The 57,671-nt window shown below is 38.3% G+C and carries 56 protein-coding genes and 1 riboswitch (1 of these 57 running past the window's edge); of the genes, 23 read left to right on the top strand and 33 right to left on the bottom strand.

The annotated features are described in order from the left end of the window. Positions 1–670, top strand: a protein-coding gene (locus tag J7E52_RS08270; protein ID WP_396020258.1) for an IS3 family transposase (it extends 481 nt beyond the left edge of the window). Within the gene, positions 1–670 belong to an annotated coding region that runs on past the window's edge; the region does not span the whole gene. A gap of 88 nt (positions 671–758) precedes the next feature. On the opposite strand, the gene J7E52_RS08265 is transcribed toward J7E52_RS08270, so the two are convergent. The 4 genes from J7E52_RS08265 to J7E52_RS08250 all read right to left on the bottom strand — a co-directional run bounded on the left by J7E52_RS08265 (position 759) and on the right by J7E52_RS08250 (position 4,278). Further along, complete coding sequence (locus J7E52_RS08265; RefSeq protein WP_214744877.1) at positions 759–1,148, bottom strand: immunity 22 family protein; 390 nt, start codon at positions 1,146–1,148, stop codon at positions 759–761. 565 nt (positions 1,149–1,713) lie between these two features. Then, positions 1,714–1,893 carry a hypothetical protein gene (locus tag J7E52_RS08260; RefSeq protein ID WP_214744875.1) on the bottom strand — a complete coding sequence of 60 codons (180 nt, stop codon included), beginning with the start codon at positions 1,891–1,893 and terminating at the stop codon, positions 1,714–1,716. Between the two features lie 16 nt (positions 1,894–1,909). Continuing rightward, positions 1,910–2,383, bottom strand: coding sequence for an SMI1/KNR4 family protein (locus J7E52_RS08255; RefSeq protein WP_214744873.1), 474 nt, complete (start codon positions 2,381–2,383; stop codon positions 1,910–1,912). A 26-nt stretch (positions 2,384–2,409) separates the two neighbouring features. Then, positions 2,410–4,278: a T7SS effector LXG polymorphic toxin gene (locus J7E52_RS08250; protein WP_214744871.1), complete on the bottom strand. Its 1,869-nt coding sequence runs from the start codon at positions 4,276–4,278 to the stop codon at positions 2,410–2,412. Positions 4,279–4,623: 345 nt separating this feature from the next. Here J7E52_RS08250 and J7E52_RS08245 point away from each other — a divergent pair, with 345 nt between their 5' ends. Beyond that, entirely contained in the window at positions 4,624–5,814 is a 1,191-nt protein-coding gene (locus J7E52_RS08245) for an MFS transporter (RefSeq protein WP_214744869.1), read from the top strand. 179 nt (positions 5,815–5,993) lie between these two features. On the opposite strand, the gene J7E52_RS08240 is transcribed toward J7E52_RS08245, so the two are convergent. From J7E52_RS08240 to J7E52_RS08225, 4 genes are all read right to left on the bottom strand, one after another. Beyond that, a complete protein-coding gene (locus tag J7E52_RS08240; protein ID WP_214744867.1) occupies positions 5,994–6,821 on the bottom strand; it encodes a MetQ/NlpA family ABC transporter substrate-binding protein in 828 nt (275 codons plus the stop codon). A gap of 18 nt (positions 6,822–6,839) precedes the next feature. After that, a complete protein-coding gene (locus J7E52_RS08235) occupies positions 6,840–7,502 on the bottom strand; it encodes a methionine ABC transporter permease (protein ID WP_214744865.1) in 663 nt (220 codons plus the stop codon). Beyond that, positions 7,495–8,244, bottom strand: coding sequence for a methionine ABC transporter ATP-binding protein (locus J7E52_RS08230; protein ID WP_214744863.1), 750 nt, complete (start codon positions 8,242–8,244; stop codon positions 7,495–7,497). The genes J7E52_RS08235 and J7E52_RS08230 overlap by 8 nt, the downstream gene beginning before the upstream one ends. 620 nt (positions 8,245–8,864) lie before the next feature. Then, positions 8,865–9,377, bottom strand: a complete 513-nt coding sequence (locus tag J7E52_RS08225) for a helix-turn-helix domain-containing protein (RefSeq protein WP_214744861.1) — start codon at positions 9,375–9,377, stop codon at positions 8,865–8,867. Between the two features lie 166 nt (positions 9,378–9,543). Here J7E52_RS08225 and J7E52_RS08220 point away from each other — a divergent pair, with 166 nt between their 5' ends. Continuing rightward, on the top strand, positions 9,544–10,842 hold the full coding sequence (locus J7E52_RS08220; RefSeq protein WP_214744859.1) for an MFS transporter: 1,299 nt from the start codon (positions 9,544–9,546) through the stop codon (positions 10,840–10,842). A gap of 32 nt (positions 10,843–10,874) precedes the next feature. Further along, positions 10,875–11,858, top strand: a complete 984-nt coding sequence (locus J7E52_RS08215; protein WP_214744856.1) for an ornithine cyclodeaminase family protein — start codon at positions 10,875–10,877, stop codon at positions 11,856–11,858. 449 nt (positions 11,859–12,307) lie between these two features. Here J7E52_RS08215 and J7E52_RS08210 read toward each other — a convergent pair whose 3' ends face one another. The 6 genes from J7E52_RS08210 to J7E52_RS08185 all read right to left on the bottom strand — a co-directional run bounded on the left by J7E52_RS08210 (position 12,308) and on the right by J7E52_RS08185 (position 16,607). Further along, positions 12,308–12,844, bottom strand: a complete 537-nt coding sequence (locus J7E52_RS08210) for a hypothetical protein (protein WP_214744854.1) — start codon at positions 12,842–12,844, stop codon at positions 12,308–12,310. Between the two features lie 32 nt (positions 12,845–12,876). Continuing rightward, complete coding sequence (locus tag J7E52_RS08205) at positions 12,877–14,064, bottom strand: hypothetical protein (RefSeq protein ID WP_214744851.1); 1,188 nt, start codon at positions 14,062–14,064, stop codon at positions 12,877–12,879. Between the two features lie 22 nt (positions 14,065–14,086). Next, positions 14,087–15,025, bottom strand: a complete 939-nt coding sequence (locus J7E52_RS08200) for a S8 family peptidase (RefSeq protein ID WP_214744849.1) — start codon at positions 15,023–15,025, stop codon at positions 14,087–14,089. A 169-nt stretch (positions 15,026–15,194) separates the two neighbouring features. Further along, positions 15,195–15,335, bottom strand: coding sequence for a hypothetical protein (locus tag J7E52_RS08195; protein ID WP_214744847.1), 141 nt, complete (start codon positions 15,333–15,335; stop codon positions 15,195–15,197). A 550-nt stretch (positions 15,336–15,885) separates the two neighbouring features. Continuing rightward, on the bottom strand, positions 15,886–16,038 hold the full coding sequence (locus J7E52_RS08190) for a hypothetical protein (RefSeq protein ID WP_214744845.1): 153 nt from the start codon (positions 16,036–16,038) through the stop codon (positions 15,886–15,888). A 110-nt stretch (positions 16,039–16,148) separates the two neighbouring features. Continuing rightward, entirely contained in the window at positions 16,149–16,607 is a 459-nt protein-coding gene (locus J7E52_RS08185) for an SRPBCC family protein (RefSeq protein ID WP_214744843.1), read from the bottom strand. A gap of 219 nt (positions 16,608–16,826) precedes the next feature. On the opposite strand from J7E52_RS08185, the gene J7E52_RS08180 reads away from it, so the two are divergent. Then, complete coding sequence (locus J7E52_RS08180) at positions 16,827–18,095, top strand: ATP-binding protein (RefSeq protein WP_214744841.1); 1,269 nt, start codon at positions 16,827–16,829, stop codon at positions 18,093–18,095. A 681-nt stretch (positions 18,096–18,776) separates the two neighbouring features. On the opposite strand, the gene J7E52_RS08175 is transcribed toward J7E52_RS08180, so the two are convergent. Further along, positions 18,777–21,947 carry an ATP-binding cassette domain-containing protein gene (locus J7E52_RS08175; protein ID WP_214744839.1) on the bottom strand — a complete coding sequence of 1,057 codons (3,171 nt, stop codon included), beginning with the start codon at positions 21,945–21,947 and terminating at the stop codon, positions 18,777–18,779. A gap of 256 nt (positions 21,948–22,203) precedes the next feature. Here J7E52_RS08175 and J7E52_RS08170 point away from each other — a divergent pair, with 256 nt between their 5' ends. Genes J7E52_RS08170 through J7E52_RS08160 form a run of 3 tightly spaced genes read left to right on the top strand, consistent with a single transcriptional unit; the run spans position 22,204 to position 23,478 of the window. Continuing rightward, positions 22,204–22,623 (top strand): MarR family winged helix-turn-helix transcriptional regulator, encoded by a 420-nt coding sequence (locus J7E52_RS08170; protein WP_214744837.1) that lies wholly within the window; start codon positions 22,204–22,206, stop codon positions 22,621–22,623. A 20-nt stretch (positions 22,624–22,643) separates the two neighbouring features. Next, positions 22,644–23,036 (top strand): rhodanese-like domain-containing protein, encoded by a 393-nt coding sequence (locus tag J7E52_RS08165; protein WP_214744834.1) that lies wholly within the window; start codon positions 22,644–22,646, stop codon positions 23,034–23,036. Between the two features lie 22 nt (positions 23,037–23,058). Next, positions 23,059–23,478 carry an EVE domain-containing protein gene (locus J7E52_RS08160; protein ID WP_286197571.1) on the top strand — a complete coding sequence of 140 codons (420 nt, stop codon included), beginning with the start codon at positions 23,059–23,061 and terminating at the stop codon, positions 23,476–23,478. Between the two features lie 102 nt (positions 23,479–23,580). On the opposite strand, the gene sspL is transcribed toward J7E52_RS08160, so the two are convergent. The 5 genes from sspL to J7E52_RS08135 all read right to left on the bottom strand — a co-directional run bounded on the left by sspL (position 23,581) and on the right by J7E52_RS08135 (position 29,064). Then, positions 23,581–23,712: a small, acid-soluble spore protein L gene (gene sspL / locus J7E52_RS08155; protein ID WP_061464729.1), complete on the bottom strand. Its 132-nt coding sequence runs from the start codon at positions 23,710–23,712 to the stop codon at positions 23,581–23,583. Positions 23,713–23,767: 55 nt separating this feature from the next. Then, complete coding sequence (locus J7E52_RS08150; RefSeq protein WP_214744832.1) at positions 23,768–24,004, bottom strand: hypothetical protein; 237 nt, start codon at positions 24,002–24,004, stop codon at positions 23,768–23,770. A 79-nt stretch (positions 24,005–24,083) separates the two neighbouring features. Further along, the gene (gene helD, locus J7E52_RS08145; RefSeq protein WP_214744830.1) at positions 24,084–26,420 is read right to left on the bottom strand and encodes an RNA polymerase recycling motor HelD; all 2,337 of its coding nucleotides are present in this window, start codon (positions 26,418–26,420) and stop codon (positions 24,084–24,086) included. 455 nt (positions 26,421–26,875) lie between these two features. Beyond that, positions 26,876–27,796 carry a response regulator gene (locus J7E52_RS08140; protein ID WP_214744828.1) on the bottom strand — a complete coding sequence of 307 codons (921 nt, stop codon included), beginning with the start codon at positions 27,794–27,796 and terminating at the stop codon, positions 26,876–26,878. After that, positions 27,793–29,064 carry an ATP-binding protein gene (locus J7E52_RS08135; RefSeq protein ID WP_214744826.1) on the bottom strand — a complete coding sequence of 424 codons (1,272 nt, stop codon included), beginning with the start codon at positions 29,062–29,064 and terminating at the stop codon, positions 27,793–27,795. The genes J7E52_RS08140 and J7E52_RS08135 overlap by 4 nt, the downstream gene beginning before the upstream one ends. Positions 29,065–29,269: 205 nt before the next feature. Between J7E52_RS08135 and J7E52_RS08130 the strand changes: the two genes are divergently transcribed. After that, positions 29,270–30,541 (top strand): cation:dicarboxylate symporter family transporter, encoded by a 1,272-nt coding sequence (locus J7E52_RS08130; protein ID WP_214744824.1) that lies wholly within the window; start codon positions 29,270–29,272, stop codon positions 30,539–30,541. A 21-nt stretch (positions 30,542–30,562) separates the two neighbouring features. Then, positions 30,563–30,751 (top strand): hypothetical protein, encoded by a 189-nt coding sequence (locus tag J7E52_RS08125; protein WP_214745108.1) that lies wholly within the window; start codon positions 30,563–30,565, stop codon positions 30,749–30,751. Positions 30,752–30,941: 190 nt separating this feature from the next. Here J7E52_RS08125 and J7E52_RS08120 read toward each other — a convergent pair whose 3' ends face one another. Both J7E52_RS08120 and J7E52_RS08115 read right to left on the bottom strand, forming a co-directional pair. After that, positions 30,942–31,919 (bottom strand): 2-hydroxyacid dehydrogenase, encoded by a 978-nt coding sequence (locus J7E52_RS08120; protein WP_214745078.1) that lies wholly within the window; start codon positions 31,917–31,919, stop codon positions 30,942–30,944. 97 nt (positions 31,920–32,016) lie between these two features. Then, the gene (locus J7E52_RS08115; protein WP_309476863.1) at positions 32,017–33,339 is read right to left on the bottom strand and encodes an Nramp family divalent metal transporter; all 1,323 of its coding nucleotides are present in this window, start codon (positions 33,337–33,339) and stop codon (positions 32,017–32,019) included. A 462-nt stretch (positions 33,340–33,801) separates the two neighbouring features. On the opposite strand from J7E52_RS08115, the gene J7E52_RS08110 reads away from it, so the two are divergent. After that, positions 33,802–34,113 (top strand): hypothetical protein, encoded by a 312-nt coding sequence (locus J7E52_RS08110; protein WP_214744820.1) that lies wholly within the window; start codon positions 33,802–33,804, stop codon positions 34,111–34,113. Between the two features lie 78 nt (positions 34,114–34,191). On the opposite strand, the gene J7E52_RS08105 is transcribed toward J7E52_RS08110, so the two are convergent. Next, positions 34,192–34,542: a winged helix-turn-helix transcriptional regulator gene (locus tag J7E52_RS08105; protein WP_214745076.1), complete on the bottom strand. Its 351-nt coding sequence runs from the start codon at positions 34,540–34,542 to the stop codon at positions 34,192–34,194. A 134-nt stretch (positions 34,543–34,676) separates the two neighbouring features. Between J7E52_RS08105 and J7E52_RS08100 the strand changes: the two genes are divergently transcribed. Together J7E52_RS08100 and J7E52_RS27365 are read left to right on the top strand one after the other, a co-directional pair. Further along, on the top strand, positions 34,677–35,261 hold the full coding sequence (locus J7E52_RS08100) for an NAD(P)H-dependent oxidoreductase (RefSeq protein WP_214744818.1): 585 nt from the start codon (positions 34,677–34,679) through the stop codon (positions 35,259–35,261). A 132-nt stretch (positions 35,262–35,393) separates the two neighbouring features. Continuing rightward, positions 35,394–35,663 carry a DUF1835 domain-containing protein gene (locus J7E52_RS27365; protein WP_214744816.1) on the top strand — a complete coding sequence of 90 codons (270 nt, stop codon included), beginning with the start codon at positions 35,394–35,396 and terminating at the stop codon, positions 35,661–35,663. Here the strand turns inward: J7E52_RS27365 and J7E52_RS08090 are convergent. The 3 genes from J7E52_RS08090 to J7E52_RS08080 all read right to left on the bottom strand — a co-directional run bounded on the left by J7E52_RS08090 (position 35,568) and on the right by J7E52_RS08080 (position 37,990). Further along, the gene (locus tag J7E52_RS08090) at positions 35,568–36,122 is read right to left on the bottom strand and encodes a competence protein ComK (RefSeq protein WP_214744814.1); all 555 of its coding nucleotides are present in this window, start codon (positions 36,120–36,122) and stop codon (positions 35,568–35,570) included. The genes J7E52_RS27365 and J7E52_RS08090 overlap by 96 nt on opposite strands. Positions 36,123–36,581: 459 nt before the next feature. Further along, complete coding sequence (locus J7E52_RS08085) at positions 36,582–36,899, bottom strand: protealysin inhibitor emfourin (protein ID WP_214744813.1); 318 nt, start codon at positions 36,897–36,899, stop codon at positions 36,582–36,584. A gap of 32 nt (positions 36,900–36,931) precedes the next feature. After that, positions 36,932–37,990, bottom strand: a complete 1,059-nt coding sequence (locus J7E52_RS08080; RefSeq protein WP_214744810.1) for a M4 family metallopeptidase — start codon at positions 37,988–37,990, stop codon at positions 36,932–36,934. Between the two features lie 350 nt (positions 37,991–38,340). Between J7E52_RS08080 and J7E52_RS08075 the strand changes: the two genes are divergently transcribed. Both J7E52_RS08075 and J7E52_RS08070 read left to right on the top strand, forming a co-directional pair. Then, a complete protein-coding gene (locus J7E52_RS08075; protein ID WP_214744808.1) occupies positions 38,341–38,808 on the top strand; it encodes a hypothetical protein in 468 nt (155 codons plus the stop codon). A 501-nt stretch (positions 38,809–39,309) separates the two neighbouring features. Then, a complete protein-coding gene (locus tag J7E52_RS08070) occupies positions 39,310–39,477 on the top strand; it encodes a hypothetical protein (protein ID WP_214744806.1) in 168 nt (55 codons plus the stop codon). 244 nt (positions 39,478–39,721) lie between these two features. Here J7E52_RS08070 and J7E52_RS08065 read toward each other — a convergent pair whose 3' ends face one another. Next, positions 39,722–40,921, bottom strand: a complete 1,200-nt coding sequence (locus tag J7E52_RS08065) for a phosphoglycerate dehydrogenase (RefSeq protein ID WP_214744804.1) — start codon at positions 40,919–40,921, stop codon at positions 39,722–39,724. A gap of 136 nt (positions 40,922–41,057) precedes the next feature. Further along, positions 41,058–41,136: riboswitch (ZMP/ZTP riboswitch) on the bottom strand. 212 nt (positions 41,137–41,348) lie between these two features. Between J7E52_RS08065 and J7E52_RS08060 the strand changes: the two genes are divergently transcribed. Next, positions 41,349–41,864: a GNAT family N-acetyltransferase gene (locus J7E52_RS08060; protein ID WP_214744802.1), complete on the top strand. Its 516-nt coding sequence runs from the start codon at positions 41,349–41,351 to the stop codon at positions 41,862–41,864. Between the two features lie 81 nt (positions 41,865–41,945). Here J7E52_RS08060 and J7E52_RS08055 read toward each other — a convergent pair whose 3' ends face one another. The 4 genes from J7E52_RS08055 to J7E52_RS08040 form a co-directional block, all read right to left on the bottom strand. Further along, entirely contained in the window at positions 41,946–42,362 is a 417-nt protein-coding gene (locus tag J7E52_RS08055; RefSeq protein ID WP_101223282.1) for a VOC family protein, read from the bottom strand. Between the two features lie 265 nt (positions 42,363–42,627). Beyond that, the gene (locus tag J7E52_RS08050; protein ID WP_214744800.1) at positions 42,628–43,119 is read right to left on the bottom strand and encodes a PTS sugar transporter subunit IIA; all 492 of its coding nucleotides are present in this window, start codon (positions 43,117–43,119) and stop codon (positions 42,628–42,630) included. 82 nt (positions 43,120–43,201) lie between these two features. Further along, a complete protein-coding gene (locus tag J7E52_RS08045) occupies positions 43,202–43,585 on the bottom strand; it encodes an iron chaperone (RefSeq protein ID WP_214744798.1) in 384 nt (127 codons plus the stop codon). A gap of 80 nt (positions 43,586–43,665) precedes the next feature. Next, the gene (locus J7E52_RS08040) at positions 43,666–44,310 is read right to left on the bottom strand and encodes an alpha/beta hydrolase (protein WP_214744796.1); all 645 of its coding nucleotides are present in this window, start codon (positions 44,308–44,310) and stop codon (positions 43,666–43,668) included. Positions 44,311–44,509: 199 nt separating this feature from the next. On the opposite strand from J7E52_RS08040, the gene blaOXA reads away from it, so the two are divergent. From blaOXA to J7E52_RS08005, 7 genes are all read left to right on the top strand, one after another. After that, positions 44,510–45,301: a class D beta-lactamase gene (gene blaOXA, locus J7E52_RS08035; RefSeq protein ID WP_214744794.1), complete on the top strand. Its 792-nt coding sequence runs from the start codon at positions 44,510–44,512 to the stop codon at positions 45,299–45,301. Positions 45,302–45,489: 188 nt separating this feature from the next. After that, positions 45,490–46,125: a DUF1796 family putative cysteine peptidase gene (locus tag J7E52_RS08030; RefSeq protein ID WP_214744792.1), complete on the top strand. Its 636-nt coding sequence runs from the start codon at positions 45,490–45,492 to the stop codon at positions 46,123–46,125. Between the two features lie 642 nt (positions 46,126–46,767). Then, positions 46,768–48,528: a cache domain-containing sensor histidine kinase gene (locus J7E52_RS08025; RefSeq protein WP_214744789.1), complete on the top strand. Its 1,761-nt coding sequence runs from the start codon at positions 46,768–46,770 to the stop codon at positions 48,526–48,528. A 61-nt stretch (positions 48,529–48,589) separates the two neighbouring features. Further along, a complete protein-coding gene (locus J7E52_RS08020; protein WP_214744787.1) occupies positions 48,590–49,762 on the top strand; it encodes a response regulator transcription factor in 1,173 nt (390 codons plus the stop codon). Between the two features lie 38 nt (positions 49,763–49,800). Continuing rightward, the gene (locus J7E52_RS08015; protein WP_214744785.1) at positions 49,801–51,081 is read left to right on the top strand and encodes an ABC transporter substrate-binding protein; all 1,281 of its coding nucleotides are present in this window, start codon (positions 49,801–49,803) and stop codon (positions 51,079–51,081) included. Positions 51,082–51,314: 233 nt separating this feature from the next. Continuing rightward, positions 51,315–52,781, top strand: a complete 1,467-nt coding sequence (locus J7E52_RS08010) for a glycoside hydrolase family 68 protein (RefSeq protein WP_214744783.1) — start codon at positions 51,315–51,317, stop codon at positions 52,779–52,781. A gap of 103 nt (positions 52,782–52,884) precedes the next feature. Continuing rightward, positions 52,885–54,429, top strand: a complete 1,545-nt coding sequence (locus J7E52_RS08005; RefSeq protein ID WP_214745074.1) for a glycoside hydrolase family 32 protein — start codon at positions 52,885–52,887, stop codon at positions 54,427–54,429. 225 nt (positions 54,430–54,654) lie between these two features. Here J7E52_RS08005 and J7E52_RS08000 read toward each other — a convergent pair whose 3' ends face one another. Both J7E52_RS08000 and J7E52_RS07995 read right to left on the bottom strand, forming a co-directional pair. Continuing rightward, positions 54,655–56,412, bottom strand: a complete 1,758-nt coding sequence (locus tag J7E52_RS08000; RefSeq protein ID WP_214745072.1) for a SulP family inorganic anion transporter — start codon at positions 56,410–56,412, stop codon at positions 54,655–54,657. Position 56,413: 1 nt separating this feature from the next. After that, positions 56,414–57,022 carry a beta-class carbonic anhydrase gene (locus J7E52_RS07995; protein ID WP_214744781.1) on the bottom strand — a complete coding sequence of 203 codons (609 nt, stop codon included), beginning with the start codon at positions 57,020–57,022 and terminating at the stop codon, positions 56,414–56,416. Between the last annotated feature and the right edge of the window lie 649 nt (positions 57,023–57,671).

Genomic DNA, 57,671 nt, shown 5'->3' with positions numbered 1-57,671 from the left:
GATTCATGAAAGCTTATTAACCAAAGGGTTTTCCCTAAGTCTAAAGCGTGTTCAACGCTTAATGAGCAAGGCGAGAATTCGTTCTATTACTAAGAAAAAATACCGTCCCTATCCATCTAAAGAAAAGGTTATTCAATTGGATAATTTGCTAAAACGAGACTTCACTACTCAGACCATTAATGAGAAATGGGTAGCAGATATTACGTATATCCACACGTTAAAAGACGGATGGTGTTATTTAGCTTCGGTATTGGACCTTCATTCTAAGAAAATAGTAGGATATTCATTTTCTCGTTCAATGACGACAGAACTGGTCATAAAAGCTTTCAATAACGCACACCTATCACAAAAGCCCTCGGAGGGCTTAGTTCTTCATACCGATCTTGGCTCACAATATACAAGCAGTGAGTTTATTCAACATATCCAAACCCATCATATTAAGCAATCCTTTAGTCAGAAAGGTTGCCCGTACGATAATGCCTGTATTGAATCCTTTCATGCCCTATTAAAGAAGGAAGAAGTCAACCACGTACAATATCTAGACTATCAAACAGCTAAATTAGCGATGTTCCAATTTATTGAAGGTTGGTATAACCGAAAAAGAATTCACAGCAGTTTGGGTTATCAAACCCCACAAGCCATTGAAGACCGAATTAGAAATACAGCTTAAGATTTAACTTTTTAGTGTCCAAAATATTGACTCAAATCCATTCTTGTTAAGTATCAATAGCTTATTTAAACTAAATTACTAATTAGTTTTACTTATATGGTACAGTACCAATAAATTTAATTTCTATATTTTCCGTTCCATCTCCACTTTTCGCTTCATCGTATTGAAAATCATAGAGTACAATAACAGAATTAATCCAATATGCTAAATTATCACCATTTACTAACTCTTTTATATTCGGAATAATTACTTCGCTATATGAAAAATCATTTAAAATGTCGTCTATATTATTTTTTGGTTCTTCATAGAAACAAATTTCAATGTTATCTTCATCATAATAACCAAATTCAAAGTTTGTACCAAACTTTGAGTCTATTGACTCCCCATCTTCCGTATACTCTATATCAATATACTCTTCAAGATTTTCAAACGATTTAGAAACGCCAAACCACACTGAAACCACGCCACTATATTCCATAATTTCACTCCTATTTTTTTAGATTACCTGGTAAACCCTCTACTCCACCCTTGTATCTATAATGAGACCACATCTGTAACCGTCTTACAAATGTATCATAGACAAGGGATGTGTCTATTATTTCTAATATTTCATTATGCGCTCTTTTAGAACCAGGAGCACGATGATGTCTACCTGGTGGATTAATAAACTCTACCCTACACTGATATGACGACAGTACTGAGGGCATATGATACCCAGTGAGCTCGCGAATAGGTGTCGCCATTTACCATATCTCTTTCATATGAGTCGGAGATGGACTTATATATATATTTATAGGTTTTTATCGGGTTCATGATCGAATTTGCTACACCTTCAATCGTTTCCTAAGGATCCGTGACAAAATCATAAATACCTGTCACACAGTCTTTATCTATATAAGCTGTTTTTTTTCATTCTTTCCGGTAGGATATAGAATCACATAATCTTTTGGACAGAAGAAAGTTGAGCTAACATCTCCTGTAAGCCCACCCTGTCAATCTCTAATGATTCTTCCTTTAGTTTTGCGCCACTGGTTCCTTGATCTCTAAAAATATGTATCAAGTTTTAAAGCCTTGTTCTTCACAATAATATTGATTTCCTCTTCTTGATATTTCAAACTGTATCCATCTCTTGTTTGCCCTTGAGTCGAGACTTGCATATACCCAACAACGTTCAACTTTAAACTAAAATAAAAAGCATTAGATGCAAGAATCAAATCCCGCATCTAATGCTTCTCATTTTTATTCAGCTAGAATTTTTAGAAACTCTTCAAAATTATTACTCGCAAAATAAGTCACGGGTTCTAAATCTGCAGATTCTTCATGATTCCAAACACAAACAGAAGGTTCTTCGTTATTCCCTCGGTAATCTAAACATACAAAATCACCTGCAAATAAAACTGCTATTGGCAATAATTCTACCCCTACTAAATCTTCATCAGAAACAATTCTCTCTTCTAACTGGGTTCTAACAACACCAATATCATAAAATTCATCATCACTTTGGCCAGTCACTTTTAGTATACACAAAAACCTATCAATAACATAACTATGATTATTACAGACGAAACTATCTTTTATCGGAACAGCTCCATTATTCTTTTTAATAAATTCTTTATATGCACTAGGTAATTTAATTCTCCATTTCCTTTCTTTCTCAGATAACAAAGTATCGTCTGGTACTGGATAAATTACAGAACCATCTTTAATTTCCATAATACTTATACCTCCTCAATTTTATGTTATCTTGGAGCATCTGCCCACATACCTTTTGTTCTTCCACCATTATGAGGTGTGATATTATGAATGCCAAATGGAACTAATTCCATCTTACCAGGCACTTCGGTATGATGCCAAGTCATTCCTTTTTGAGTTCCACCAATTTGTTCATCTAACCATATAAATTGGTGTTTATCTGACAACTTCCAAAACTCTTCAGGCAGATGAACTGTTTCCTTAACTAGATCCGCACTAGCAAAATCAGCAAATCCATATCTCATACCTTCTACTTTATTTACAGCTATTTTTGGAATATGACCTTTTGATATTGCCATTTCTTTTATCTTTCTTCTTTGAGATGAAGATAAACTATCTCCACCTGGAATATTATCATCCCAAGACCATGGTCTATTAGATTCCACATGTTCTTTATATACTTTTGCAAAGTCATCTATAACGTCATCAAAGTTCTTACTTCCATTAATAAACTCGTCTATATTTTTTAAATTAGCTTCACTTACTCCCTTACTTCCATTACCTGTACCCTTATTAACTTCCGACTCCACTTTCGCCATAGAAATTAACTGATCCTTCAATCCAACACCATTAACCACATTATAAGGTACTCCCCCTGCCAACGACAGTTGGTTTTTAGGATTGTATGGCAATAGGTTAGGAATGGAGACCAGTTCTTTTGCCTTCGTTGCACCTTTAACTGCAGCCGCTTTTGTAGTTGTTACACCAGTCTTCGTTATGGCTCCTGCGCCTTTTGTTCCTACTACTGATGTGACGACAGTTCCGAGGGCATAAGTTACCCAATGAGACCGCGAATAGGCATCGCCATTTACCATATCCCGTTCATATGAGTCCGAGATGGACTTGGAAATATATTTATAGGTTTTTATCGGGTGCATGATTGAATTTGCCACGCCTTCAACCGTTTCCCCAGGATCTGTGATAAAGTCCCAAACTCCCGTCACGAATTCTTTACCTACATCATAAAGGCCTACGCCGATTCCTTTTGCAATGTCTGCCGTTTGCTTAGCCGCTTCTAGCTGCATAACATATTGCTGCTGGGTGGGCCCTAAGTTTTCATATCCGATTTGCTTGGCGATTGTGAGGAACTCATCTGGATCTGTGACATGATCGAGTTGTGCCTTTAGTTCTTTGATCCGGCGATTCTCTGCTTCCTCTTTCTTAACCTTCAGATATTGCGCAGTCTCTTTTTTCCTAACTTCTAGGTTTTTATAGGCTTCACTATTTTTATAGGCTGTTGCATTAAAATAGAGAGGGGATACTACTCCTCCTCTTGTACTGGATACTTTCAATTGCTCCATGAGTGCCGTCACTGCCGCTTGGTCTTCTTCGGATTTAGCATATTCAGCCGTCCACTTATGGTCGATTTCGTTTACTTTGTCTATCGTTTGGGTCCGTTTCTTGTCAGCCTTCTCGATATTCTCAAAGAACACATCATCGGAGAAAGGCTCTAACTGAATGATATCATCAATTCCAGCCAATATTTTTTTCAGATCATTTTTTTGGGCTGTGACCATTTCCTTGGAATTTCGACTGGCGCTTTCCAGCTCTTCCTCTAAAAAAGGGATTGTAACCACGGTTTCACTCAGGTTAGCTTCGATTGTATCTCCTTGAATTCCACTTAAAAAGGCAACATGCCGATTGATCAGGCGCAGCCAAGAATCCACAACATCGATCTGTGCTTTGTAAAACCCTTTAATGGCCTCTGCCCCTTGACCCTGCAGCTCATCATCCAAATGAACGATACTCTCAAATCCATTTTTTAATTCCGTTAGCTGTTCTTTTAGGTCCTTATATTGTCCGACACGCGTTTGCATGGCCGAAACTAGTGTTTGAGATTCGTAAATCATCGACATTATTGAAAGTCCTTTCAACTACTTTTCTTATAAAAACTTAGAGATTCTTATGTAATATTTTTATTCACTGTAAAATTATGGACTAAATATATTTTAGAAGAGTTTCTATATTTATTCAAGAATTGAAGGGGATTTCACTAAAACGTTTTTTTAATAATCACGATATTTTACAACATAACAGGTTACGGTAAAATTAGTGGATAAATCAGCTACAAGCTTTTTAGCAAGAAATAATCAACGATAACTAAGCAAGGGTTTTCCTCGTAAAAATGTTTTATGGTATGATAGTTAAATTGTTTATCTACCCTGTGACACATTTACATTCATCTAAGAAAAGAGGTATTTATGCACGCCACAGAATTAACCAAGCGACATTGGTTACTCATCTTAACACTTACTTTATTAACATTTGTTCTCGGGACAAGCGAATTTGTTATCATCGGGATCTTAACCGATATTTCCTCGAGTCTCCATATCACAAATGCAAAAGCAGGCACACTCGTATCTGCGTTTGCGATTACGTTTGCCATTGCCACACCACTCGTGATGTCGGCAACAAGCCATTTTCCAAAGCGTAAATGGATGTTGTTTTTGATAGGTTCGTTCATCATCCTGAATGCTTTGTGCGTGATTTCGACGAGCTACATCATGCTCCTTGCACTTCGGATGATGACTGCGATTGTAACGGGAGTTTTAATTTCTCTTGCCATGATTGTTGCAAGTGAAACCATGCCGATCGCTAAACGTGGACTTGCTATATCATTCGTTTTCGGTGGTTTTACTCTTGCAAACGTGATTGGAGTACCAATAGGAACTGTCATCGCTGAAATGTACAACTGGAATGCAACCTTCCTGTTAACGACTTTTCTCGGTGGAATTGCGTTTTTGGCATCTTTCTTCATTTTGCCTACTATGCACAGTCCAATTCGGAGTTCGATGCGTGATCAATTTTCTTTGTTAACACACCCACGAATCTTAATGGCTTTTTTCATTCCATCTCTTGGATTTGGAGCGACGTATGCCGTTTACACGTATCTTGTCCCGATCTTGAAAGGAATGGAAGCACCAAGTAATTCAATCAGTTTGATCTTGTTTGGCTACGGATTCATTTCCATTTTCAGCAACATACTCGCTGGTAAAATTGCCAGCTACAATGCTATCGGACGACTCCGGTTTGTTTTCCTCGTGCAAGCAATCGTTCTGATCAGTTTATTTTGGACCACAAATAATTTTATCTTTGGATTGATTAACATTGGCTTGATGTCATTGATGGCCATCCTTTTAACAACATCTACCCAGCTTTATTTGATAGACCTTGCCGGAATTTATCAACCAAAAGCAACAGGGCTAGCTGCTTCACTGATGCCAGTAGCAAGCAATGTCGGTATCGCCTTTGGTTCCGCTTTAGGCGGAATGGTTTACCATCAGGGAAATTTGATGAGTGTGACGTGGGTCGGTGGGCTGGTTGCTATTCTTGCAAGTCTTCTAACTTTCCTAAGTCATCGCTTAGACCAAAAACAAAAGAAAGCAGCATAAGAGAAACTACGAACGCCTTGGTATGCTTCCTAGGTTACCACTTCAAGACATTGACAAACGCCGTACGAAACTCTCTCGCAATCATTTACAAGTCAATCTAAAGTGGTTGTTACTAGTTAAACTGATACGTAAAAAAGGGCTATTCCTGTTGAAGGAATAGCCCTTTCTTTGTAACAAAATTAATATGCCGGGATGGCAGTTTCACTATATTTCTCTTCTAAAAATTTGCGCACCTCTGGGCTCGTCATAGCCTTGGCCAACTTTTGGACTGGCTCAGAATCCACGTTATCCTTGCGTGCCACTAATGTAATCGCAAAGTCATTTTCAACACCTTCTGTGAGAAGAGCGTCATTTTTTGGTGTCAAACCAAGCGGTGCAGCGTAAGCAGGTGTTATCACTATCGCATCTGCTTCATCATACGTTCTCGCTAGCATTAATAAATCCACTTCTTTAAACTGATAGTTTTTAGGGTTCTCGGTAATATCAGACATTGTATAGTATGGACCCTTTTTTTCCTTTAAAGTAATAACTTTATGCTGTGCCAGCAATGCCAATGAACGATCAATATTCGACACATCATTTGCAATGGCAATAACGGCACCCTCTGGCAATTGATCGATTGAATCGTATTCTTTGGAATACACACCATAATTGGCAAAATAAATGGGTTTCACTGGTACAAGCTCGGCATTTTTGTTTCGATTGAATTCCTCCATATAAGGAACGTGCTGGAAGAAGTTCACATCCACTTCTTTTGCCGCTAGTGCGGTGTTCGGCTGCACATTATCACCTAATACAACCATTTCCAGGTTAATGCCCTCCTCTGCCAGCTGTGGTTTGACAAGCTCAAGAATTTCCGTCATTGGAGGAATGAGTGAGGCCACTTTCAATGTTACCTCTTCCTTCTCCTGATTCTGGGCATTTTCTTTCTCTTTTACTTCATTCTCCTTTCCACATCCTACTAAAAGCAGCATGATTGCTGTCATGAGAAAGAGTATTTTTTTCATGATGTTTCCCTCCATTATTTATCTTTTATCAATCATTCTTGCTACTGCCGTTCCAATAAATTGGATAAGCTGTACTAGAATAATCATAATGATGATCATATAAATCATTAGCTCTGTTTTAAACTGCTGATAGCCATACCTGATGGCAAAATCGCCGATACCGCCGCCTCCGACCACTCCCATGATCGTTGAATAGGAAATAAAGCTGATAATCGATGTTGTAAGTCCGAGGACAAGCCCTGAACGAGCCTCCACGTAAAGAAATTTAAATATGACATCCCTAACAGAAGCCCCCATGGAAATGGCTGCCTCGATCACACCCTTTGGCACATCCAATAAAGATTGCTCGACCAACCGCGAATAATGGGCAATGGCAATGATCGCTAATGGAACGCAAGCAGATGCTGTACCAATGGCTGTGCCGATTATGAGCCTTGTAAACGGGATTAAAAATACAACCAATAATAAAAATGGGAAAGAACGGATAATATTGACAAATAAATTCAAAATCGAGAAAGCCCACGGATTTTCAAGCAAATGCCCCTTCCTACAAAGAAATAGCAAGGTCCCGACAGGCAATCCAATCAAAATCGCAGCTAAAATGGACACACCAACCATGGTAATGGTTTCTCCAATTGACTGCCAAATTTCTGCTTCATATTGAACTAAAACCTCAGGCATGACCTAGCCCACCATTCCCTGCTAATTGTTCGATAAAGTATTCTGGACGACTATCCCTTTTTTGAATCCCGGTTGGTTCGATTAAGACCGTGTCATAAATCTCTCCCTCTGCCATGATCGATACACGATTGCATATACTTTTAATGACATCCAGCTCATGACTAACAATGACAATCGTCACACCGAAGCGTTTGTTTATGTTCTCTAGCACGTCTAAAATTTCAGCCGTTGTATTTGGATCAAGGGAAGAGGTCGGTTCATCGCATAATAACACTTGCGGATTATTCACCAATGCCCTTGCAATGGCAACACGCTGCTTTTGTCCCCCGCTTAATTGTGCAGGATATCTCTCCATCTCACCCTCCAATCCGACAAATTGAAGACACTCTACAACACGGCTCCGACGTTCTTTCTTTGGATAATTTGCCAGCTCTAAAGAGGCTGCCACATTGTCATAAACCGTTTTATTTGCCACAAGATTAAAATGCTGAAAGATCATGCCAATCGACTTCCGTGCCCCTCGAAGTGCTTTATTGTTCAATGTTGTCAATCTTTGGCCGTTTACCTCCACTTCACCCGCGTCTGGGGTCTCCAACAAATTCATTAGCCGCAGCAACGTTGATTTCCCTGCTCCGCTTGCTCCGATTATTCCATGAATTTCACCTTTAGGTATTGTTAAAGTAACAGACTTAATTGCCTGAAACTGTGAAAATTTTTTACTCACTTGATCCAGGTTAATCATAAAATCCCACTTTCTATTTGTTGAAAGATAAGCATATCGCTCCACATTATCGTTTCATCAAAGAAACACGACTGAGAACATTTTATCAACTAATGAGGACCTAATGCAAAGACACAAATTAACAGTTAAAGACTTCCAACCCCATTAAGCTCCCACTTTCTATTGGCTTTTTATATACCATTCTTAGATATGAGTGATTATTTCATTATCATCATCCTTTATGACTGCACTCTATTAATCGGATTATTCCTTTCAAAATAATAGAGTTATTTGCGTCAGATCCAGAAGGAACTCATGATGACCTATTCTTTTCTAACTGCTTCATTCAGTCACTTATTTGGCATCGAAAATAAAAACAAAACGATGGATCGTTAATAACCTTAATCGATAACTTGTTCTATATCACCCTTTTTTCTGAATTACCTCACAAACCAATATTTTACGATTACTTTAATGATTTGATTTAATGTCACACATTCAACAAGGTAAAAAGAAAGGATAGATGAACAGTGAGGAATACCTGTTAACATCTATCCTTTTGTACGGCATATAACCTCATTTACAACAAAAACCAACTATTTCGTTAACTGGATATACTTTCATTCCAGAACACCGTGACGTTATTTCGACGACACCACCAAAAACCGGACAATTTGATCCGAGAAGTTAAACCAGTAATGGGCTTTTCTAGCATCGAACATGAATGACTGCTGTTCATGGAGTTCTATTCTCTCTCCCTCTATCTCCACTGTTAACTTCCCTTCGATAATGAATAAGAATTCATGACCTGTATGAGAAAAAGCGCTTCCTTTATTTTCTCCTGGCTTTAAAGTGACAAGAATAGGCGAAAAAACAGCATCACGAATGCCGCTGGATAAATTCTGATAATGAAATTGCTCATGATTCGATTCTGAATTACCTTGGGAGCGGTCCTCAGAAAAAAAGAAACTTGGGTTGACATCCAATGTATCAGCGATTTTTTTTAATGACTCTAATGTGACGCTTGATTTTCCCCGTTCCACTTGTGATAAAAAGCTGATTGAAACGCCTGTTTGTTCAGCCAGACTCTTTAATGTTAGTTTTCGCTCTTTCCTCAATAATTTCATTTTATTCCCGATTGAATCAAAAGGCATACAGATGCCCCCTTTTTTACATAGTATCTAGCTACATTATACAGTACAAATTTTGATATGTTCCGTCATTAATAACTTATTAAAATTATTGACAGAAAATTTCAAATTATTTAAAATGAAAGAAATAAATTGAAGTGATACTTCAATTTTGAAGGGGTGATTCAAGATGGAGAAGAAACAAATGCGGCGAATTTTAGTCGCGAGTTTAGTCGGAAGTTCAATTGAGTGGTTTGACTATTTTTTATATGGGACCGTTTCAGCTCTCGTGTTTAACCAGCTATTCTTCGTGAATGAGGATCCGACAATAGGGCTGTTGCTTTCCTATGCATCCTTTGCGTTAGCATTCTTCATCCGCCCTTTTGGCGGGGTGATTTTTAGCCATATTGGCGATCGTATCGGGAGAAAGAAAACACTTGTTTTAACACTTAGTTTAATGGGTGTCGCAACATTTGGGATGGGGCTTCTTCCTACGTATCAAGCCGTTGGTATTTGGGCGCCGATTTTATTAATCACGTTGCGCTTAGTTCAAGGTCTGGGAATTGGCGGTGAATGGGGAGGCGCGCTTTTATTGGCCGTTGAATATGCCCCCGCTGAGAAACGGGGCTTGTTCGGAGCTATTCCTCAGATGGGTGTTACAATTGGAATGCTGCTTGGAACCGTTGCCTTATCTATTATGACACTGCTACCTGAAAACGCATTCATGACTTGGGGATGGCGTATACCATTCATTTTTAGTGCTCTGCTAGTATTTTTTGGCCTATGGATTCGTAAAGGAATTGATGAAACACCGTCTTTCAAAAAAGTAAAGGAATCCGGAGAAGTTCCAAAGCTGCCGATTGTAGAAACTCTTAAGAATTATTGGCGTGAAGTGCTTATCGCCGTGGGAGCCAAAGTGGTAGAAACAGCTCCATTTTATATTTTTAGCACGTTTGTCGTATCATATGCCACTTCAAATCTCGGTTTCTCCCGGACAGCTACATTAACTGCAGTCATGATTGCGACAATTATAACGACGATTTTAATACCTATCATGGGGAATTTATCTGATACAATTGGCCGCAAAAAGCTGTTTATAGGCGGAACGATTGGGATGGCACTGTTTGCGTTCCCATACTTCTGGTTGCTGCAGCAAAAATCGGTACTGCTATTAATCGTTGCAACAGTGATCGGTTTAGGGGTTATTTGGGCTCCCATCACAGCCGTTCTTGGAACGATGTTCTCGGAAATTTTCGATGCGAAGATCCGTTATACCGGCATCACGCTTGGATATCAAATTGGAGCAGCTCTGGCAGGAGGAACAGCGCCGCTAGTTGCAACGGCTTTACTTAATAGATTTAATAACTCCTATGTTCCAGTCGCCATTTATATTATTTTTGCATCTGTCCTTTCACTAGCAGCGATTTGGGCAGTTAAGGATCGCAGCAAGCAAAAATTAGACGAAACGCATAATACTAGTGCCATGTAATCTATGTTTTTTACTTCAAGGAGGACAATTGTATGTTGGTTATAAGTGAGAAGGAAATTCAAGAATCATATGGAATGAAAGACGCAATAGCGGATATAAAGGCCGTATTACGTTCACATGGTGCTCAAAAAATAGACAACCCTCATCGCACAGTTCTTGATTTTCCTCAACACGAGGCATCGGCCCTTTACATGCCAAGCGCTGATTTATCTGAAGAGGTTTCGGCGGTCAAAGTCGTTACCATTTTTCCAAAGAATCCTTCAAGGGGGATGGCAACCACACAAGGAGTCATCTTGCTGTCAGATGCAGAAAATGGCGAACACTTAGCATTGTTGAATGCCTCCTATTTAACACGTCTCAGAACGGGGGCATTGAGCGGCATTGCCACAGACCTTCTTGCTCGTAAAGACGCTAGGGTTCTCACGATTATCGGAACAGGGGCTATGGGATTTGAACAAGCAATTGGTGTGTTAGCCGTAAGGGACATTGAGCGTATTTTATTAGTAAATCGTACACCAGAGAAAGCGCAGAATTTCGGTGAAAAGCTGCGGGCATTCGGAGTAACCGTTCCTTTTGAAGTTTGCGAGGATGTTTCAGCAGCTGTTCGTCAAGCAGATATTATTTGCTGTGCAACCCGCTCGAACGAGCCAGTATTTAATGGACAGGATTTAAAGCCGGGCACACACATTAACGGGGTCGGGTCTTACTTGCCATATATGAAAGAAGTGGATAATACCACGGTTTCACGCGCTGCTAAAATTATCGTCGACGATTTGGCGGGCGTGAAGGCTGAAGCAGGAGAACTCATTTCTGCAGCCAATCAGGGAAATTGGTCGTTTAATGATATACACGGGGAGCTTTATGAACTTGTCATGCGGACCAAAACAGGCAGGGAAAATGAAGAGGAAATTACCTTCTTTAAATCAGTCGGTGCCGCTTACTTTGACCTCGCTGTGGCAAAAGGTGTTTACAGCCAATCGAAAGAACGGAACATCGGGATGGAGATTGAGGTATAACAGAAGAAGCTCGTATATGTTGCGGTCTATTATTTGAGTTAAATCAGAAGGAACTCATGATTACCCATTCTTTTCCAACCACTTCATTAAGTCGCTTCGTCGGTTATTTGGCATTGAAAATAGAAACGATGGATCGTTAATCATTAAAATAGCCGCAAAGAATGGTGATGTTCACCAAGTCTCGGCGGCTGGTTTTTACAAAGGTCTTTATTTATCGGCGAATGGTACGGCACTGCTCATGGTGGTCAGCATTACAGACGCATGATTTTCATCCATTGCTACATACAGCACCACTGCTAAATTTTTCAATCACTTTTACTTCATTAATTGCTGTAGAATACTTACCAAATGTTTTAGCTTTAACCGTACCCCTGCCAACAACAGTTGGTTTTAGGATTGTAAGGCAATAGATGTGTTTAACTATTTAATATACAGAAATCTTTAATTACTTAACTTACGCCAGAATCATTTCCAAGTATTTTCTCTAATAATCCCATCTGACTAACTATTTCAATATCATTTTTAAAATTTTGTAAACTAGCTTTATATTCATCGTATTCTAAATCTTTGGAGTAGCCAATACATAAGTTTAATATACTGTTTAGTTTTTCAGCAGAACCACTAATAAAATAGGTCGTGAGTATTTTATTATTTGTGCTTGCAAGTACTACAATTGTTCCCATGTCCAGTGCATATTCTATGTCTGTATCTGAAATCTTTCTATTCTTTTTCTTAGGGTATTTAAATTCATAGCTATTAATAGAATGAATTTTTCCTGTGAGTAATTCTAGTATCGTTTTATTATAGATTAAATATACTCCTTTAATTAGCTTCATTTCTGGAGCATAAGGATCAGCCAGTATATATTTTATACGTTCATCTTCTTTAGGAATCTCTATTCCCTCTAAATCATGCTCTAATATATAAGCTACTTCCTCAATTCTTTTAGGAGGGAATAACTTTGCGAAGTCGTATTTTTTTTCCATAGAATACTTCCTTTATAAACAAATTTGATAAATTACCAGAGCTTACCTCCCCCGTAGAATGAGTGAGTACCATATTCATAAGGATGATAATGTGCAAATGTACGTTTTCCTTTACCAGCAGTATGTGCTGAATCAAATCTATATCGTCCAGTTGGTGAAGCACCTTTTGCTATACTGAGTGCATTTGATGAGCCAATACTCCAAGTATCTAATCCACTTTTTAATCTTGAAATTGCTTTCGATTTAGATCTACCTGGACCAACCCATAACCCCTTAGAGTTTGAAGTTCTCATTGCTTCATAATGCACATACCTCTTATTTTTTGTGTTATTATTAGCTACGTTACCTGCTACCCATAATGCACCTGCTTTTAATGAAAGAAGTCCTTGAGCAGCCAAATATACCAGTGTAGTTGCTCCAACACTGACAGCTAGTAATTGAAGCATACTTGCAGTCGCCACCACTCCTAGAGCTGGAATCCAAAAGGCAGATGTTGTGTATTCTTCATTATTGAAATCTACACTCGCCTCTTCTCCAGTATTTAAATTAGTGACATCTGCTTCTAATGCATCCTCGGTAAGAGTAGTTAACTTAATTTCATATTTTGTATATTCACCAAGTTCTGTTTCTGAGAACACATTAATTATATTGTCCCCAATTTCAAAACCAAATCCTACAAGAAATTCTTCATTAGATTCATTGGTTCCTTCAATTTGGACAATTATATCATTACCATCAATAAGCTCTTCTTTGCCTCCTTCATGTTCAAAAACTAATTTTTCTTTTATCTCTTCGAGATATTCTATATCCTCTTTTGTTTCCTCAACACTATATACTAATTCCTGAAACTCTTGAACGTCTCCTTTTGTAAACTCATATGACTTTTCTTCGATCTCGTTTAAGTGTTCTATGTCACCATGTAGCTCTTGATTATCTTGATTAATTACTTCTTGAAAAGATTTCTCAATTGTTCCCTTGAATTTTTCTTCATAAATTTCTTCTACTTCATTTTCTAGGTTTTGCGTTTGTGCTTCCATAGGAGATAATATATTAACTGCGGCTTCTTGTATTCCAGCTTGATTTAGTTCATTTACTAATTTTTCTTTAAGTGCATCTAATGATTCTTCATTTATTACATCTGCATCTGCTGCCTGAGTATAGGGAACATGTAAACTAGTAACTAAACATAATACTATAAAATAAATTAAGAATTTTTTCATATAAATCTCCTTTGTTATTATTCTATCTAATACTGTTTTGAATAAAATGTACTTTAGTACCATCATTTGTATTTAACTTTTTAGCACTATCTTTTAAAATACTCATGATTTCATCATGCTGATATACTTCAAATTCAGAAAATTGGGATAATAAATCTGATAATATACCTGTAACGAAAGCCGTAGATGAAGATGTATACCCTAAATAATTATATTTTTTTTGTGGGAATGTGGTTAAAATACTCTTACCAGGTCCAACAAAATCCACACCTTTAATAACTGTCCCGGACACTTGCTTATATTCATTATTTACAGCGCCAACTGAAATAACGTTTGGTAGATATGCGGGAAACTGTAATTCATTATTAAATTTATTCCCTGCTGCTGAAATAATAAAAATATCTTTATTAATCGCCTCGATAATTAGCTTTTCTAGTTCCGTATTTGCTTTTGATGCACCTGCGCTAAAGTTAATTATGTCTACATTTTGATCTATAGCCCATCTTAATGCTTTTTTTATGATTTCTTCATCACTATAACTGTTTTCAAAAGCTTTTATTGAATAAATTTCTAAGTTACTAGATTTTGATACACCCCGGATTCCTTTTTTATCATCTATAGCTCCAATAATTCCTGCAACAGCTGTACCGTGCCCTGTATCATCAATGATTTCATTATTAGGATTTATTGCATTATACTCTTTTGTAACAATTCCCTTTATATCAGGGTGAGATTTATCAATTCCAGAGTCAATTATTGCAATTTTTATTATCCTCTTGTGAACTTTGTTACCTTGAATATTTAAAGATTTATACCCCCAACTTTCCATTTGTTTATCATATAAACTTGGAATTTTCTGTTCTTTCTCCCAATCTTGAATCTCAATACTTTCAGGATTATTTATCCAAATACTCATAAAAAGACCTGAAACGATCATACCAACCATAAATACCCATTTCATTCAAACCACACATTTCTTAAAAATTATAACTATAGGTAGAAGAGCCTTGCTCAAAAGGAGGCGAATATTGTTAAATAGAACAAAGCAGATAAAAAAGTAATCCGCATCACCTACAGTTTCTTGTGGAACATCCACATCTACCGCAAAGGTACCATCCATTTCATTACCTTTAGATTTTTTTATCCTCCGAACTTACGTCACTTACATCATCTTTCTTGGAATCAGAACAAGCTGAAACTATCAAAGAAAGACTAACTATAAATAATAGTGAAGCAAGTAACTGAACTTTTTTCTTACCCATCGTCTTCATTACTCCTCTTCCTATTAATATTTCTTATAAGCAGCGGTATAAGAAGATTTATCATAATGCTATAATAACCAAAAATTCAGATTGAAATATCCCAAAAATTGAATTCAGGATTTTCATATATGGAATATTTAATAATATTAATTAAATCAAATACTCATGAGATATCAGATGCATTGAGGAAAAAACTATGATTACTATTTTTTTACAATCTATTTACCCACCATCAATTACCTTTTATATTGGTAAAAGTTTTAATTCAAAATCATTCATATTTTATTGATTTTTGAACGAATAAGTATAGATATGGCACAAGTACCATAGAGAAATAAAGCTACGAAAAGTAAAGGTACTAATATTGTTGATATTTGATCTTTTGGGACAACCCAAAATAATAGAACTGCAAAGGAAATTGTTCCACTTAACCCCACGAATATCGCATAAAATAATAATCCGAAATTTAAAGCCTTTTTATAATTCTCTTTATTTGTAGACATCAATATCAAAATTCACCACCTAATTTTAATTTTGTTTTAACTACTGTTTTTTAGAATTACTTATCTTCTTCTAATCCTACCTTTACTCCTACTCCGATACCATAACTTATTATTCTCGTATTTCTTAAAACTTCGTTCAGTGCCTCCATTAGAAAAATAACGCCGGAAGCAACTCCCTTTTTGGGGTAACCACCTCTAAGTTCAGTCAAGTATCCTACACCCCAATCTTTCACGACAAATAAAAAGAATCCACCTTGAATAAAGATGGATTCTTTTTATATCTGCGTTGCTGTGTCGATCTTGGATTAACTTTATAAATTCATGATCCACTTGTTTCTGCTTCAGCTACCTTTTTGACACGCTCTAAAAATTCAACTACCACTTTATCGGTGGCAAATAATAAAAGTAATTTCAAAAACCACTTTAATGGGCGACTGGTGACTGTATATGTAAAGGAAGTCTGATTGTCATTGATTTTATTTAGTTCATAAAAAGCGGTAATTTCAAACATTTTAGCAAGTATAAAGCCTACTTTAAGCTTTTTCTCATTAGTCTCATTCAAATATTCTAATGTTTCTATATCATACTCTTCTGTTCGTTTTCCTTCTCTATATTTTTGGCGATATACGCTTCCAACCACTTCTTCCGTTATTTTAACCGGCTTGTGTTCAACTACTTGAGGCATGATTTTTTGCATATTTTCTACAGAACCATCAAGAAACTTCCATACCTGTTCAATTGGGGCGTTTATTTCTATTGCTTTTGTCCACTTTTTCAATGATAATCACCTCTACCTTCATTATATTTCCTTTATTATGTAAAACCAAATTTACAATTGGTATCTCGGTAAATAATTCAAGTTACATTAGATGCACATTAAGCAACACTTATTTTGAATTTAAATCTCTTTCTGTAAAAAAATTACTTTATTAAGATTCTCTTTTTTAGCGTTATTCTTGTATAATAAACCAAACGGTTACTTTTTCAGGAGAATCCAATGAATTTTATTTATATTAATCAAAACATATTAGATAACCTCTTTTATATCTTGGTAAGTATTTTGATTTATTACATTTTATTAGATCATGGCAAAAGGTTAAGTCAGTATGGCAAGACCCTTATCACTGCATGCATGAGCATTCCTATTATTTTATGTATGAAGTTTCCTATTTATATTGATGAATATTGTGTCCATGATCTCCGGCAAATTCCTTTTATAATAGGGACACTTTATGGTGGTTGGCCTGTAGGGGCTGCTCTGTTAGTCATCATATTAACTTTTAGGTTTGCTTTTTATGGCTTCAATTTCCTTACGTTAATTGTTTATATCGTTATCTTTATAATAACGGCTCTATTTTCTTCCAAATTCAAAAATTTCAATAGAAAAAATAAGCTTAATAGCTCCATACTATTAATTTTGTTTCTAGGAATACTCACCAGCTTTATTTCACTCGGTATGTCTGATCATTTTCAAATAACGGAGGCGTATGTATTTTACTTTATTATCCTCCCTCCTTTCATTATCGTTTTGGCTTTATATATCATAGAAATTTTAAAAGATGCCATTTTAATCCGAACACAAATGGTAAGGCTTGAAAAAATGGAGGTAGTCAGTCAGCTTGCAGCTAGTATTTCACATGAAGTTAGAAATCCTTTAACAGTTGTGAAGGGATTTGTTCAACTGCTAAAGACTCCTGATCTTACTCAAGAAGTAAAAGAACAATATATACAGCATGTTGTTAGAGAGCTTAATAGTGCAGAATCCATTATTAGTGAATACTTAGCATTTGCAAAACCTGGAACCGAAAAAGTGGATCCTATTTTAATTAACCGTGAAATAGGATATGTAATTGAAATGATAAAACCAATGGCTAGCATGAATTTAGTTACTATATCTGATCAGTTGACTCCAGGCATTACCCGGGGGAATATTCAACATTTCAAGCAATGCTTCCTGAATCTGATTAAAAATGGGATAGAGGCTATGCCAAACGGCGGGGAACTTAGTATTGTTTCCTATATAAATAATTTCGACATCATTATCGAAATAAGTGACAATGGAGTAGGAATGAACAAGGAACAAATAAATCGTTTTGGCGAACCTTATTACAGTTCCAAAGAAAAAGGGACTGGGTTGGGATCAATGGTGGCTGTTAAGACCATCCAAACGATGAATGGTACACTTCATATAACTAGCCTTTTGAATAAGGGAACAACGATTTCAGTAACACTTCCCGTTTATCAAGAAGATTATTCTGCAAAATAATAAAAAAGTCCGCCATTTACAGCGGACTTTTAGTTTGTAGACAAAAAGGGTTTTATCTAAATTTTAAAACAAAGTTGATTGGAACGGAAGGTGCGAGACTCCTGCGGGAAAAGCGTTTCCAAGGGAGACCCCGCAGGCGCAAATGCGCCGAGGAGGCTCCCGGACCGCCCGCGGAAAGCGAGTGCCTGGAGTGGAAATATCGTTTAAGTTGTACAACCCCTTATAAAACTGTAGACAAACTCGAAGAAAAGCGAATTTGCCTGCAGTTTTTTTATTTAAAAAATATACCGGTGAATTTCAGAAATCCGCTCCCTTTCCGCCGACTGTCTGCCAAGCCTCCTCACCGCAAGTAGCTGTGGGGTCTTGGCTAGCCAGTAATTCGGCAGGAGTGTCGGAAATTTCTTCAATCCAATGAGATTACAGTAAAAAACCATTAAAACCGGAGCACTTTATTCGACCAGCTGGACTGTCTTGGGCCATTGACGCAGTTTATCGACCTAAACCACAGTATTCGGCCGTTCACGCACAGTATTCGACCTACCCCGCATAGTATTCGACCGTTGAGGCACTAGATTCGACCGTTCACGTATTTTTTTCGACCTTCACTTCACTAATCGGACTCCGAACTACAAACAGAAAGTCCGCCATTATCGGCGGACTTTTTTCAATAGAGTGCTGTCATTATTTATTCTGTTCAAGGCATTGATAAACCGCCATCATGTCTCGTTTGTTCAATTCACGAATCCGGGCGAAAATGGGGATATCGGCCACGGCCTCGGTACGTTCACTTTCAGCCACGACATCCTTCACTTTCCCTGTCAGCCAAGTCTGCACGTCTATGCTTTCGACGATTTCTTTACGTCCTTCATCATCGATGCCACTGGCATGACAACTCACACAAGGGATCGTTAATTTATACACACCGTCATGGATGTTATCTTCTGAAATGACTTTCTTTCCATTACAGAATGGGCATTTATGACTTGCTTTAATTTTATTGATTTGGGTAACAATTTTTTTGTAGCCAAATGCTTCATAGACATAAGTTAGTTTTTTGTATTTGCCATTGGTGAAATATTTATCAATAATGGTCTCTCTTGTTTCGTTAATATTGGCAAAGTCACAGATGGTAATCTGGTTTTTGCTGCTGATTGCTTCGATATTGCCTTTAATGCTGTCCCAGAATGGCAGGGCATTTTGTAAAACCACTTCATAGCCGACGAAGCTTGCCAGTTCCAGTTCGAGCATTTTCAACGCTGCTTTTGTTTCCCGGGGAAGGAATGAGACATCATCTGTAAGTGCGATATCGCCGCCCACAATTGCTTTTAGTTTTTCCAGTTCCGGCATCTTCCCTACAATTTTGATGACTTGATCAATTGGCTGTTGGATGATTTCGCGAATGTCTGTATCACCAAATGTCAGTTTTTTATGATGGTTCAGGATCGTTCCTTGACAGACTGGACAGGCGATCATTTCTTTTGATGCTTTCATCTGCTCTTTAATGATTGATTTCGATATGAAGATATAACGCCCAATGATGAAATTGAATCCTTCCCAAATCCTTGATGCCTTGCCTGCTTTATCGTAAAAGGACTTTTCCCAATATCCATATAAGAACGTCTGCTTTTCGGCATCTGTCATCTCATTATAGCTTTTACTAATATCGTGACCGAGTTCATTCTTGATCTCATCAAACAGGAATTGCAGTTTTGAATGTTGATAATATTTTAATACCTCCATCACGTCCGGATGTAATAAGCCATCCCAGAATGGCACGTTTTTGTCTTGAATGACGACATCGAAATCAAATTTTTCAATGACCCGGCGACCCGAACAGCTTGGACAATGGTTTTCTGCAGAATAGAAATCGAAGCTTCTTGTATCCTTATTGGTCGGATGTGCAGCGACTAGATGGTTGATCATTCCGCCCACTTCATAAAGAAACGTATATTGACTGTACAAGTGCCGTTCAAGATCGATGGCGATGACAGGTGCAATCGTGTCTGACTCGTACTCACCATAAATCACGCGAGCGATTGGTGATAAGCTTTTTAAAATGCCGCCCTTAAAGACGTTCTCTGCGTTTTTGAAATAGTCCAGATGATTTTCCTGTAAATAATTCAGTCCATCTTTTGACCGAAGTGTGGAAGTGATATGCAATGGCTTCACTTGATCTCTACTGTTTTTGTGACGATAATGCTCATCATGACTGACAACGTCAAGATGCTGGACAGGTGCAAGCTGTCTTTTACCAAAATCAACGATATAATCCGAGCTTTCCAGCATATAACCATTATGTTCAATCATGATGATGGAGACGGATTCATCTTCCAGGATGACCCTGACACTATCGATGAATTGGTTTAGAATATTTTGCGATAACCCTTTTGAAGGCTCGTCAAAAATGAACAGCGTGTGCGGGTTCCTTGTCTTCGAAAAAAGCTCGGAAACTAAATGGACACATTGAAATTCACCCGTCGATAGTGTTTGTGTTTTTCTTTCTAACGTCAAATAACCAAGACCAAGTTTGATCAATAAGCTCAAGCGTTTATGAGCGATGTCTTCTTTTGGCAGTTCTTCGATGATATCTTCGATCGAACGCTGAAAAATGTCATCAATTTCATCACTGTATTTGGTAAGTTTCTTTTTAATATCAAGAAACGTCGCAACGGTTGACCGGCTGGTAATCGATTTGTTTCGATCCTGCCCGACCATGACCAGCTTATCCTTGGGATACCGCTTCTGAAAATCTTTAGAGATACATTCATTAACAAGTGTAGATTTACCGCAGCCTGACTCACCCGTAAAGGTAATGAGCCTATTCTTGGGAATCCGGATTTCCTCCATTTGAATATTACGGCAGTAAAGATCGTGAAATTCGTAATATTCAGTTGGCGTTGCTTCATTTCGTTCCCAGCTGATTGGTTTAGGCCGCGGTGATTCCTCAACAATTTTTCCGCCATATTTCCCGCTGCCAGGTCCAAAGAATAATTGCTCATCCGTGCTATCTAACACCGTGTCTGAATGATCAATGAGCCAAATTTGATTTTTATAACCTAATTGTTTAACCTGTTCCAAAATTTTCAAAAGGGTTTGATGATCAAGACCGACGGAGATTTCATCGATGATGATCACGGTATTTTCACTTGTTGCCATGAATTCGGCCAAGTAAAGCCGTGTTAGCTCTCCCCCTGACACTGTCCCCATAATACGGTTCAAGCTTAAATAACCAATATTCATATTGATTATATTTTGGAGAATATGCTGTTTAGCTTCACTGATATGTAATGTCTCTGCAAGTGAAAGGATCGTTTCAATGCTAAAGTTGTTGATATCGGAAATAGTATGCGGGTGATCTAATAATTCAATGGTGTATTGCTCGACTTCTTGATTGTAGCGCTTCCCCTCACACTTTGGACATTCGACATTTTTCGTCGTACCGCGTCCTTTACAAGTGGGGCACCAGCCTAAGGCATTATTAAAGGAAAAAACTTCCGGAGAAAGATTGAATTTTTCAGCAAGACAAACACGAATCTCTTTAAACACACCAGTATGTGTGCCAATGGTTGAACGGGGATTGGCTGAAATGGATGATTTGCCGAGAAAAAGGACCAGCGGCATGTCTTCCATCTTGATGGCACTGAAGTTGGTTTCCATAATATTAGGAAATAAATACTGATATTCAGACTTTGGCAATAAGGAAACGAGACGCTTCTTGGATTCTTCCCCAATGGTTTGACAAAACGTCGTCTTCCCGGAACCTGATAACCCAGCAATTCCTAATGATTGATTGTCTGGCAGTGCTGCATCTAAATGGTTGATATTGTTCGCTATCAATCGATTTATTTTCATATGTAACTCCTCTCCATTTTATGATGCTCAGTCTTCCATATTAGCACAGCGACATATGTATTTGCTATTTTTTAACGGTAGCTCATCCTTCTATTCTTTCACATTACACTACTCTAAAAACGTATGATTCACCGACAAAAATCAAGAGTTACATTATGTATTTACGGTTCAACGTTAGTAATCACTTGTTTTCCGAAAATTAATCAGTTAAACTGATTATATTAATAGCTGATTATCACAGGAGGTGAAAGTTCAAATGAATAAATGGAATCAATCTTATGGTTTTTTGCTCGGAAAGGCTCTGCAGCAAATGGAAAGTAAGTTTGCTGAAGGACTAATCCCATTTGATATTAACTCCAGACAATATGGAGTACTTTTATTCATTCAGGAAAACCCTTACTCATCACAAAAAGATATTTCTGAAAACCTACAAATCGATCGGACGACTATGGTGAGTCATATTGATCATTTGGAAACTTTAGGATTTGTTGAGAGGACAAGGAATCCTAATGACAGAAGGTCCTATAGCCTTCTGATTACTGAAAAGGGAAATGATGTTTTGGATTCACGTTGGGAATTTTTAACCAATATAGAGTCAGAAGTTTTAGCCCCTTTAAATCAGCAGGAAAGACAATTGCTTAAAGATTTTCTCGTAAAAATTTGGAAGTCACTATAGAAAACGGGAGGTTATAAAATATGAACGCACTTGATTATTTTAATGCACGTCTTCAAGCAACAATAAGCCCTATGGATTATTTGAGATCCAAGCAAATGGATCCCGAGAAATACTTCTTAATCGATGTAAGAAACGGTCCCATTCATTTAAGAAGTCTAACCATTAAGGATGCTAATGTTATACCTGAACAAGAATTACAGAATCGTTTAAATGAAATACCAAAAGAAAAGGAAATCATTGTTTATTGCTGGGATGTCTGGTGCAATACTGCTGCCAAAGTGGCAAAGGTTTTATTGGAACGAGGTTATAATGTTAAAGAGTTGACCGGGGGTATTGCGGCATGGCAGGAAATGAACTTTCCTGTGTCAAAATCCACCCATAATGATAACATATCTGATAATTGCGGGTGTTGACTCAAGTGCAAAATAAAAGGTATTGGATGGAGTTGCGTCTCGCGACCATGTAATGAAGAGTATAGATGGTGGATTCGCTCAACTTTGTCATGGCAAGGAGGCTCCTTTAAAAAAGATGAATTCTGGTGATTGGATCATTTATTACTCTTCAAAGGTAAGTTTTAATGCAAGTACGCCGCATCAAAAATTCACTGCTTTAGGCAAGGTTATCGATGATGATGTTTTTCAATTTGATATGGGAAATGATTTCATCCCTTTCCGAAGAAATATAGATTTCATTAGATGTACAGAAACATCTATTCATCCATTAATCCCATACCTCACTTTCATTAAAAATGAGAAGCGTTGGGGTTATCCTTTTCGATTTGGCCATTTTGAGATAAGTGAAAAGGATTTTAACTTAATTGCTGAAAAAATGTGGAAGTTAAAAGTACTAATCTAAACTAGCCCTGTCTTCCCTGACACAGTTATATAGCATAAAGCCCCTCTCGATTAAGAGAAGGGCTTTCTTTACAAAGTATGACCATATTTTTGCCCAATGTGCTTATTTTGTATTGGACTTTTTTGCCTTGTTTTCAAGCTCGCTTTTTGGCTCTGTGGAGAATTCCACATCTTTTCCATGTCCCTGCGGGTTAACACTTGGTGCGATTCGGCCTCGACCTGTCTTTTTACTCATTTCCTTCACCTCCAAGTATATAATTACCTTAAAAACCCTACTATGTTGAAAGAATCTACTTTAAAAGACGAGTGTAATTAAATGTGTCTTTGTTCTGAGGAATATCGCGATTTTCTTTCCCGGCAGGCTGTACTGCTCTTCCTGTATTTCCACTATAGCCTTCTTCCATAGGCCCTGGATAATGATAATGACCATCATTAACTGGTTCAATTGTTGATTCACCATTCGCATGACTTTCTCCCGTTTCCACCTGATCAAGTCTTACGGATCTGTTTTCTTTTTTGTTAGGCAATTCATCTCCTCCTTTTCTAAAGATTCTTTTATAGTATTTGATAAAAGAACAATAAAATTAAAGGAGAAAAAAGGAAGCACTAATATGTCAGAAGTAAACGCTTCGTTGCATCGTTTTGTAAGAAAGGACTCGGTTCGCCAACCGTATAGATCTGCAAGTTATGCATAGCCCTGGTACATGCGGTGTAGAACAATCTTCGCAAGCTCTCATCATCGTATGTTTGTACAGATGCATCATAAATGATGACAGCATCAAATTCGATGCCCTTGGCCAAATAAGCAGGAATAACAACAACACCCTGTTCATATTCATTTGTGCCTTTCTGTACAAGTTTAATTTCACCAATGACACTAAGGGCATCGTATGCAGCGGCACTTTCCGCAGCAGATTTACAGATTATTGCGATTGTATTATACTCACGACTTTGAAAGTCTTTCACTTTAGACATGATTTTGTGATGCAATTCATCACGGCTGGACACTTGAGTCAGTACAGGCTTCTCGCCTTCACGGTCGAATGCCTTAATTCGATGGCCTTCAGGGACTAGTTCCCGTGTAAATTCTATAATCTGCTTTGTGGATCTGTAGCTTTGATCCAAGGTAATGCTCTCGGTTTCATCTATCCCGTATAAACTGGTAAGAGTCTGGAAATCCACACGTTCGCTGGCATGGGCAAATATTGCCTGGTTAAAGTCACCGAGCACTGTCATCCTTGCAGAAGGAAACAACCGTTTCAAAAACTCGAATTGAAATGGAGAATAATCTTGTGCTTCGTCCACAAGCACATATTTTATAGCGGTATTCGTCTGAAATCCTATAATTAGCTCCTTCAACAGCAAAAATGGAGTCGCGTCTTCGTAATACAGTTTACCTTCGTCCAGCATTTTTTGCGTTGATAAGCATATTTCCCGTTCGGCAGGTGTTTCACCCTCATTCCACAGTTCGACCCGTATTTGTTCGTCAAAAAGTTGCTTGTATATGCCCTTAATATTGATAAAATGAAGTGCTTTTATCCGTTTGCGTAACGTCTTCAATTTCTTTCGAACAATCATACGCGCAAGCCTTTTATTTTCTATCTCATAATCGTCAAAGGAATCTTCATTATGACCGCGTTTTTTTTCTAAATAGGTGTATACCTTTTGGTAATCTTCTTTGCTAAGATACTCGATTTCCTCCTCGACCCAAGGTTGTTTCAACTCAAACTTTTCCCTTTCATCAAGTAGCTCACATAACCACTCTTTCAGCTTTTCAATCCTATTGTGAAACCTTAATGTGGTGTCTGTGTTATAAAATCTTTCTGAGATTTGTTTGGCGGAGACGAGCGTTTCCCCTCGGAACTTTACCCCTCTAAAGATCATTCCGGATTGCTCCAGTGATTGTCTGTAGGTCTTGATGATTTCAAAGAAGCGAATGGATGCCTTAAATTGAATACTCGCTGTCCTGGTGCTATAGGAAGGATCATCCGCTGCAGTCAGCAAATATTCCAATTGCTCATAAGGATCCTCAACTTGAAAAGAGTCAGTCAGACGATGATCCAGGTATTCCTGGAATGTTACCTGCTGCATATTCTCTTCGCCAAGTTCGGGTAACACATTGGATACGTAGTTATTAAACATGGAGTTAGGAGAGAATAGAATGATTTGATCCGCTTTCAGCCTCTCTCGATTCTTGTAGAGCAAGTAAGCGATCCGTTGGAGGGCAGCTGATGTCTTCCCGCTGCCAGCGGCACCTTGAACAATGAGCAGACGTCCGCGATCGTTCCGGATGATCCTATTTTGCTCACGTTGAATGGTGGACACGATACTGTGCATATGCTTATCCGTTCCCTTGCCCAGTACCTGCTGCAGAATCTCATCCCCAATGGTGAGACTCGTATCGAACATTGATTCGATAACGCCTCCCTTGATGGTGTATTGCCACTTGTTCTCCAGCATCCCCCGAATTACGCCTCCGGGAGTGGAGTATTCTACAGGACCGGGAGGATAGTCATAATAAACACTCGAAATCGGGGCCCTCCAATCGTAGATAATGAAGTATTCTCCTGTTGCATCAGTAAGAGTGGAAGTCCCAATATAAATTTTTTCCGTCTGGGAAGACCCTTCTTCAGTGATATCAATCCGGCCGAAATAAGGCACTTCCTGCATGCGGCGCAGTGTTGACAGCCTCTTGAAGGCATATCTATGTGCGCCTTCGCTTTGTGACAAGTCTTGAGCCTGCTGCCTTAAGCCAATGATCGTCTCGAGGTAATCATCGAAAGTATCGATATTAACCTTGAGGTCATCCCAAAAGTGTTTACGGATATTAACTACTTCTTTTCTGCGCTGTGAAGTTTCTCCTTCTATTTTGCTGATTTGTTTCGTAATTGTTTCTATCACCTCATTCAAACGTTCTTGCTCCAGCCGAATTTCATTGTTCATAACAGACACTCCTTTAAGAAATGAGAAATTAGGGGTTGACTAGAGGTGAGTTTTACCTTATACTTATAGTAAGGGGTAAACTGTTTTTGTATATATTTAAATGTGTTTCTATACTAATTTATCATAAATTCTGAATGATATCAATGTATTTTGCACAACAGTTGCCATAATGAATCGTCATTTTAAACTTTAATTTAACATGTAAAGTCAGTAACCAGTTAAGCAAGCAGCTTGACTGGTTATTTTTATGCCTACATATTTGAAAGCCTCATTGCTTCGCTAGTTCTTTTTTCTATAGGTTTGAAACAAAGTCATATTGTTTATAAAAAAATACGGAGAAAATAGCGATAAAGACAAATCCCATATAAACGGATTTGTCTTTATGTTTCTTCCATCGAAAAATACGAGAATGTTTTTGTGAATTTTCAATCTATTCCACTTGTGTTACTGGTTTATTATTTCATCATCTGCCTTGCTTCCATAAACAGCACTTGGATAAACTTTTTCATATTATTGCGGCTCTGACTGCTTACTTTTTTGCTTTTGTCTTCTAGCTCCAGCATTTTTTTGCGGACTTCCGAGAAATCAAAAAATGTGGATGAATAGGCTTCGAATTTTGGATTCATATAATCCGTCAATCCTAATGAAGCGATATGGATGAGTGCCTGGTTAAGAGCGCGACGGACACGCTGCTCAGAAGCTTTCATTTCTTTCTGGATTTCGGCCTCTTTCGCTTGATCTCCCAGCTTTTCAGCAGCAATCCCAGCAAAAATCTCCTTTAAATATGGAAACGTGTAGGCAGGACCGAGTCTTTGCTTTTCATTTTGGAGGAATCCTAAAATGTTTAATAAATCCTCGCTTCCCCCTTCGCCAATCATACCTAAATCGGAAATTAAGGACCGTCCGGCCTCCATGATATTTTTTGTATGAAAGGAGGACACTTTCGAAGACTTCGGGCGTTCCGTAAACACGTTCAACGACTTTTGAATGCCCTGGATCGATTGATCCACCAGTATTCGCTCGTTCACTTTGTTTAATATGCATGAAATTTCAACTTGGTTCAGCGGTTTTGTAATGTAGTATTCCGCTCCTAATCTATACGCCTCTCCAATCAGTTCTTTCGATTCCACTTGCGAAATCATCACAAATCTTCCTTGAAATCCATCAGCAAGAGACCTGATAGTTTCAATTCCATCCCTTAATGGCATGAGCAAATCAATTAAGACAACGTCTGCTTTTTTAAAAAACAACAAGCCATTATTCACTAAAGCTCCGTCTTCTGCTTCTCCCACCACTTTGCCTAAGTCTTCGTCTTCAATTATCTCTGTCAACATTCCTCGAATGGCAGGATCGTCATCTATAATGAAATAATTCATCTCGTTAACCCTTTCTCCATAATAGCATCAATCGGAAGTCCTACGATGAATACGGTTTCTTCATAGGTATCCATTAGCCTGATATGTCCTCCAAATTTTTCAACAGTTTGTTTCACATACGATAAGCCAATTCCCGTCGAAGGGTTTCCCGCCTCATCGAATTTCTTTGTATATCCTGCTGTAAAAATGATTTCCTTCTGCTTCGGCGCAATGCCGGGGCCATTATCACAGATGCAAAACTCCACGAATTGATCGTTCCTTTTCACATGCAGTGATACGTATCCTTCTTCTTCAATGGCTTCCACTGCGTTGGCCAATAAATTATTTATTAATGATAATACCATATATACATGATAGGGGGGATGGTCACCATCTATTTGCAAGGTAAATGTAATAACTTTGCGAAGGGACTCTGCATATCGTCTATTGGACACGATCATGATGTTACCCAGGTCTTCGATCTTCATATATTCCTGCAGGTTTTCGGATGACATAAGTTTCGACAGCCCCGCATAAATCCGCTGGTTATCTTTTTTGATCTCATGCACGAGACCGGCAATCTGCAACGCAGTTTGCGCATCGCTTCCATTAGTCCCACTTGTTTTTATCCGACGGTAAAAGTCATAACAAGTGCGGGTGATTTCTTCCGCGCTTTGCATCGTTTTCTTCAGTTGAACCGATTCCTCATACAAACTTGAAATGAAAAGCAGCATTTGTTCCTTTTGCATGCGCTGCTCCGCTTCTGCGGATTTCGCTTCTCTCAGCTTTAATATATTAAAAAAGCCGAGAACGAAAAAGCTTCGAATAAAGGCGATTAAAACAAGTTGGTCAATGGCTAGCAAGGGTGTGTCCTGATTCGCCAAGATGGATCGGATCGTCATCTCCGATACACTTGCAAAAAGCTCGATCAATACCCCTAAAAGCCCGATCATAAACGGCTGATCGTGCCGTTCGTTCAATTTCGTTTTATGAAATGCCAACGCGTAAATGAAGTAATAGAAAAAGGCGGGAACATGAAGATAAATCGCATCCTCAACGGATATGTCCCGTATCCCGACAGCCAGTGAAAAACGTAAAAAAAACACACTCATTCCCGTCACTATGCCTGCAATAATTGGGTGGATCCTCCTCCCCCATAGTAAAAACAAGAAGAAGACGGGGGTTCCCAAACTGACTCTGAATGTATCATCGAAGGGGTAAAACTTGAATTCGCCCGCAAGAGGCACCGCAATCATAATCAATAGTAATATCCTTATACTCTTTTTCAATACGGTCCCTCCCCAGTCACTATATTAAAAACATAACACATGAAAAGGTAAAAAAGTGAGAAGGGTTTTGACTGAAATTATTATTTTTTCTGCCCTTGTAAGTATCAGTAGGATTCAGTAGGTTCCAGTAGGATGATCATAAACTTGAAATAACCTAAAGAATGAAAGCGTTAACAACAGAGCAACTATCAAAGGAGGAATTCAAATGAACAGGTTTGGCTTAGCTACTCAAATTCTTATTGCACTTGTACTAGGTATCGTTGTCGGTGCTTTATTCCATGGTAATGAAACAGTCATGGCCATTTTGGTACCTATCGGGGATATTTTCATTCATTTAATTAAAATGATCGTCATCCCGATCGTCATGGCTGCATTAGTCGTCTCCATAGCGGGAGTCGGCGATATAAAGAAACTAGGAAAATTAGGTGGGAAGACTCTTCTTTATTTTGAGATTGTCACCACAATTGCCATTGTTATTGGATTACTGGCGGCAAACTTGTTCCACCCAGGGTCTGGTTTAGATACTAGCAATCTTGAAAAAAGTGATATTTCAAAATATGAAGAAACAACAAATACCGCTGGTAGCAGTGGCTTTGGAGAAACAATTTCTCATATTGTTCCTCAAAATGTATTTGAATCAATGGCTCAAGCGGATTTATTACCGATTATCTTCTTTTCTGTTTTATTCGGCTTAGGTGTCGCTGCGATAGGCGAAAAAGGAAAGCCTATTCTTGGATTCTTTGAAGGTGTGTTGGAAGTAATGTTTTGGGTGACGAATCTAGTCATGAAATTTGCCCCCTTTGGTGTGTTTGCGCTGATTGGTGTAACCGTTGCAAAATTTGGTATCGCAACATTAATTCCTTTAGGGAACCTAGTAATTGCTGTTTATGTGACGATGGTATTCTTTGTATTCGCCATTCTTGGAATTATAGCGAAAATGTCAGGGACAAGCATTTTTGTTATCCTGAAAGTGTTAAAGGATGAATTGATTTTGGCATTTACAACAGCAAGTTCAGAGTCGGTATTACCAAGGCTTATGGACAAAATGGAGAAGTTTGGCTGCCCGAAATCCATTACTTCTTTTGTTATTCCAACAGGCTATACGTTTAACCTAGACGGCTCATCGATTTATCAAGCACTTGCTTCACTTTTCGTGGCACAAATGTATGGTATAGATTTATCCATTACACAACAGATCACTTTGTTACTAGTATTGATGTTAACGTCAAAAGGAATGGCTGGCGTTCCGGGTGCCTCATTTGTTGTTGTTTTAACAACACTTGGTTCTATGGGACTGCCTGTGGAAGGTGTTGCGTTCATTGCCGGTATCGACCGAATTTTGGATATGGGAAGATCAGCGGTTAATGTCATAGGGAACTCATTGGCGGCGATTGTCATGTCGAAATGGGAAGGGGAATTTGACCAGGATAAAGCAAACCATTACGTTGATTCAATTAAACAATCAGACGTAGCATAAACTTATAAAGGAGGAAATACGGTGTCAACAATCCAAATAAATCATGACGAACGTATTAAGAAAGACTTTTTGGGATCAAAACAAGTACCAGTGCATGCATACTATGGTATCCAAACATTGCGTGCAGTCAAAAACTTTCCGATTATAAGTTATCCATACGATATGACAAACCCAGGTATTTCTGGTGCTGAACTGTTTGATAGATCGTAATTTCCGATTTTGATGAAATGGCAGATGTGGTGGATGAATAACAAAAGTCTGGGGAATTGATATAAAAGCCCTCCTTTATTGAGAGGGCTTATTTATTTTGCAGGATGAGTAAAAATAATAATCCGGAACAAAAAAATGGATAGCCCCAAATAAGGCTATCCAGCGTAATTTATAAATGCCATCTAAAAAATCACTTTACCTTTACACCAGTTTTGATCAAGGTAGGCGGAGTTTCGCCCTGTAATCCTGCTACAAGGTTGGTTGCTGCCAGCATCGCCATTTTCAGGCGGGTTTCATATGTTGCGGAACCGATATGAGGCAAAGTGACGACATTCTTCATGGATAGCAATGGATTGTCGTCCTTGACGGGCTCCTGTACAAAGACATCCAGTCCTGCCGCGTGAATTTCACCGGTTTTAAGCGCAGCGATCAAGGCTTCTTCATCCACGGTTTTCCCTCTTGAACAATTGATGAAGATGGCGGACTCTTTCATGAGCTTGAATTCTTTTTCCCCCATCATCTTTTCAGTTTGGGGAGTTAGCGGTGTCATCAAGCAGACAAAATCAGATTGCTTTAACAGATCTTCCAGAGAACAGTATGTAGCTCCATACTTTTGTTCCGCTTCTTCATTTCTAGATCTGTTGTGATATAAGATGTTCATGTCGAATCCAAAACGGGCCCTTTTTGAAACGGCAGAGCCTATTCCGCCCATACCGATAATCCCTAATACTTTATGATGCACGTCCAACCCAAACGATTCTTCCCCGATATTCGATGTCCATTGCCCTGACTTTACCATTTGATCCATCTCTGGCATTCTTCTCGCTGTGGACAGCATCAAGCCCATAATCGTATCTGCGACCGTCTCATTCAATACCTCGGGAGTGTTCGTAGCCATGATTCCGCGATTGGACAGCTCGGTTACATCCAAATTGTCGTATCCAACCGATGAATTACAGACGATTTTTAATTGCGGTGCCTGATCCAGTAAAGCTTTATCCACTTTTAATCCTGAACCTAATATACCTTGTGCGTTCTTCAGCTCTTGAAGGAATTCAGGATATTTTTTTGAATCAAGACCCTCAAAATAAACGACATCACAAGTCTCTTGAATATAATCCAACACTTTTTGATCCACTTTCTTATAGATGATTACTTTCGGTTTCATCATTGATACCTCGCTTCCAATAAAGTAGGACCCCATCGGGATCAACAGTCGACATAACCTTTATGTTTTGGGCCTCTATCTATAATCTACCATTATTTTAAAAAAAGGTAGTAGCTAATTGAACGGCGGACCAAACAGCTAAAACGGAAGCTAAAGTCAGAATAATATTTTCGAACCAATTGTTTTTATATTTTCCCATCAAGCTTTTTTTATTTGATAGCACCAGCATGCCAATTGCGATAACCGGAAAACCGATTATGTTTATAGCATTTACGCCAATTGTCAATGCAATGAAACCAGGCATGCCGGGAATGGACCAAATGATTGGCGTAACCAATACAAATATCATAACCCATTTATACATTGGATCTTTTTCATATTTACCATTGTACTTTTCGCGACGATCCTTATTTATTACGTAAAAGGCATCTACAATCAATCTTGGGAAACCAGTTGACTTGCCTACTACACTCGCGAACAATACGCCAAATACACCAAGATAGAAAATGTACCAGCCAAATTGTCCTAATGACATTTGTAATGCCATTGCCAAGTCATCAATCGTTTCTACATGAATTCCATTCGGTTTTAAAATTTCTGCCCCTACAACCCAAATGGCCAAATTGATCACGATGCAAACTCCGATGGCAAACAGTAAATCATTTCTTTGAACCTTTAGATGACTCGGTTTCGTCCAGCCTTTTTCCCTCATGAAATATGGATGAACAAAGTTCGAAATCGAACCTGCCACTGCACCGATAATTGAAACCGCCACCAATAATGCGCCATGAACACCAGTATCACTTGGAATGCTAAAACCGACCGTTCCTTTAATGATTTGCCCCACATCCGGTGTTGCTGAAATGGCCAGGTACAAGAAAGCAACGGTCAATAATGCCAAAAGCACTTTCATTACACTTTCAATTCTATTATAAATATTTCTGCCAATAAGCATGAAAACTAATGCTACAACTACCATTGAAGCCAAGAATGGCTGATTAACATGGAATAGGGTCGATAATACCTCTCCCGCCCCCTTAATCATATATGCATTAAAAAGATGACCCATTATTAATGCATAACCAAACATGAAGTAACCGAAAAATGGATGAATACGTCCATATCCTTCAAGAATGGTCAACCCCTCTGTATTACAAAGCTGGAACCGGGCGATAACATTGACGATAAGAAAACGAAGAATTAATGACAAAGCTAAAATCCACATTAAACTATATCCATAATCTGCCCCGGCAACGGAAGAAGTCACCAGATCCCCGGCTCCAAGCCACGTTAACACGGCAAGAATTCCCGGACCATAGGATGTTTTAAACTTCGTGATGAAATTTGGTTTCTTACTTACGACCTCAGGAACAATCACAGTGGATTCAGCAAGATTTGATTGATTTTTCAAGTTATTCACTCCATCCCAAAGAGTAATGTATTCGCTTTCATTTTTTTCTAAAGCATTAATCCTTGATAACTCTGGACATACAGATATTGAAATTATGACAGAACTTTATGCCATTTCCGGAATTGACATAAAGTTTACGCTGCAGTATGTTGTCGTGCTTCATGTTGAAGTGAATCAGCTCGTTAAAAAAGCTCCCCTCCATTTGATTGAATGTTTTGACTATTTACATTGAAATTGTAAGACAAATTAAAATGTAAGTCAATAATAATATTTTTAAGTTTCTTTAAAATCATTTCATTAACAAACCATGTAGCTCAAAATGCTGATACAGACGGATATTACGAGGAGGAGTTGTATTGAAAACGGTTGGCGAATCAATAGAGCTGTCCAGGCAGGATTCGTTACTGGATTAGTACGACCGCGAATAGATTAATGCCATCAGCAGATAATATAAGCAAGGGAGTGAAATAGATGCCACAAGATAATAACAATGAACCATTTAATAATGCCGGGAACCTTGATACACATAGAGACCCAACTAGTAATCCCACTAATGATGACAACGATACAATTGAAAGACCTGTAATGATTGATGATGGTTTGAACCCTGGATTTCAAAGAGAAGAACGCCCTAGGCCTAATGGTAGTATCCCAACAATAGAGGGAGTTGCAAACGTTAGGGAACGTTTTCCTTCAGACCACGAGAGACTTATGAGCAGAATCAATCTTGGTGATGCACTAATAAATCGGGAAAATACACATTTTGGACGGTTTGAAAGATAAAAAAGATGAACTCTTATTGAATTAAATGAGTTAGTGGAAGATAAACCACGAGAAAAAAGCTAAAGACCTGTATAGGCTTTAGCTTTTTATTAATTTATCATATTTTTTTCCCCACTCTCCCATACTATCCAGTATAGGAATAAAGCTTTTCCCTAAAGGTGTTAGCGAGTATTCTACCTTTGGGGGGACTTCTTTATATACTTCTCTGTGAACCATTTGGTCTTCTTCCAATTCTCTCAACTGACGTGTCAGTATTCCTTTTGAAATACCTGGTAACAGCCTTTGAAGTTCATTAAATCTTCTTGTATTTGTTCTTAAATGCCATAAAATGATGATTTTCCATTTCCCTGCAATTATGTCTTGAGTTTGTGTAACTGGACAAACCCCTACTTGTTCCTCTGGAGGTTCACCGAACCTGCTTCGTGCCATCATACATACCTCTCTTTCTCAATGGTACCATTTTTGTGACTATGTTATAAAAAAATGACTACTTTCAAAAAAATGTCTAACACTATAATATTAGGTTACGCTTAATAATCAAAATTACTTGGAGGAGATTCGAAATGAAGCACCTAGTTGTTTATGCACATCCATACTCTGAAAGCTTAAATCACTCTATTTTGGAAACAACAGTCAAAGCATTAAAGAAAAACGGTCACGAAGTTGTTGTCCGTGATTTATATGCACTTGATTTTCAACCTGTTCTGAAACCGGAAGATACAGCAGCCATGAAAGCGGGAAAAACTCCTGATGATATTAAAACGGAACAAGAATTTATTTCTGAAGCAGAAGCTATAACATTTATTTACCCTATTTGGTGGACGGGTCTTCCAGCAATTCTTAAAGGGTATGTAGACCGAGTATTTGCATTTGGGTTTGCATATTCTGCTGGAGAAGAAGGGGTAATCAAGTTATTAAAAGGTAAAAAGGGTCTAATCATCAATACACACGGAACTCCTAACGAGGTTTACGATGCGGTGGGTATGACAGCTGGTTTGAAAGTTACCTCTGACATTGGAATATTTGATTTTACTGGAATTGAACCTGTGGATCATTTACTATTCGGAAGTATTGGATACCTTGATGAAGAAGCATATAAAGACATGTTAAAGAAAGTTGAAGATACAATTAATTCCCATTTCTCATAAACATATACTAATGTTGAAAAAGACTGTTCATATCTAGGAAGTCTTGAAAGGTTCTTAACGAACGGATGCATACTTATTATTGGAGCTAATCGTAGCTCCTTTTCTTATAAAACGAACGGGACAGATTAACAGGTGCTATCTTTTTCGGACATCTTTTCAGTAGAACCTATCTGGAAATTACATGATGAAGTTGGAGTGAAACAAAGGATAGATTGGTTCAGAACACGTTTTTTATCAGAAGATGATTACTATGAAATGAACTATGGGAAAACAGACCGCCAATTCGGCGGTCTTCCTCTCACTTTATCATTCCTTCCCTTTCACCCTGTAATGGACCTCACCAGGTTCTTTGCAAAAGGTGATTCCGCTTCCCGGTTCGTAATAAAAGGTCTTATTGCCTGAAGAGCGTTCATGGAAGGTTGTATGCAGATAGGATGCTTGGTCCCTTTTGAAGGCAAGCTGATTTTTGCTTAATGATACAGGAAGGCAATGTCCATAGTTTGTGTGGACCAGCGTTTCTTTTTCGTTCATTTCCTCTAAGTCACGAATGTGGATGTAGGAAAACCAGACTCCGCCTCTTTTCCGGAATGAGCGGGAGGAGAACCAGACCATTCCCAGCTGGGCGTTTATACAGACGGGCAGCCTGTATTTTCCGCCAAGCACGGATTTTGCTGCTGCAAGTCCGCCATCTAGATCCAATCCATAGTAGTTTAACGTGTTATTCAGGATTTCCTTGCGCGGTTGGGCAACATGGAATGTGTTCTCTCCCTCCACTACCGTGGTCATCTCGACACCATTGGAATCGTAACGCTCCATCATTCCCACCGTTTCCCTATTCAATAAATAGTTTTTGCGTATCATCCTTCCATTCACTCCCCATTTCCCTATTCATTTTTTTTGGAGTATACTGGATATAGAGGCAGGTATACTCCTGCTCGCAAGCCCTTAGGTGATGTCTTCCAGGACGTCCTCACCTAGGGGTTTTTTTTCCGTCTATCTTCACTTTCATTTCTTGATATGTCATTCACCTCCATGCGACCATTATCCTATTTTATGGTTTTTTTGTAAAATCCATCTGATTTTACCTATATCAAAATTCGTTTCCCTTTGTGACTGCATCGCTCGTTTGATTGGCTCACTCTATACAAAATCTCGAATTTCCTTTTAAAATCTGCTACTCAGATTGCTATTTTCTTGCTAATTTGTGTCCATTTAGAGAACAAATAGCCATAATTCATATAAAAGTGAAATGAAATGACATTTTTGTGAAGTTTTAACCACATCAAAAAAGTCTATCGAGATGATAGACTTTTTTCTTGGTTATTCTGCCATTTTCATTTCAATTGCTAAATTACGTAAATAATCCAATAAGGGCCGAACTTCCTCTGGTGCTGTAATGTCAGTAAACGAGAAAGACTGTTTCTTCTTTTCATCGGCTATATCCAGCTGGTATGAAAACGCGTCGAACCCTTGCGCTTTAGCTCCAGCCATTTTACTTTGGCTAGCATTAGGCAGGTCAGCTGTCTTCATTAAGTTCTGCAATTCCTCATTTTTCTCTTTCGGCAATTCATCTGTATCTATCTGGAGATTCAAGTCGAGGTTGGCAAATCCCCCTATGCAGCTAAATTTGATATGCATGGTAGATGAAGCCTCCTATTCATGGAATATGACTACTCAGGCAGTCCAACCGCTTTAAAAGCATTTTCAATTGTTCCTATCGCTGTTTCAGGCACTTCTCCGCTATCAACAAGTTTTTGCGCTGCCTTGATGACAATTTGCACGAATTGATTGAAATTTGCCGTTGCAAACAAATTCTGCATCGCATTGAACCAGATCAAGGCCGCCTTGTCCGTTCCGATCTCCATCGATACTAGATAAAAGGCTTTGTTTGGTATGCCGCTATTGATATGGACACCATGATTATCGCGTTCTCCTTTATAGAAGTTCTTCATATGATCAGGCTGAATATCTTTACCCATTAACTTATTGTCAAATGCCGTACCTGGTGCTTTCATCGAACGGAGTGCCTGCCCTTTCAGTGTTGGCCCCATTATATCAGCACCGATTAGCCAATCGGCATCACCTGCCGTTTGCTTTAAGTGAAATTGTTTTATGGCAACACCAAAAACATCTGAAAGATGTTCATTCAAAGCCCCGGACTGGCCTTCATACTCCAATCCACTCGTGAACTGCGTAACCCCATGTGTCAGTTCGTGTCCGATTACATCGAGTGAATTGGCAAAATTGCTAAAGATGACCCCATCGCCGTCACCAAATACCATTTCATCTCCGTCCCAATAGGCATTCGTGAATTTATTCCCATAATGCACGTTGAGAATGATATCAAGGCCTTGGTTATCAATTGAATTACGGTGCAAAACATCCTTGAAATAGTCACGCACAACTCCGCTATAATCGTATGCAGCGTTAACAACAGGATCTGCACTAGATCGATCTCCTTCTTTCCTTGCCTCATTCTCCCGGAGTTTGGTTCCTCCCTTACAATCATAAACATGGCGGGCAGACTCGCCTTGACGTCCAGATCCTGCATCCGTTAAAGCGACAACACCGTCAATATCATATTCTTTGAAGATTCTGCGCCTGCGCATTTGACGGCTTTTCGCTAAACTGATCCGAGCTTCTTCCACTTCATTTTGTGCCAAATTCTCAAGAATATAGTTAGGTACAATGAAACACTGACACTTATTGGAACAATCTCTTTTATGCATATTTGACACTCCTTCATGATTTTTTACGATCTATACAGTCTCTTTTTTCAAGACATCGGTACATTAGCAGTTTACTTGGTCACCTTGATGCTCTTCCTATCTTCAACACAGTTCTATAGATTACTTTCGCCGCACTTACCTCATTTCCCTTCATTCCATTTCTTCCGACCCGTTCAATCCTTTTTCCCGGCAGTCCCGGTTTTGGCAACTCATCGTGAATGCAGTTTCTGGCAGGGTAAGTCTACTTCACCTTTGTTTATTGGATTATTCTCCTCGTGCTGCATATACTGGACTGTTCCTTTAAATAAAGGAGCTTCCGCAGAACATGATCATTAAGGGAGGGCATAGCATTGGTAACTTCACAGGGAACTGCTTCAGTTAACTTTCCATTCCCATCAGTATGGGGTATCCACTCTTCAATAGCTGGCAGAACGATCATTTGGGGCACACTTACCATTAACTCCATTACGGATAATAGGGTAATTGGTACGGTTAATTTTCGGGGTACACCTATTCCGATTAATGGATTTTGGAATGAAAGCACTAAACAAATCTCATTTGATTCACCTTATGCCACATTCTCTGGCAACTTAACCATAATTGATGATCAGCAGATTAGGATTCGACATTTTATTCTACAAGGACGTTTTCTTATGAAGCCTCCCTCCCTGCAAGCAGGTGAGTCTGGATCGTGGATTGCCACTACTGATATAGCCCTGAATGAATATCCTGTTAGTGGTAATGCCTATACCGGGCAATTACCTCCAGTTGGAGCTTTTTTAACATCGAATATCCTTCATCAGCATCAGAATTTTTAGGAGAGGATCGATATAGGGTAATCCATTCTGTGTAGAATTGGTGTTTAACATAAGGAATCGTCTCTGTATATCATATGGGCGATTCTTTTCCTATAGCAAATTACCAAAAGCCTTATTGAACTGACAGGTTGGTTGAGAACTTAGGGATTACATTGATTCAGGTTCGCAACAAGTTACTCCTTGGCATTTTCACTTGCGTTCACTGACCGCATTGCTTGACCTGTTTGGGGTCCCTTCTGAATAAAGAAAGGTACCATTTTGTCACTAAGTAGAAATATAGTTGAGATAGTGATTTTGGTAGATTACTTTTGAATCCATTAACTTAAAATGAGTACAAATGGGATATAGATTGACATCATTTTACCTGTACTTCATACTATTGTAATAACAGAAGTGACAGAATATTTAGTAAATTAGGAGGATGAAACTTATGAAACCAGCAGATGTTCTTAGGGGTAATAATTGTGTATTAATATTTGAGGATAGCTGGGGGGATGACATATGACTAAACTCAGAATCCTTTTAACCATTCCAATTTTGCTATATGGAATTTACGTATTTGTTGTCATTCAAAACGATAAGGATATTCCACTTTATTTGCATCTTCTATTAGCAATCTACTTGATGTTGTTTGTACATTATGAAGAAAAAACGGATGTGAAACCATGACAGATTTTTTTATCTTGGAGAATTTCGATGCTCGTGTTGGAAGAAGTTTTGACCTTAACTTATTGTATCGAGCTGCTCGGCATAACCCGTGACAGGCTGAGTTCGTTGTAATCCCTAAGTTCTCAACATGTGAGTGAGTTTAATATGATCACCACAATAAGTGGCTTTTCATGAACAAAGCCTAAAAAAAGCCCCAACTCCTTAAAGGAATTGAGGCTTTCACTTATCAGTTGAGCCGTTCAATTTAGATGATGCGAGTTGTAACAATGCCTTCGATTTGTTTGATTTTTTCTTCCAAGCCAGGAATGATGTCGCCGTTTACTTCACCGTCAATGTCGATGATCGTATATGCGTATCCCCCACGGCTTCTGTTGACCATGTCAGCGATGTTCAAATTAAAGCTTGATACAGCCAGTGTGATTTGCCCAACCATGTTCGGAACGTTTTCGTGGAAAGTTGCCACACGACGGTTTCCTGTATAAGGAAGGGAGGTGTTCGGGAAATTCACAGAGTTCTTGATGTTTCCTGTTTCTAAAAAGTTCTTCAACTGACGAGCTGCCATGATGGCACAGTTTTCCTCTGATTCTAGTGTAGAGGCACCTAGATGCGGAATTGGAACGACATTGTTCATTTTCAACACATTTTCATTCGGGAAGTCTGTAATGAACTTGCCTACTTTTCCGCTTTCTAATGCAGCTTGCATATCAGTCTCATTCACTAGCTCGCCGCGTGAGAAATTCAAGATATGTACGCCCGGCTTCATGATGCTGAATGTTTCTTGGTTGAACATTCCTCTTGTGTCGTCAGTTAATGGAACGTGTACTGTAATATAATCAGATTCTGCAAACAATTCTTCAATCGTCATGGCGCGCTGTACATTGCGTGACAAGTTCCAAGCTGTATCAACAGAGATGAACGGGTCAAACCCAATGACATCCATGTCCAGATCCAGGGCATCATTCGCTACAAGTGCACCGATCGCTCCTAAACCGATTACGCCAAGAGTTTTTCCCTTGATTTCTTTACCAACGAATTGTTTCTTTCCTGCTTCGACGAGCTTTGGAATTTGTTCTCCTTCGCCTTCCAGCGTCTTTGTCCAGGCCACACCGGCAAAAAGGTTACGAGATGAAGCCATTAATGTCGTTAGCACCATTTCTTTTACAGCGTTTGCGTTAGCACCTGGTGTATTGAAAACGACAATTCCTTGCTCGGTACATTTGTCGACAGGAATATTATTCACTCCAGCCCCTGCCCTTGCGATTGCTTTTAACTGATCGCCGAATTCCATAGTATGCATGTTATAGCTGCGAAGAACGATTGCATCAGGGTTTTCACTGTCATTATCGACCTTAAAATCGCCTTTGTTGAATACATTCAGCCCGCTTTCGGCAATATTATTTAACGCTTTGATCGTTTTCACTTTTTCTAAAAGAATTGTGCTCATTTTGTTTGCTCCTCTTTGATTATGATAGTTTTGAAATTTCAAAATACTGACAAGATTTTTAAGCCCATGAAAATCTGCATCCTTTAAACCTTCACTATCTGTTAATATACAGAAAGAGGCAAGGGATAAAATCCCTTACCTCTGCCCAGGCGAACGGCTACGACACTATGTGTTCCCTCACGGTTATCCGTGTTTCGCCAGTTGCACATAGTCTTTTTCATTTATTTTATTCTATCAAACTATTCTGCAATCTTCAATATCAATTTAAAGGTTTATCTCTTTTTTTGCAGGAGTCAGAAATATCGACGAAATCTATAGTTTTATCTCCGAAACATGGCTGTTTCAATCGGAATATATATAATTGCAAAATGGATAATATTAGTAAAAAATAAGGACTATAGCAAACTTCAAAAAAGGAGGAACTAATATGCTAATAAGAGAGGCAACGGTGGCTGATGCTGAAGGTATAGCAAAAGTCCATGTGGATTGCTGGCGAACCACATATAAAGATATAATGCCGAGTGATTTTTTAGATAATCTGTCTTATGAGAAAAGGAAAGAATTATGGATAAAGAATTTAACTAGAGATGGAAATTATGTTTATGTTGCTGAAAATAACGAGGGAAGAATAGTAGGATTTATAAGTGGCGGGAAAAGGGAAACGAATAAGGTTGAGGATTCGGGTGATTTAACTTCAATATATATCCTCGAAAATTTTCAAAGAATGGGGATAGGTAAGAATCTCATCAAGGAATTATTCTTTAAATTCGAAGAACTGGGATTCAAGACCATTTTCGCTGAGGTGCTCGAAGGTAATAAATCTCGATACTTTTATGAGGCATTTGGTGCTGAGTTGCTTAAAACCGAAAAAGTCAAAATGGCTGGTGCTGAATTGAATCTATTGGTTTATGAGTGGAAGGACATTAGCCCTGTATTGTTATGAATCACATCAGGTAAGATCGCTTACTTAACACTTCAAAAAAAAGACACAGTCCTTCGTGAAGGATTGTGCCTTGCTTTTGATTTAATTTTGATTAAATCCGCTTTCGTCCATGTAAAATACTTCCCAAGAATGTCCGTCGATATCCAGAAAACTCCAACCGTACATGAAACCATGATCAATGGCTTCATTAAAAGGCTTTCCGCCAACATCCAGTGCCCTATTCACGATCTCATCGACTTCTTCCTTACTTTTAACGGACAGGGCGACGATGGCTTCCGTACTCGCTGCAGAATCCGGGATTTCCTTCTTGGTAAACGTTTTAAAGTAATCTTCCACCAATAACATGACATATATGGACTCGCTGATAACCATGCATGTCGCATTTTCATTGGTCATTTGCTCGTTAAATTCAAAGCCGACCTTTGTGAAAAATTCTACTGAGGCATCCAAATCTTTAACAGGCAAGTTTACAAAGATCTTTTCTGCTTGAACTCCCATCCAATTCACCCTCGCTTGATTTATTTGTTCACCACCTACTATTCGCTGCATTTTTCGATTATCCTGCTTGCAGCAAAAAAAGGAGAGATCACAGTCCCCCCATTCATAAAACCAATTCAAGAACCATCGCCGACGTTAGCACTTTAAACTTCATTCTACCAAAAAAAGTAAAAACAACCTTGCCAGCATTACCTGCAAGGACTGTTTTTACGTGTTTTTCTTGTTTAGAAGTTTCTAATATAGAAGGCACTTGACGATTAAGCCCCTACTTCAAATAAACACTCATAATCTGTGTTTCGTTAATATTTGCTTGGGTACTATTTGTTTTTTCCATTTTTTCAACCAGGTCGCCATTCGTGACAACAATCGGAGTTACGATGCTTGGAGCTTTGGATTTTAGAAATTCAATATCAAATGTAACAAGCTTGTCCCCTGCTTTTACCCTTTGCCCTTCTGTGACATGGACTTCGAATCCCTCGCCTTTCAGGTTCACTGTTTCTAATCCAATATGAATTAACAATTCAATGCCATGCTTTGTACGGAGGCCTAGTGCATGTTTAGTATGAAAAACCTGGATCACTTCTGCATCAATAGGAGAAACAACGAGCCCCTCCTCAGGAAGAATCGCTATCCCGTCCCCCATCATCTTACCGGAAAACACCGGATCTGGAACATCTTCAATATTTATTACTTGTCCATTTATTGGAGCAAGCAGCTGTTCCACACTTTCTTTTTTACTGAATAATTTTTTGAACATACTATTTCCACCCTTCTCTATCGTCTTGAATCTCACAATCAAATGTTAAATTTTCGCAGAATTCTGATAATCATTTCTGTTATTATTTCTTTTTCAATGTCCCTTCTGCTTTCTTTTTGTTCTCTTCCACTCTAAATATAACCATCTCGGTTATTAATTCATAAGGAATTGGTTTGTTTAGTGGAAACTGAACGGCCCCTTTTGAACATTTATATTCCGTTAAAGCAGATTTAAAGGCAGAGATCGCGCTTGGAGTTGGATAGAATCCTATATGTTTTTTATAGGCAGCGAAATGTACCAGATTTCCATATAAAACAAAAGTGGGCATTTGATAGCTTATCTTCTCTTCTGCATCCGATGCTGCATCCTTTATGACTTTTCTTAACGTTTTGAGTATCTCCTGTACCTCTTCGGGAAATTGTATATTGTATTCGTCAATTGAATGAAATGTATTGGTTCCCTCCATGATTTCTCCCTTCATAACCAAACTACAATACCATTATTATAACATTTTCCCCCTCCACCAACCCGAGCTCATGTAAGGAGTCATTTTTTTAAGAATTCTTCCATTCTATTGATGACACCTTCTAGCATGGAAATCGACCTTGAAGTATTCAAAGGTTCAATATCCAAAGAATGATTTGCATGTGGAATCTTATCCACGCTTATGTTCGTTTTATTTTCAATCATTTCAATCTTACCTGGAATATAATGGTGATCTTTTTCTCCTATAACTATATGTGCTGAATGATTGCTGCTCAATAACCCTTCAAAAATCGAATCAAACTTCAAAAGTGGCGTAAGCAAAATCATTTTGGCATTCATAAACCGCTCACTTTTCATGATTCCGTTGATGATGGGTATGGTACCAAGTGATTTGCCTAGAAACACTGTTCTTTGATATTCATGATTTTGAAGTACTTCCGTAATGACGGGATTCATATCATTAACGATCACTTTTGTGATATCTACCAATGGATGCTTGAAAATATCCTGGTCGTAAGCGTAATGAATATGCACGACATCATACTGGTTTTGAAGCATGACCATCGTCGAATAATAGAATAACGGCTTCTCATACGTGTACCCCGCACCTGAAAACATAAAACAAACGGCTGGACTTCCGTTTTCAATATGTGTGTATGTAATTTCTTTTTCATTACTATTTATTTTTCTTTGGTTAACCTTCATGATAGATTCCTCCCATTCTATCGTTTGCTCTATATATTCATTACCTACCCGCTTCATTCCTCCTTGATTGATATATCCAGACAGAATCCAAGAATAAGGTTTCGTTTTTTAGTCTGAATAGGTATACTTTAGCTATCAACCTATTTTTGGAAATTACTTCTGATGATCGATCAATCCATGCCTTAAAGGAGAGTGTGTAATGAAAATTAAAACGTTATGTTTCATTCTTGTCCTGCTAGTCACTGGTTCCATGAGCACGATTCATGCTAGTGCAAACGATCAAAAGGTGAAAGAACTGGATATTGGGGAGTCTTTCGATGGTGCGGAAGGTACGATGGTTCTCCAAAACTTAAAAAATGATAAAGTTTTTATCTATAACAAACAGAGAAGTAAGGTACGCTACACTCCAGAATCGACATTTAAAATTGCGAATGCATTAATTGGCTTACAGACAAAAGCGGTGAGCGATGAATATGAAGTGAAGCGCTGGGATGGCGTATTCAGGGAATTTGAGGATTGGAACAGAGATCATACGCTGGCTTCAGCCATGAGGCATTCTGTGATTTGGTATTATCAGGCAATGGCCCGCGATATCGGGGCGGAAAATATGCAGCAATATGTGAACCTGCTCGATTATGGCAATCGTGATATCTCCGGTGGGATCGATCAGTTCTGGCTCGACAGCAGCATAAAGATTTCTGCCCGGGAACAAGTCAAATTCATCGAAAACCTTGTAGAGGAAAAACTGCCTATCGATAAGCAGCATATGAGGACCGTAAAGAGAATCATGATCAATGAAGAAGCAGACTCATATGTCCTCCATGGAAAGACCGGTACACGCCTTTCCGATATGGGATTGGGTTGGTATGTGGGTTACATCGAAACTGACAAAGGAAAATGGGCCTTCGCAACGAACATCGACGGCAGCGGAGGCAAAGCCAAAACGATTACGCTTGATGCCCTGAAAGAGTTGGATATCACAGAAGAATAAAAGTTCACGCATGCTCTTAATTCTTGGGCATGCGTTTTGCTTTGTCTAAAAAGATATCTAAAACCATTTTAATACCTACAAATAATCAAGTTGCATTGCCTGCTCTGAAGCCTTTTTTTAGTTTGTCCAATCAATAAAAAGAAAATCATCCTAATATAGTATTGATTATATAGAAAGGGGGATTAATAGTGAAATTAACCGAAATCAAGAAATCTTATGATGTAATCATTCCTTGTGGCAGTGCTTGCACTCCCACTTTGAACCTAGGAAGACTTGGTTTAAGAATATTTTCTTTGCCTCTTGACTGGGTCTATTCTGAGTCATTTGCAGAAGTGGCTAGGCTATATAGAAATCAGTTCAAGGAATATATGACTTTAGTAGATGGTTCCGGTACTTATTTTGACGATGACGTAGATATAAATGCTGTAAATACCTATTTGGTCAGAGATAACCATTATAAAGTTATTTCAGTTCACGATTTCCTCATCCTGCCTGATAAAGAATGGTTTGAAACATATCCCGATTTCAAAGAAAATTTAGATAAAAGAATAACAAGATTCAATGAAACGATCAACGATAGTGATTCAATCCTATTTGTAAGATGGTCAACAAAATATGAACAAGCCTATTTGTTTCAACAAGCAATGCAGGACATGTTAAAAGAAAAAGAATTTATTGCATTAATATTAATACCCTCGGATGATGCAACAAGTATTTCAGAATTAGAATGGAATCTAGAAAATGTTTGTGTTTTAGAAGTTCCTAACCAGATTTGGGATGAGGCCATTTGGGATCATGTTTATAGTGGCATTCAATTCAATTAAATTAATTTCATTCATGCTAATGCCATTATGATTTTAATTTGGACAATGCCTTAGGTTTTTCATCGAGTTCGCATCTATCATTTTCTTTTGCGTTCGCACTTCAACTAAAAAAGAGCTGCAAAAGCAACTCTCCGATTCAGATTTCAAAGGATAAGCCCATATCCTTTTCATTTGAAGCATACATACAAATACTATTCTTCCAACATATGAATGAACAACTGCCGAGCATTTTCAATACATAACAGTGTAGCGGAACAAACAGTAACCAGCTCCTATAATCGTAATCATTTATACTCTTCCTTTCTTCTAACTTTGAAAAATGATAAATTATGAATTTCTCGTTTTTGCTCCATATTCTCAATGTGCATCATGTGTTTATGCCTTGTTGACGATACGTGTTTATTTGATATAGTTTTAAAATAGTAATTCAAGACTGACAAAATCTTTTTAATAATTTATGTGGGTCGCCGTCACTGTAGTTTAAGTGTTTCAATCTAGAGCAATCCCTTCATAAACTCTTAAGACTAAATAAAGCAGAAAAACTGCATCATAATAAAATGGAGCTAAGGATTATTTGTTTGTAACGTTTATATAAACTCTGCATAAATAAAAAATGGGCCTTTAGTGAAAGGGGCACCTTCTGTGAAAACCATTCAAAGTCGCTTATTGTTAATGTTATTTCTTTTTATCATCTTACCGTATTTTCTATCAGTGTTTCTGATTTACAGCTATACAAAAAATAGTGTGGAGAGACATGAGCTTGAAAATAGCCAAGAACAACTTCAGAAAAACGCTGAAGAACTGGAGCAATACTTTGATGACATGATTAATCTTCCCTATCTATTATATCGAAATCCCGATTTATTCCGGATTTTTAAAAATGGTTTTGAAGACTCGATATACTTTAACCCGATTGCGATGGAAAAAAGTATAGAAACCTTTTATCTGATGCGAAACGAAATCCGTCAAGTACGTTTTTATATTGATAAGGATAAAGAATCGTTTACAGTTTATAATGCGACGGTCAGTGCCCGGAAACCTCAACCCGATTTATTAAATGAGGATCCGATAAAACAATTTTATAACTCTGACTCTAATTACATGATTGAGCCGCCACATCAAATTCAAAATTACAATGACACAGCGATCATTCCCCAGTCGGACGACACAATGGTGATGACTTTTCACCATAAAATAGTCGATGTGCCTTCAAATGAATATCTCGGAATAATTACCGTTGATATAGATTTAGATGCCTATGCACGTATATGTAACAGCCTTGTTCAAAAGGATGAAGAATCTGTAATACTTATGGATTCGCATAACATTGTCATGTATGCAAATGATCGGTCCCTTATAGGAAAATCCGTTACTCCTGATTTTAAAAAGCAGATTACGAGTGAAGATATTATCTTAACCAAAACATTATCAGGAACACTAAATCATTGGAAATTAGTTAAGATAACCCCTAATCATGTATTATTCGATGATGTCCGGAAGACTGCCTATACAAATATAATTGTAGGACTAATAGTCGGCTTGTTAGGGCTATTAATGATTGGTATTATTTCATACAGAATTACTCGTCCCATTAAACTTCTTAGCAAGAAAGTGAGAACAATCAAAGGTGGAAATATGGATGTCCCCTTTGATGATGGAAGAAAAGACGAAATTGGTGAGCTGGAAAAACATATGAAGGATATGATGAACCGAATCAATCTACACATTGAAAGAGAATATAAACTCGAAATAGAAAATAGGAAAAACCAATTCAGAGCATTAAAATCTCAGGTTAATCCGCATTTCTTATTTAATTCGTTACAATCTATTGGTGCAGTTGCCCTAAGATCTAATTCTCCAAGAGTTTACCATTTATTGACGTCACTATCTAAAATGATGCGCTACTCCATTAAGGCAAACCAATGGGTGTTGGTTCGAGATGAAATGAATTATATAGAAGCATACCTAAACCTTCAAATGGAGCGTTTTGGAAACAATGTGAACTATTCTATTAAATTAAGCGAGACGATTCTTGATATGACGATTCCAAGTATGATTCTTCAGCCCCTCGTTGAAAACTTTTTTAAACACAGTTATGAAGAAGGTTTCTATCATGCTCATTTAACTATTTATGGAGAAATACAAGGAGAATTTTTACACCTTATCGTTGAAAATACGGGTCCTAGTTTGACTCAGGCGGAGCTTCGAATATTAAGAGAAAATATATACGCGTCCCCACATGAAAGCACATATTCACATAATCATATCGGTCTGAAAAATATTTATGATCGTTTAGTTCTAAATTATGGATCAAAAGCAGGCCTGGAAGTGGATACGTATCAAGGACAAGGATTTTCCATTAAAATAGTGATTCCACTAGAATTTCCGCTTGTTAATGAATAGATTGCTTCGTAGCTATTCAAAAACGGATACTTTAACTCATTCATATAAGGAGATGAAATCTGTGAAAGCTTTAATTGTCGATGATGAGTTCAATGTACGTGACGTAATACGCCATTTGGGGCAGTGGGAAAAATACGGTATCACCCAACTATTAGAAGCAAGTAATGGCGATGATGCAAAAAGAATGATAGAGAAGGAAAGTCCGGAAATCATCTTTACAGACGTAAAAATGCCTGGAATGAGCGGTATGGAACTAATCGAGTGGCTAGATTCCATTTCTTATCCTGGTAAAGTGATTTTAATTTCGGGTTTTGACGACTATTCATTTATGCGTAAAGCAATTCAGTTTAGCAGCTTCGATTATTTGTTGAAACCGATTGAAGCTGATGCATTTAACAAAACACTGGAAGAAGCCGTTAAATCATGGGCGAATGAAGAGGAAGTTCGTGCTAATGAGGATACCGCTGTATATGAAGATGTTAAAAGGTTTCGGAGTAATCAATTAGTTACTGCCGCTTGTATGGGGGAACACTACGACAAAAACGATATTGAGTCATATCTTCCAAAAGCAGACGGATACACCCTTACATTAATTTCCTTTTATCACATGCACCATCCTGCCCCCTACATTCAGTTACTCGCTGACGAACTTGTTGAGCGGAAAATCGGAAATGTATTTGCGCTTCAGAATGATCATAATCTTTGTCTAGTGATCACCATACCAGACCATTGGTTATCCGTTGAAGAATGGATCAGTCATCAATTTGATATTCCTGTTCGCCTTGTTTGTGGCGAGCCCTTGGAATCATTAGGGGATATCCACAATTCCTTTAAGTCATTACAAAAAGCAATGAAAAATCAAAACTTCAGATCCATCCACCGTTTGGATGACTTGGATGTTGCACGTCGCATAGAGGACATAGTTTCGTATGTTGAAAAATATTACATGGAAGAATTGAGTTTAGAAAAACTATCGAATGTATTCTTCTTAAGTCGCGAACATATCTCAAGAAAGTTCAAACAAAAAACCGGAATGCTCCTATCCAAATACGTCACTAAACTAAGAACTGACCAAGCAAAACGCTGGTTAAGAGAAACCGAAAAAAGTATTTACTCCATCTCTTTAATGCTCGGCTATCAGGATGAGAAATACTTTTCAAAACTATTCAAAAAAGTGGTTGGCATGACACCATTCGAGTACCGAAACGGTGAAAAGAATGCAGATCAGAAGTAAATAATTCACCTTAATTAGAAAATTGCAGGGGTGACATGATGAAAAAAGAGATACTAAATATATTTTTAATCGGAATATTGAGCCTATCACTTTGTGCATGTCAAACAAAGACCGAGAGCGGAACAAAAAAACCGGAAATTTCAGAGAGAAAAATCACTTTGAATGTAAGGAATCCGAAAGTTGAAATTTCTACGCAGTTCGAACAAATGGTGATTGCTTATGAAAAAGAAAACCCAAATGTAGATATAAAGGTTCACACGGTTGGCGGGGCTATGGATAACCTTGCTGATTTGAAAGCAAAAATGGCCACTGGCAATGGTCCTGATATTTTCACAAACAGCGGATACGAAAATGCCAAACAGTGGAGTGAATATTTAGAGGATCTTTCTGACCAACCCTGGGTTGAACATGCATATGAAGATGCGTTAACCCCTATGAAATTCGATGGGAAAATTCATGGGATGCCGGTTAATATGGAAGGGTACGGATTCATCTATAATAAGGATATATTTAATAAGGAAGGAATCGATGAATTACCCAAAACGCTGACTGAATTAATAGCAGTGGCTGAAAAATTGCAAAAAGCAGGAGTTACTCCTTTTGCAACTGGATATTATGAAGAGTGGAAATTGGGTGACCACTTAATGAATGTCGGTTTTACAGAGCAAGAAGATCCACCGGCTTTTATAAAAGGCCTAAATGATGGAACTGAAAAAATATATAATAATCAAAAATTCAATGATCTAATCAATTTGTTGGATGTAACATTAAAGTATGGAAACGATAACCCGCTAACAACAGATTACAACATGGAAGTGAATCTATTCACTTCAGAAAATGCAGCGATTATTCAACAAGGAAACTGGATACAGCCGATGATCGATCAACAATCACCGAATATGAACATCGGATTTATGCCAATACCAATAAATGATCAACCTAAGAAGGAAGCCTTGATGGTCGGCGTACCGAATTATTGGGTTGTAAACAAACAAATCACACCAGAAAAGAAGAAAGAAGCGAAGAGATTTTTAAATTGGATGGTTTCTTCCGAACAAGGCAAAATGTTTTTGACAGAACGCTTTAAATTCATTCCTGCTTTCACTAACATTGAAGCTGACAATTTAGGACCTCTTGCTGATGAAACGATTCAGTATTATAAAGAAGGAAAAACGTTATACTCAAACTGGTATGATTTCCCTGTCGGAATAAGAGAAGAATTTGGGGCTGCCATGCAACTATATGTAGGAAACAAGCTTAATCGTGGTCAATTACTGCACGAGTTTCAGAGGTCATGGGAAAGGGCTTCTAGCGAATAAAATAGGATTTCTGTACACTTCTTGCCTCCTTTGTTGGGGCATTTTTTTGTACGTCGAAAACTACGATATCAATATAAGACTAAATTCTAATCAATATATGACATATCCATAGAATTAAGACTAACCTATAATTTTATTAGTACTTCAAACAGGCGGGACTGTTACTCCCAAAAAGTAATCGTTCCACTAGACTTTATTTTTATATACTAATAAACATTCTAGGAGGAAGGCATATGAACCTTAACAGGCTTGCCAAACAAGCAACAGTAATAACACTTAGTACAGTTATCTTATTAGGAGGCAGTCGCTCTGAAACTTTCGCGGCACCAAAAGACCCATTAGATCACAATGAAAAGTATGGCACTTCACAAATCACTCGTTACGACATGCAAAAAATGATTAATCAACAAGGCGATGCAAAGTTTACAGTTCCCAAGTTTGACGAATCAACAATAAAAAACATTCCCTCAGCAAAAAAGTATGACAAATCAGGAAATTTAATTGATATGGATGTATGGGATACCTGGCCATTACAAAACGCTGATGGTACAGTGGCAGAATATAAGGGCTATCATATCGTATTCGGATTGGCTGGAGACCCTCAAAATGGTAGTGACACGTTCATTTACTTGTTCTACAAAAAAGTTGGAGAAACATCCATTGATGCTTGGAAAAATGCTGGCAGAGTATTTGATGATAATGATAAAAATGTTCCAAATGATCCTTATTTAAAAAATCAAGCAGAAGAGTGGTCCGGTTCTGCAACCTTCACGTCTGATGGGGAAGTTCGCTTATTCTATACAAATCGCGGACAGTTTTCACCAGATTCTAAGCAATACGGTAAACAAACATTAACAACGGCTCAAGTAAACTTATCTGAGTCAGGTGCTGGTACATTGCAAGTGGATGGCGTAGAAGATTACAAATCCATCTATGAAGGCGGAGACAGCAAGTTTTATCAATCACATGATAAAGCTTTCGGTGATGAAAATTTTAGTGATAATCATACATTGAGAGATCCTCACTATATTGAAGATAGGGGTCGTAAATACCTTGTTTTTGAAGCGAATACTGGGACTGAATATGGTTACCAAGGAGAAGAATCCCTTTACAACAGGGCTTACTATGGCAACAGCAATAAGTTCTTCCAAGCTGAAAAGGATAAACTTCTGCAAAGCTCAAAAAAAGGTTTAGCTGAATTAGCAAATGGTGCAATTGGCATCATTGAAATAAACGATGATTATACATTAAAAAACGAAATGAAACCCTTGATTGTTTCGAATACAGTAACAGATGAAATTGAACGTCCTAACATATTTAAAAAGGACGGAAAATGGTATTTATTCACAAGTACAAGAGGATCAAAAATGACCATTGATGGAATTGATGATAAAGATATTTACATGTTAGGATACGTGGCAAATTCTTTAACTGGCCCATACAAACCGTTAAATAAAACCGGAATTGTCTTACATCAAGATCTTAATCCTTATGATATTACTTGGACATACGCTCACTATGCTATCCCACAACCGGAAAGCGATAATGTAGTTATCACAAGTTACATGACAAATAGAGGTTATTTTAAAGACCATAAATCTACCTTTGCCCCAAGTTTTTCACTTAACATTAAAGGGCCAAATACAGCTGTGATAGAAGATAGTATTCAGGAACAGGGTCAACTAACGAATAACCAATAATTTAATGTTCATCCGAATTTATACAAAATAAATCAAAAAAAGAAAATGTCTATAAAATTGGCATTTTCTTTTTTTGATTAGGGTGGTGATTTACTTGGACAAAATAGTTTTTAATAAGAAAGGTTTTAAGTCGTTGGCACTATTAATACTTGGATTGTTCATAGCCGGATTATTAGTCTTTTTAGTCAAATCAACTTTACCAGTTAAGCATGAAGAGGAATCGTATCGAGCTAACTACCATTTCACTGTACCTGACAAATGGAAAAACGATCCTCAGAGGCCGATTTTCATTGATGGTGAGTACCATTACTTTTACCTCTATAATGGGGATTATCCGGATGGAAATGGAACAGAATGGCGTCATTCAACATCAGAGGACTTGGTGCATTGGAGTGATCAAGGGATAGCCATTCCGAAATATACCAATGATAATGGAGATCCATGGTCGGGATCAGTCGTTGTGGACAAGGAAAATACGGCAGGCTTTGGAAAAGATGCTCTTGTGGCAATTGTTACGCAGCCCTCCAAGGATGGCGGTAAACAGGAACAATTTCTATGGTATAGTACGGACAACGGTAAAACATTTACCTCCTACAGTGATGATCCTATCATCTCAAATCCAGGAACGAAAGATTTTAGAGATCCAAAAATCATCTGGGATGACAGTGATCATAAATGGATAATGGTCATGGCTGAGGGAACAAAAATAGGTTTTTATAAGTCTCACAACCTAAAAGATTGGCAGTATATGAGCAGTTTTGTCACGAAAAACATTGGTATTGTAGAGTGCCCGGACCTTTATTTGTTACGGGCGGATGACGGGACTTTAAAATGGGTCCTTGGTGTCAGTGCTAATGGGCAATCGATTGGTAAACCAAACACATATGCCTATTGGACTGGTAGCTTTGATGGAACGGAATTCTTCCCAGATCACAATGAACCGCAATGGCTGGATTATGGCTTCGATTGGTATGGTGGAGTAACATTTGAAGATGGAGTGGAAAGCGATAAATATAACAAACGGTATGCTCTCGCTTGGATGAATAATTGGGCCTATGCCGATAATACTCCGACCCTACAGGAGGGTTTCAATGGAATGGATTCCATCGTTCGCCAAATCGGGCTAAAACATGCGGGCAACAACCTATATTATTTATCTTCACAACCTATCGAAGCATTGAAAGAATTGACCAGTTCAACGGATTCCTATGAACAAATTGAAGTGAACGGTTCCGAAACACTTGATGTAAAAGGTGATGTATATCAATTGGAGGCGGATATCAATTGGTCAGATATAAACAATGTAGGCTTAAGGCTTCGAGAATCAGCAGATCGAACACGCCACGTTGACGTAGGAATTTTTGCAGAAGAAAACTACTCTTATGTCAATCGAACTTTTACCGAACACCCTGACGAAAGTAATCAATATATTAAAAGCATTGCTCCATATGATGCTACCAAGAAGCACGTTCACTTAAAGATCCTCATTGATAAAACAAGTATTGAGGTGTTTGTGGATGATGGAAAGGTTGCACATTCAAATTTAATATTCCCTGAATTTGATGATAAAGGAATATCCCTCTTCTCAGAGGGAGGCAAAGCGGTCTTTAATAATATTAAGATCAAACACCTCGGTTCGATTAATTGAACCTCATTATGAATGGTGACCACAAAAACTGGTGAATTGTACATGGCAGGAGCCATGTACAGCACGATGTCTTCCCAATAACTCTTTAAATAGGAGAAAATAACGAAAAGCCGGATTCAACAAGTATTGAAATCCGGCTTTTCGTTATGGCAAGAGGCTCCCTACAAGTGGTACGTCAAAAAAAGGCATCTGCCAAAAGCGGATGCCTTTCTCTTCTATACGGAGTCATGTTAATCCTATCTCCCGTTTTCTTTTTTGTTTTAATAACGCAGGCTTTGGCACTTGCTGAGAGAGTGCGGCACATTCAGCGAATGAAAACTGTTTACACCCTTTACAACGGTTCTCATCCAGTTTGGATAAAGCTTCATTAATGGCATCACCCGTGCTGGAAAAGAATTGTTCCTCACCTACCAGTTCAATAAATCCGGTTTTTTTCAGCATATCTTTAGGTTCGGGTTGAATACCGGAAATCAACACTTGTAGTTTGTGGATCTTGAATTGCTTCACGATGTCGGTGAGAAGTGCTTCCCCAGATGTATCAATAAATGGCACATTGCTCATTCTTAATAGAAGGACTTTTGGTTTAGAACGCATTATTTCTTCGATTTCTTCTTGCAGCCTTTCGATCGAACCAAAGAATAAAGGTCCTTCTATCGTATAAATGTTAATCTGCGGACAGCTTGATCCTTGTTGCACCATTTCTGGTTTAACTAGTTTATCGGCTGGATCTGGTAATACCTTTGATAATTTCAATGTACCGCTCATCAGTTTAACGAACGATAGAATGGCTAATAGTAAGCCAATCCCGACACCTGTTGTCAGGTCAATCAATACGGTTAACACGAAGGTTACGATCAATACGATCGAGTCCATGGTTTTTGCTTTTAAGATATGCGAAAATTCTTTGCGTTCGCTCATGTTCCATGCGACAAACATGAGAATGGGGGCCATACTGGCCAATGGAATGGCTGAAGCATAAGGAGCCAAGCTGACTAACACCAGCAATACCACAAGCCCATGAATCACACCTGATATAGGGGAAACTGCACCGTTTTTAATATTCGTTGCGGTACGGGCGATGGCACCTGTAGCCGGAATGCCTCCAAATAAAGGCGTAATCATATTGGTCAGTCCTTGCCCCATCAGCTCTTTATTGCTGTTATGTTTACTGTTGGTCATTCCGTCTGCCACTACAGCTGATAATAGTGATTCAATTCCTCCAAGCATGGCAATGACCAAAGCAGCCGGAAGGAGTTCAATCACTAGGCCGCCAGTGATATGGGGAAACTGAAAATGGGGCAATGCATTAGGAATGGCGCCATAGGCCGATCCAATTGTCGCTACCTGACCTGGAAAGAATAAGCTGGCGACTAGAGTTGATACAATCAATCCCAGCAAGGCTCCAGGAATTTTCGGTAAATATTTTGGAGTTAATATGACGAGAGTTAAACTTATGATACCTACCAGTACACTATAGATATTCACTGTATTGAAATTCAATAAGATTTCTTTCATATTTAAAAGAAAGGCTTCTTCTTTTTTTAAGTTACTGAGTCCAAAGAAATTGGCAATCTGCCCTGAGAAGATAATCACAGCAATTCCAGCAGTAAAGCCGATGGTAACTGGACGGGGAATAAACTTGATGAATCTTCCCAGTTTGAAGACACCCATAAGAAAAATCATGATACCTGCCATGAAACCGGCGATTAACAGTTTTTCATATCCGTACTGCATGACCACCCCGAACAATACAGGGACAAAGGCTCCAGTTGGGCCTGCAATTTGATATTTGGATCCTCCAAAAAGGGAGACCATGATTCCTGCAATAATTGATGTGTACAATCCGTATTCCGGTCTTACTCCAGAAGCAATGGCAAAAGCCATCGCTAAAGGAATCGCTACAATCCCAACTACCACCCCGGCAACCAGGTCTTTCTGAAAACTGCTAAAGTTGTATCCTTCAAGCCTGCTAGATCCCATCATTTTATCGCCCCTTTTTTTGTTGAATATGTATTTCGTCCTTGCTGACAACGTTGCTATATCCATCTATGATTCGCTCCAATTTACCCGTTTCGGGATGGATGACCATACCGTGAACGGCAACGGAATCCGGTAATAATGGATGGTTTTTGATCAAACCGACACTATTCGTTACACTCTCCTCAACGCATTGAAAACCTGAAAGCCATTTTGATAAATCAATACCGGAGTTTGTAAGGACATCAATTTGCTCCTGACTGACTTTCTTCTGCTTTGCGGCATCAAGAAGCGAAGAAGATTGAAGTCCCACCATACCGCATCCGTGATGTCCGATCACACACACTTCCTCCACCTTTAGCTCATAAATAGCGACAAGGATACTGCGCATAATGCTGCCAAAAGGATGCGAAACAATAGCTCCAGCGTTTTTAATGATTTTCGCATCTCCATTTTTTAAACCCATCGCCTTTGGAAGCAATTCCAATAGGCGGGTATCCATACACGTTATAATGACGATCTTTTTATCTGGATACTTTGTCGTTTGAAACTCTGTATATTTGTTTTGATCGACAAACGTCTTGTTATGATCCAAAATACTCGAAATAATTGACATTCATTATTCTCCTTTCCGTTGCAATTCTTTGTTAAATTGTTATAGAAGGTAATGTTCTAAAAGAGGGTATGTACAATGATCCATATGCCTTTCATCCAATGATCTTATTTGGCTTCATTTTACATGGATGAAACCTTCTTTTAAGCTAATTCCATGTTAAAGTTATTAAATTAGAGGTAAATGATAGATGGATTAGAAATTGGTGAGAATTATTACAATTTCTTCTCTATTTTTTTGCATTTTTTTTACTCAAAAAAGGGTGATACCCATTAGACATCTAATTGGTATCACCCTTCAGACTGTAGACAAACTCGATGAAAATCGAGTTTGTCTACAGTCTTTTTATGGCTTTTACAATTTGAACGTTGATTTCCACTCCAGGCACTCGCTTTCCGCGGGCGGTCCGGGAGCCTCCTCGGCTTGTGCCTGCGGGGTCTCCCTAGACGCGCTTTTCCCGCAGGAGTCTCGCACCTTTCGCTCCAATCAACTCTGTTATAAAATTTAGATAGAACCTCTTTTGCCTACAGTCTTTTTTGTTTTAAAATGGAAGTATTAAAACTTGAGGTGATGAGGATGCTTTCTAAACATGATTCTATTCAGCGAGATCAACTTGAAATGATTACTTTAGATCAATTGGTGCCAGGTAACC

The sequence above is a fragment of the Bacillus sp. ISL-34 genome, from assembly GCF_018613325.1.
Lineage (GTDB): Bacteria > Bacillota > Bacilli > Bacillales > DSM-1321 > Peribacillus.
The sequence above is the reverse complement of the archived record's forward strand: the minus strand, read 5'-3'. Positions and strand labels throughout refer to the sequence as shown.

What these genes read in the sequence shown, in the direction of transcription:
- J7E52_RS08215 (WP_214744856.1), top strand. Translation starts at nt 10,875, where the DNA reads ATGTTGGTTATAAGTGAGAAGGAAATTCAAGAATCATATGGAATGAAA.
- J7E52_RS08140 (WP_214744828.1), bottom strand. Translation starts at nt 27,796, where the DNA reads ATGAATTATTTCATTATAGATGACGATCCTGCCATTCGAGGAATGTTG.
- J7E52_RS08240 (WP_214744867.1), bottom strand. Translation starts at nt 6,821, where the DNA reads ATGAAAAAAATACTCTTTCTCATGACAGCAATCATGCTGCTTTTAGTA.
- J7E52_RS08050 (WP_214744800.1), bottom strand. Translation starts at nt 43,119, where the DNA reads ATGTTCAAAAAATTATTCAGTAAAAAAGAAAGTGTGGAACAGCTGCTT.
- J7E52_RS08055 (WP_101223282.1), bottom strand. Translation starts at nt 42,362, where the DNA reads ATGGGAGTTCAAGCAGAAAAGATCTTTGTAAACTTGCCTGTTAAAGAT.
- J7E52_RS08105 (WP_214745076.1), bottom strand. Translation starts at nt 34,542, where the DNA reads ATGGCACGAAGCAGGTTCGGTGAACCTCCAGAGGAACAAGTAGGGGTT.
- J7E52_RS08235 (WP_214744865.1), bottom strand. Translation starts at nt 7,502, where the DNA reads ATGCCTGAGGTTTTAGTTCAATATGAAGCAGAAATTTGGCAGTCAATT.
- J7E52_RS08100 (WP_214744818.1), top strand. Translation starts at nt 34,677, where the DNA reads ATGAAGCACCTAGTTGTTTATGCACATCCATACTCTGAAAGCTTAAAT.
- J7E52_RS08000 (WP_214745072.1), bottom strand. Translation starts at nt 56,412, where the DNA reads ATGATGGGATCTAGCAGGCTTGAAGGATACAACTTTAGCAGTTTTCAG.
- J7E52_RS08265 (WP_214744877.1), bottom strand. Translation starts at nt 1,148, where the DNA reads ATGGAATATAGTGGCGTGGTTTCAGTGTGGTTTGGCGTTTCTAAATCG.
- J7E52_RS08040 (WP_214744796.1), bottom strand. Translation starts at nt 44,310, where the DNA reads ATGAAGGTTAACCAAAGAAAAATAAATAGTAATGAAAAAGAAATTACA.
- J7E52_RS08210 (WP_214744854.1), bottom strand. Translation starts at nt 12,844, where the DNA reads ATGGAAAAAAAATACGACTTCGCAAAGTTATTCCCTCCTAAAAGAATT.
- J7E52_RS08220 (WP_214744859.1), top strand. Translation starts at nt 9,544, where the DNA reads ATGGAGAAGAAACAAATGCGGCGAATTTTAGTCGCGAGTTTAGTCGGA.
- J7E52_RS08065 (WP_214744804.1), bottom strand. Translation starts at nt 40,921, where the DNA reads ATGAGCACAATTCTTTTAGAAAAAGTGAAAACGATCAAAGCGTTAAAT.
- J7E52_RS08195 (WP_214744847.1), bottom strand. Translation starts at nt 15,335, where the DNA reads ATGAAGACGATGGGTAAGAAAAAAGTTCAGTTACTTGCTTCACTATTA.
- J7E52_RS08090 (WP_214744814.1), bottom strand. Translation starts at nt 36,122, where the DNA reads ATGATACGCAAAAACTATTTATTGAATAGGGAAACGGTGGGAATGATG.
- blaOXA (WP_214744794.1), top strand. Translation starts at nt 44,510, where the DNA reads ATGAAAATTAAAACGTTATGTTTCATTCTTGTCCTGCTAGTCACTGGT.
- helD (WP_214744830.1), bottom strand. Translation starts at nt 26,420, where the DNA reads ATGAACAATGAAATTCGGCTGGAGCAAGAACGTTTGAATGAGGTGATA.
- J7E52_RS08045 (WP_214744798.1), bottom strand. Translation starts at nt 43,585, where the DNA reads ATGGAGGGAACCAATACATTTCATTCAATTGACGAATACAATATACAA.
- J7E52_RS08225 (WP_214744861.1), bottom strand. Translation starts at nt 9,377, where the DNA reads ATGCCTTTTGATTCAATCGGGAATAAAATGAAATTATTGAGGAAAGAG.
- J7E52_RS08085 (WP_214744813.1), bottom strand. Translation starts at nt 36,899, where the DNA reads ATGCATATCAAATTTAGCTGCATAGGGGGATTTGCCAACCTCGACTTG.
- J7E52_RS08120 (WP_214745078.1), bottom strand. Translation starts at nt 31,919, where the DNA reads ATGAAACCGAAAGTAATCATCTATAAGAAAGTGGATCAAAAAGTGTTG.
- J7E52_RS08070 (WP_214744806.1), top strand. Translation starts at nt 39,310, where the DNA reads ATGACTAAACTCAGAATCCTTTTAACCATTCCAATTTTGCTATATGGA.
- sspL (WP_061464729.1), bottom strand. Translation starts at nt 23,712, where the DNA reads ATGAGTAAAAAGACAGGTCGAGGCCGAATCGCACCAAGTGTTAACCCG.
- J7E52_RS08180 (WP_214744841.1), top strand. Translation starts at nt 16,827, where the DNA reads ATGAATTTTATTTATATTAATCAAAACATATTAGATAACCTCTTTTAT.
- J7E52_RS08010 (WP_214744783.1), top strand. Translation starts at nt 51,315, where the DNA reads ATGAACCTTAACAGGCTTGCCAAACAAGCAACAGTAATAACACTTAGT.
- J7E52_RS08015 (WP_214744785.1), top strand. Translation starts at nt 49,801, where the DNA reads ATGAAAAAAGAGATACTAAATATATTTTTAATCGGAATATTGAGCCTA.
- J7E52_RS08130 (WP_214744824.1), top strand. Translation starts at nt 29,270, where the DNA reads ATGAACAGGTTTGGCTTAGCTACTCAAATTCTTATTGCACTTGTACTA.
- J7E52_RS08060 (WP_214744802.1), top strand. Translation starts at nt 41,349, where the DNA reads ATGCTAATAAGAGAGGCAACGGTGGCTGATGCTGAAGGTATAGCAAAA.
- J7E52_RS08245 (WP_214744869.1), top strand. Translation starts at nt 4,624, where the DNA reads ATGCACGCCACAGAATTAACCAAGCGACATTGGTTACTCATCTTAACA.
- J7E52_RS08200 (WP_214744849.1), bottom strand. Translation starts at nt 15,025, where the DNA reads ATGAAATGGGTATTTATGGTTGGTATGATCGTTTCAGGTCTTTTTATG.
- J7E52_RS08080 (WP_214744810.1), bottom strand. Translation starts at nt 37,990, where the DNA reads ATGCATAAAAGAGATTGTTCCAATAAGTGTCAGTGTTTCATTGTACCT.
- J7E52_RS08165 (WP_214744834.1), top strand. Translation starts at nt 22,644, where the DNA reads ATGAACGCACTTGATTATTTTAATGCACGTCTTCAAGCAACAATAAGC.
- J7E52_RS08205 (WP_214744851.1), bottom strand. Translation starts at nt 14,064, where the DNA reads ATGAAAAAATTCTTAATTTATTTTATAGTATTATGTTTAGTTACTAGT.
- J7E52_RS08175 (WP_214744839.1), bottom strand. Translation starts at nt 21,947, where the DNA reads ATGAAAATAAATCGATTGATAGCGAACAATATCAACCATTTAGATGCA.
- J7E52_RS08170 (WP_214744837.1), top strand. Translation starts at nt 22,204, where the DNA reads ATGAATAAATGGAATCAATCTTATGGTTTTTTGCTCGGAAAGGCTCTG.
- J7E52_RS08110 (WP_214744820.1), top strand. Translation starts at nt 33,802, where the DNA reads ATGCCACAAGATAATAACAATGAACCATTTAATAATGCCGGGAACCTT.
- J7E52_RS08255 (WP_214744873.1), bottom strand. Translation starts at nt 2,383, where the DNA reads ATGGAAATTAAAGATGGTTCTGTAATTTATCCAGTACCAGACGATACT.
- J7E52_RS07995 (WP_214744781.1), bottom strand. Translation starts at nt 57,022, where the DNA reads ATGTCAATTATTTCGAGTATTTTGGATCATAACAAGACGTTTGTCGAT.
- J7E52_RS08250 (WP_214744871.1), bottom strand. Translation starts at nt 4,278, where the DNA reads ATGTCGATGATTTACGAATCTCAAACACTAGTTTCGGCCATGCAAACG.
- J7E52_RS08260 (WP_214744875.1), bottom strand. Translation starts at nt 1,893, where the DNA reads ATGCGGGATTTGATTCTTGCATCTAATGCTTTTTATTTTAGTTTAAAG.
- J7E52_RS08230 (WP_214744863.1), bottom strand. Translation starts at nt 8,244, where the DNA reads ATGATTAACCTGGATCAAGTGAGTAAAAAATTTTCACAGTTTCAGGCA.